General features: G+C 61.8%; 55 protein-coding genes (1 of these 55 only partly in view). 33 read left to right on the top strand and 22 right to left on the bottom strand.

What is annotated here, in order from left to right:
* Positions 1-98: 98 nt before the first annotated feature.
* From ACXX83_RS07645 to ACXX83_RS07635, 3 genes are read right to left on the bottom strand one after another with little or no spacing between them, the layout of a single operon-like run.
* Entirely contained in the window at positions 99-1,607 is a 1,509-nt protein-coding gene (locus ACXX83_RS07645) for a tripartite tricarboxylate transporter permease (RefSeq protein WP_095967237.1), read from the bottom strand.
* Between the two features lie 15 nt (positions 1,608-1,622).
* Entirely contained in the window at positions 1,623-2,108 is a 486-nt protein-coding gene (locus ACXX83_RS07640) for a tripartite tricarboxylate transporter TctB family protein (protein WP_015094605.1), read from the bottom strand.
* A gap of 1 nt (position 2,109) precedes the next feature.
* Complete coding sequence (locus ACXX83_RS07635; protein ID WP_458548008.1) at positions 2,110-3,075, bottom strand: Bug family tripartite tricarboxylate transporter substrate binding protein; 966 nt, start codon at positions 3,073-3,075, stop codon at positions 2,110-2,112.
* Positions 3,076-3,433: 358 nt separating this feature from the next.
* Between ACXX83_RS07635 and ACXX83_RS07630 the strand changes: the two genes are divergently transcribed.
* From ACXX83_RS07630 to ACXX83_RS07605, 6 genes are all read left to right on the top strand, one after another.
* Positions 3,434-3,691, top strand: a complete 258-nt coding sequence (locus ACXX83_RS07630; RefSeq protein ID WP_126045370.1) for a DUF2790 domain-containing protein — start codon at positions 3,434-3,436, stop codon at positions 3,689-3,691.
* 85 nt (positions 3,692-3,776) lie between these two features.
* Entirely contained in the window at positions 3,777-4,448 is a 672-nt protein-coding gene (locus ACXX83_RS07625; RefSeq protein WP_007979096.1) for a heavy metal response regulator transcription factor, read from the top strand.
* Positions 4,449-4,456: 8 nt separating this feature from the next.
* Positions 4,457-5,887 (top strand): heavy metal sensor histidine kinase, encoded by a 1,431-nt coding sequence (locus tag ACXX83_RS07620; RefSeq protein ID WP_458548007.1) that lies wholly within the window; start codon positions 4,457-4,459, stop codon positions 5,885-5,887.
* A 107-nt stretch (positions 5,888-5,994) separates the two neighbouring features.
* Positions 5,995-8,385: a DUF3772 domain-containing protein gene (locus tag ACXX83_RS07615; RefSeq protein ID WP_458548006.1), complete on the top strand. Its 2,391-nt coding sequence runs from the start codon at positions 5,995-5,997 to the stop codon at positions 8,383-8,385.
* A gap of 134 nt (positions 8,386-8,519) precedes the next feature.
* Complete coding sequence (locus ACXX83_RS07610) at positions 8,520-8,732, top strand: DUF4287 domain-containing protein (RefSeq protein ID WP_217837944.1); 213 nt, start codon at positions 8,520-8,522, stop codon at positions 8,730-8,732.
* 14 nt (positions 8,733-8,746) lie between these two features.
* Entirely contained in the window at positions 8,747-9,418 is a 672-nt protein-coding gene (locus tag ACXX83_RS07605) for a class I SAM-dependent methyltransferase (RefSeq protein WP_458548005.1), read from the top strand.
* A gap of 232 nt (positions 9,419-9,650) precedes the next feature.
* Here the strand turns inward: ACXX83_RS07605 and metE are convergent, their stop codons facing one another.
* Positions 9,651-11,939, bottom strand: a complete 2,289-nt coding sequence (gene metE / locus ACXX83_RS07600; RefSeq protein ID WP_458548004.1) for a 5-methyltetrahydropteroyltriglutamate--homocysteine S-methyltransferase — start codon at positions 11,937-11,939, stop codon at positions 9,651-9,653.
* 376 nt (positions 11,940-12,315) lie between these two features.
* Here metE and ACXX83_RS07595 point away from each other — a divergent pair, with 376 nt between their 5' ends.
* From ACXX83_RS07595 to ACXX83_RS07575, 5 genes are all read left to right on the top strand, one after another.
* Positions 12,316-13,299, top strand: coding sequence for a FecCD family ABC transporter permease (locus ACXX83_RS07595; protein ID WP_458550167.1), 984 nt, complete (start codon positions 12,316-12,318; stop codon positions 13,297-13,299).
* Entirely contained in the window at positions 13,299-14,066 is a 768-nt protein-coding gene (locus ACXX83_RS07590; protein ID WP_458548003.1) for a heme ABC transporter ATP-binding protein, read from the top strand. The genes ACXX83_RS07595 and ACXX83_RS07590 overlap by 1 nt, the downstream gene beginning before the upstream one ends.
* Before the next feature lie 55 nt (positions 14,067-14,121).
* Positions 14,122-15,006, top strand: coding sequence for a ChaN family lipoprotein (locus ACXX83_RS07585; protein WP_458548002.1), 885 nt, complete (start codon positions 14,122-14,124; stop codon positions 15,004-15,006).
* A gap of 179 nt (positions 15,007-15,185) precedes the next feature.
* Entirely contained in the window at positions 15,186-15,791 is a 606-nt protein-coding gene (locus ACXX83_RS07580; RefSeq protein ID WP_015094590.1) for an SCO family protein, read from the top strand.
* A 1-nt stretch (position 15,792) separates the two neighbouring features.
* On the top strand, positions 15,793-16,302 hold the full coding sequence (locus tag ACXX83_RS07575; protein WP_102675476.1) for a copper chaperone PCu(A)C: 510 nt from the start codon (positions 15,793-15,795) through the stop codon (positions 16,300-16,302).
* Between the two features lie 262 nt (positions 16,303-16,564).
* Here ACXX83_RS07575 and ACXX83_RS07570 read toward each other — a convergent pair whose 3' ends face one another.
* Together ACXX83_RS07570 and ACXX83_RS07565 are read right to left on the bottom strand one after the other, a co-directional pair.
* The gene (locus ACXX83_RS07570) at positions 16,565-16,981 is read right to left on the bottom strand and encodes an organic hydroperoxide resistance protein (RefSeq protein WP_126045343.1); all 417 of its coding nucleotides are present in this window, start codon (positions 16,979-16,981) and stop codon (positions 16,565-16,567) included.
* Between the two features lie 124 nt (positions 16,982-17,105).
* Positions 17,106-17,435: a hypothetical protein gene (locus tag ACXX83_RS07565; protein ID WP_015094587.1), complete on the bottom strand. Its 330-nt coding sequence runs from the start codon at positions 17,433-17,435 to the stop codon at positions 17,106-17,108.
* A 183-nt stretch (positions 17,436-17,618) separates the two neighbouring features.
* Between ACXX83_RS07565 and potE the strand changes: the two genes are divergently transcribed.
* From potE to ACXX83_RS07530, 7 genes are all read left to right on the top strand, one after another.
* On the top strand, positions 17,619-19,028 hold the full coding sequence (gene potE, locus ACXX83_RS07560) for a putrescine-ornithine antiporter (RefSeq protein WP_217837938.1): 1,410 nt from the start codon (positions 17,619-17,621) through the stop codon (positions 19,026-19,028).
* Positions 19,025-21,310 (top strand): Orn/Lys/Arg family decarboxylase, encoded by a 2,286-nt coding sequence (locus tag ACXX83_RS07555; protein ID WP_217837937.1) that lies wholly within the window; start codon positions 19,025-19,027, stop codon positions 21,308-21,310. Before potE ends, ACXX83_RS07555 begins: the two co-directional genes overlap by 4 nt.
* A gap of 179 nt (positions 21,311-21,489) precedes the next feature.
* Entirely contained in the window at positions 21,490-21,891 is a 402-nt protein-coding gene (locus tag ACXX83_RS07550) for a hypothetical protein (protein ID WP_015094584.1), read from the top strand.
* The gene (locus ACXX83_RS07545) at positions 21,891-22,430 is read left to right on the top strand and encodes an HD domain-containing protein (protein WP_015094583.1); all 540 of its coding nucleotides are present in this window, start codon (positions 21,891-21,893) and stop codon (positions 22,428-22,430) included. The genes ACXX83_RS07550 and ACXX83_RS07545 overlap by 1 nt, the downstream gene beginning before the upstream one ends.
* A 191-nt stretch (positions 22,431-22,621) precedes the next feature.
* A complete protein-coding gene (locus tag ACXX83_RS07540; RefSeq protein ID WP_126045339.1) occupies positions 22,622-24,235 on the top strand; it encodes an arylsulfatase in 1,614 nt (537 codons plus the stop codon).
* Between the two features lie 69 nt (positions 24,236-24,304).
* Complete coding sequence (locus tag ACXX83_RS07535) at positions 24,305-25,573, top strand: OmpP1/FadL family transporter (protein WP_458548001.1); 1,269 nt, start codon at positions 24,305-24,307, stop codon at positions 25,571-25,573.
* Positions 25,574-25,623: 50 nt separating this feature from the next.
* A complete protein-coding gene (locus tag ACXX83_RS07530; RefSeq protein WP_007978067.1) occupies positions 25,624-26,298 on the top strand; it encodes a DUF3313 domain-containing protein in 675 nt (224 codons plus the stop codon).
* A gap of 62 nt (positions 26,299-26,360) precedes the next feature.
* On the opposite strand, the gene ligD is transcribed toward ACXX83_RS07530, so the two are convergent.
* Both ligD and ACXX83_RS07520 read right to left on the bottom strand, forming a co-directional pair.
* On the bottom strand, positions 26,361-28,373 hold the full coding sequence (ligD, locus tag ACXX83_RS07525; protein ID WP_458548000.1) for a DNA ligase D: 2,013 nt from the start codon (positions 28,371-28,373) through the stop codon (positions 26,361-26,363).
* 484 nt (positions 28,374-28,857) lie between these two features.
* Positions 28,858-29,586: a tellurite resistance TerB family protein gene (locus tag ACXX83_RS07520; protein WP_458547999.1), complete on the bottom strand. Its 729-nt coding sequence runs from the start codon at positions 29,584-29,586 to the stop codon at positions 28,858-28,860.
* A 257-nt stretch (positions 29,587-29,843) separates the two neighbouring features.
* Between ACXX83_RS07520 and pcsA the strand changes: the two genes are divergently transcribed.
* Together pcsA and ACXX83_RS07510 are read left to right on the top strand one after the other, a co-directional pair.
* Entirely contained in the window at positions 29,844-30,566 is a 723-nt protein-coding gene (pcsA, locus tag ACXX83_RS07515) for a phosphatidylcholine synthase (protein WP_458547998.1), read from the top strand.
* Positions 30,567-30,568: 2 nt separating this feature from the next.
* On the top strand, positions 30,569-30,955 hold the full coding sequence (locus ACXX83_RS07510) for a DUF488 domain-containing protein (protein ID WP_458547997.1): 387 nt from the start codon (positions 30,569-30,571) through the stop codon (positions 30,953-30,955).
* Between the two features lie 138 nt (positions 30,956-31,093).
* On the opposite strand, the gene ACXX83_RS07505 is transcribed toward ACXX83_RS07510, so the two are convergent.
* Positions 31,094-31,906 (bottom strand): class I SAM-dependent methyltransferase, encoded by an 813-nt coding sequence (locus ACXX83_RS07505; protein WP_458547996.1) that lies wholly within the window; start codon positions 31,904-31,906, stop codon positions 31,094-31,096.
* A gap of 44 nt (positions 31,907-31,950) precedes the next feature.
* On the bottom strand, positions 31,951-32,220 hold the full coding sequence (locus ACXX83_RS07500) for a DUF4242 domain-containing protein (RefSeq protein ID WP_015094567.1): 270 nt from the start codon (positions 32,218-32,220) through the stop codon (positions 31,951-31,953).
* 178 nt (positions 32,221-32,398) lie between these two features.
* Between ACXX83_RS07500 and ACXX83_RS07495 the strand changes: the two genes are divergently transcribed.
* On the top strand, positions 32,399-33,376 hold the full coding sequence (locus ACXX83_RS07495) for an AraC family transcriptional regulator (protein ID WP_458547995.1): 978 nt from the start codon (positions 32,399-32,401) through the stop codon (positions 33,374-33,376).
* Between the two features lie 75 nt (positions 33,377-33,451).
* Positions 33,452-33,913 carry a GNAT family N-acetyltransferase gene (locus ACXX83_RS07490; protein WP_015094565.1) on the top strand — a complete coding sequence of 154 codons (462 nt, stop codon included), beginning with the start codon at positions 33,452-33,454 and terminating at the stop codon, positions 33,911-33,913.
* A gap of 17 nt (positions 33,914-33,930) precedes the next feature.
* On the opposite strand, the gene ACXX83_RS07485 is transcribed toward ACXX83_RS07490, so the two are convergent.
* The 3 genes from ACXX83_RS07485 to ACXX83_RS07475 all read right to left on the bottom strand — a co-directional run bounded on the left by ACXX83_RS07485 (position 33,931) and on the right by ACXX83_RS07475 (position 35,823).
* Positions 33,931-35,148: a cytochrome c biogenesis protein DipZ gene (locus ACXX83_RS07485; RefSeq protein ID WP_015094564.1), complete on the bottom strand. Its 1,218-nt coding sequence runs from the start codon at positions 35,146-35,148 to the stop codon at positions 33,931-33,933.
* A gap of 150 nt (positions 35,149-35,298) precedes the next feature.
* Positions 35,299-35,511 carry a hypothetical protein gene (locus ACXX83_RS07480; RefSeq protein WP_458547994.1) on the bottom strand — a complete coding sequence of 71 codons (213 nt, stop codon included), beginning with the start codon at positions 35,509-35,511 and terminating at the stop codon, positions 35,299-35,301.
* A 48-nt stretch (positions 35,512-35,559) separates the two neighbouring features.
* On the bottom strand, positions 35,560-35,823 hold the full coding sequence (locus ACXX83_RS07475) for a DUF2790 domain-containing protein (RefSeq protein WP_217837926.1): 264 nt from the start codon (positions 35,821-35,823) through the stop codon (positions 35,560-35,562).
* A gap of 305 nt (positions 35,824-36,128) precedes the next feature.
* On the opposite strand from ACXX83_RS07475, the gene ACXX83_RS07470 reads away from it, so the two are divergent.
* Together ACXX83_RS07470 and ACXX83_RS07465 are read left to right on the top strand one after the other, a co-directional pair.
* Positions 36,129-36,869 carry a response regulator gene (locus ACXX83_RS07470; RefSeq protein ID WP_015094561.1) on the top strand — a complete coding sequence of 247 codons (741 nt, stop codon included), beginning with the start codon at positions 36,129-36,131 and terminating at the stop codon, positions 36,867-36,869.
* The gene (locus ACXX83_RS07465) at positions 36,866-38,176 is read left to right on the top strand and encodes an ATP-binding protein (RefSeq protein ID WP_458547993.1); all 1,311 of its coding nucleotides are present in this window, start codon (positions 36,866-36,868) and stop codon (positions 38,174-38,176) included. The genes ACXX83_RS07470 and ACXX83_RS07465 overlap by 4 nt, the downstream gene beginning before the upstream one ends.
* Positions 38,177-38,508: 332 nt before the next feature.
* Here the strand turns inward: ACXX83_RS07465 and ACXX83_RS07460 are convergent, their stop codons facing one another.
* The 3 genes from ACXX83_RS07460 to ACXX83_RS07450 all read right to left on the bottom strand — a co-directional run bounded on the left by ACXX83_RS07460 (position 38,509) and on the right by ACXX83_RS07450 (position 41,893).
* Positions 38,509-39,777 carry an IS110 family RNA-guided transposase gene (locus ACXX83_RS07460; RefSeq protein WP_458547629.1) on the bottom strand — a complete coding sequence of 423 codons (1,269 nt, stop codon included), beginning with the start codon at positions 39,775-39,777 and terminating at the stop codon, positions 38,509-38,511.
* 522 nt (positions 39,778-40,299) lie between these two features.
* Positions 40,300-41,058 (bottom strand): HvfC family RiPP maturation protein, encoded by a 759-nt coding sequence (locus ACXX83_RS07455; RefSeq protein ID WP_458547992.1) that lies wholly within the window; start codon positions 41,056-41,058, stop codon positions 40,300-40,302.
* On the bottom strand, positions 41,051-41,893 hold the full coding sequence (locus ACXX83_RS07450) for an HvfB family MNIO-type RiPP peptide maturase (RefSeq protein WP_458547991.1): 843 nt from the start codon (positions 41,891-41,893) through the stop codon (positions 41,051-41,053). Before ACXX83_RS07450 ends, ACXX83_RS07455 begins: the two co-directional genes overlap by 8 nt.
* Before the next feature lie 446 nt (positions 41,894-42,339).
* Between ACXX83_RS07450 and ACXX83_RS07445 the strand changes: the two genes are divergently transcribed.
* Both ACXX83_RS07445 and ACXX83_RS07440 read left to right on the top strand, forming a co-directional pair.
* The gene (locus ACXX83_RS07445; RefSeq protein WP_458547990.1) at positions 42,340-43,386 is read left to right on the top strand and encodes a class I SAM-dependent methyltransferase; all 1,047 of its coding nucleotides are present in this window, start codon (positions 42,340-42,342) and stop codon (positions 43,384-43,386) included.
* A gap of 133 nt (positions 43,387-43,519) precedes the next feature.
* Entirely contained in the window at positions 43,520-44,362 is an 843-nt protein-coding gene (locus ACXX83_RS07440; protein WP_458547989.1) for an NAD-dependent protein deacetylase, read from the top strand.
* Between the two features lie 119 nt (positions 44,363-44,481).
* Here ACXX83_RS07440 and ACXX83_RS07435 read toward each other — a convergent pair whose 3' ends face one another.
* Positions 44,482-45,378: a LysR family transcriptional regulator gene (locus ACXX83_RS07435; protein WP_458547988.1), complete on the bottom strand. Its 897-nt coding sequence runs from the start codon at positions 45,376-45,378 to the stop codon at positions 44,482-44,484.
* A 173-nt stretch (positions 45,379-45,551) separates the two neighbouring features.
* Here ACXX83_RS07435 and ACXX83_RS07430 point away from each other — a divergent pair, with 173 nt between their 5' ends.
* From ACXX83_RS07430 to ACXX83_RS07410, 5 genes are all read left to right on the top strand, one after another.
* Positions 45,552-46,250 carry a CoA transferase subunit A gene (locus ACXX83_RS07430; protein WP_015094554.1) on the top strand — a complete coding sequence of 233 codons (699 nt, stop codon included), beginning with the start codon at positions 45,552-45,554 and terminating at the stop codon, positions 46,248-46,250.
* Positions 46,251-46,286: 36 nt separating this feature from the next.
* Positions 46,287-46,952, top strand: coding sequence for a CoA transferase subunit B (locus ACXX83_RS07425; RefSeq protein WP_007975748.1), 666 nt, complete (start codon positions 46,287-46,289; stop codon positions 46,950-46,952).
* An 11-nt stretch (positions 46,953-46,963) separates the two neighbouring features.
* Positions 46,964-48,145, top strand: a complete 1,182-nt coding sequence (locus ACXX83_RS07420) for an acetyl-CoA C-acetyltransferase (RefSeq protein WP_458547987.1) — start codon at positions 46,964-46,966, stop codon at positions 48,143-48,145.
* 532 nt (positions 48,146-48,677) lie between these two features.
* Entirely contained in the window at positions 48,678-49,484 is an 807-nt protein-coding gene (locus ACXX83_RS07415; protein WP_458550166.1) for a hypothetical protein, read from the top strand.
* A gap of 172 nt (positions 49,485-49,656) precedes the next feature.
* Positions 49,657-50,223 carry a DcrB/PsbP domain-containing protein gene (locus ACXX83_RS07410; protein WP_015095671.1) on the top strand — a complete coding sequence of 189 codons (567 nt, stop codon included), beginning with the start codon at positions 49,657-49,659 and terminating at the stop codon, positions 50,221-50,223.
* Between the two features lie 3 nt (positions 50,224-50,226).
* Here the strand turns inward: ACXX83_RS07410 and ACXX83_RS07405 are convergent, their stop codons facing one another.
* The 3 genes from ACXX83_RS07405 to ACXX83_RS07395 form a co-directional block, all read right to left on the bottom strand.
* Positions 50,227-50,943: an alpha/beta hydrolase gene (locus ACXX83_RS07405; RefSeq protein WP_458547986.1), complete on the bottom strand. Its 717-nt coding sequence runs from the start codon at positions 50,941-50,943 to the stop codon at positions 50,227-50,229.
* 191 nt (positions 50,944-51,134) lie between these two features.
* Complete coding sequence (locus ACXX83_RS07400) at positions 51,135-52,247, bottom strand: succinylglutamate desuccinylase/aspartoacylase family protein (RefSeq protein WP_458547985.1); 1,113 nt, start codon at positions 52,245-52,247, stop codon at positions 51,135-51,137.
* 203 nt (positions 52,248-52,450) lie between these two features.
* Positions 52,451-53,230 carry an L-arginine-binding protein AotJ gene (locus ACXX83_RS07395; protein ID WP_217837917.1) on the bottom strand — a complete coding sequence of 260 codons (780 nt, stop codon included), beginning with the start codon at positions 53,228-53,230 and terminating at the stop codon, positions 52,451-52,453.
* A gap of 317 nt (positions 53,231-53,547) precedes the next feature.
* Here ACXX83_RS07395 and ACXX83_RS07390 point away from each other — a divergent pair, with 317 nt between their 5' ends.
* Positions 53,548-54,186: a type 1 glutamine amidotransferase gene (locus ACXX83_RS07390; RefSeq protein WP_458547984.1), complete on the top strand. Its 639-nt coding sequence runs from the start codon at positions 53,548-53,550 to the stop codon at positions 54,184-54,186.
* Between the two features lie 154 nt (positions 54,187-54,340).
* On the opposite strand, the gene ACXX83_RS07385 is transcribed toward ACXX83_RS07390, so the two are convergent.
* On the bottom strand, positions 54,341-54,775 hold the full coding sequence (locus ACXX83_RS07385) for a rhodanese-like domain-containing protein (protein WP_217837915.1): 435 nt from the start codon (positions 54,773-54,775) through the stop codon (positions 54,341-54,343).
* Positions 54,776-54,876: 101 nt separating this feature from the next.
* Here ACXX83_RS07385 and ftrA point away from each other — a divergent pair, with 101 nt between their 5' ends.
* The gene (ftrA, locus tag ACXX83_RS07380; protein WP_458547983.1) at positions 54,877-55,863 is read left to right on the top strand and encodes a transcriptional regulator FtrA; all 987 of its coding nucleotides are present in this window, start codon (positions 54,877-54,879) and stop codon (positions 55,861-55,863) included.
* A gap of 105 nt (positions 55,864-55,968) precedes the next feature.
* Here the strand turns inward: ftrA and cobF are convergent, their stop codons facing one another.
* Positions 55,969-56,302: the final stretch of a precorrin-6A synthase (deacetylating) gene (gene cobF / locus ACXX83_RS07375; RefSeq protein ID WP_458547982.1), read on the bottom strand. 422 nt of this gene lie beyond the right edge of the window; 334 of the gene's 756 nt are visible here — the last part of the coding sequence; its start codon lies off the right edge, out of view; it ends in the stop codon at positions 55,969-55,971.

Below are 56,302 nucleotides of genomic sequence, written 5' to 3'. Positions count from 1 at the left end.
CGTGGACAACCAAAATTACTGTGGGAGCGGGCTTGCTCGCGAAGGCGTCCGGTCAGTTGACCATTATTTCACTGACACACCGCCCCCACAGGGATTGCTCAATCATCCTCATGCAACTTGATCCCGCGTTTATGCAACACATAAGGCACCACCAGCACCAGCAGCGTCAGGGCGAGAAAGAACGCCGAGATCGGTTGCGTGACGAACACCGTCCAGTCGCCCTCGCCGATGGACAAGGCGTTGCGCAGTTGTTTCTCGGCCATAGGCCCCAGCAGCATGCCGACGATCACCGGAGCGACGGGGAAGTCGAACCGCCGCATCAGCACCCCGCCCCAGCCAATCGCCAACATCAGCAGCAGGTCGAAGGATGAGTGGCGCATGCCATACACGCCGATGGTGGCGAATACCAGGATGCCGGCGTTCAGGTACGGCCTGGGGATCTGCAGCAGTTTGACCCACAGCCCCACCAGCGGCAGGTTCAACACCAGCAGGATGACATTGCCGATGTACAGCGAGGCCACCAGCGTCCAGACCAGGTCGGCGGAGGTTTCGAACAGCATCGGCCCCGGTTGCAGGTTGTAGTTCTGGAACGCGGCCAGGAGGATCGCCGCGGTGGCGGACGTCGGGATGCCCAGGGTCAGCAACGGCACCAGGGATCCGGTCGCGCTGGCATTGTTGGCCGCTTCGGGACCGGCGACACCTTCGATGGCGCCCTCGCCCTTGTTGGCGGAAAACTCCTTGGGGTACTTGCTGAGCTTGCGCTCGGTGGAATAGGACAGAAAGGTCGGAATCTCCGCGCCGCCGGCCGGAATCGAACCAAACGGAAAGCCGATCAGCGTGCCGCGAAACCAGGCAGGCACCGAACGTTTCCAGTCGGCGCGGCTCATCCATAACGAGGTCAGGCGATGCCGCCCTTCGTTCGATGGCGTTTGATAGAGCAAGCTGTACAAGGCCTCGCCCACCGCAAACAAACCGACCGCCACCAGTACCACCTCGATACCGTCCACCAGTTCGGGAACGCCCAGGGTGTAGCGGGCAATGCCCGAGGTCGAGTCCAGGCCGATCAAACCGATGGTCAGCCCGACGCCCAGCGAAGCAAACCCTCGCAGCATCGAGGCGCCGAGCACCGCCGACACGGTGGTGAACGACAGCACCAGGATCGCGAAATATTCGGTCGGACCGAAATTCAGCGCCAGCCTGGCCACAACCGGCGCAAACAGCGTCAGCAGAACCGTGGCGATGGTGCCCGCGACGAAGGAGCCTATCGCCGCCGTTGCCAACGCAGGGCCGGCGCGGCCGTTGCGGGCCATCTGGTTGCCCTCCAGGGCCGTGACCATGGAAGACGATTCACCCGGGGTGTTGAGCAGGATCGAGGTGGTGGAACCGCCGAACTGCGCACCGTAGTAAATACCGGCGAACATGATCAGTGCGCCTGTGGGGTCGACCTTGGCGGTGATCGGCAACAGCAGGGCCACCGTCAGCGCCGGACCGATCCCCGGCAGCACGCCGATGGCGGTGCCGAGCAGGCAGCCGATGAACCCCCACATCAGGTTGATCGGGGTCAGTGCCGAGGAAAACCCCATCGCCAGGCTTGAAAGAATGTCCACGGTGTCTATCTCCTTTCAAAGCCAGATGTTGATCAGCGACGGCAGGGAAACCCCCAGCCCGGCGTTGAACAGCCAGTAGATCGGCAGGGTCAGGGCAATACCGATGGCCAGGTCCCGCAGCGGATGACGGCTGCCAAAACCCCGCGCCGAACAGGCGAACAACAACCCGGCGGCCAGCACAAAACCGATGAGGTTGATCAGCAGCGCCACCCCGACAAGCCCGGCGGTCACCCAGGCGGCGCCGGTTTTTCCTCCGGGCACCGTGCCCGTGTCGTCGTTATCCAGCTCGCGAAAACCGCCGCTGAGCGCCTGATAGCTCAGCAACAGACCCACAGCGCCGAGAAACGCCGCCACGATATAGGGGTAAACGTAGGCCGGGAGGATGACGAAACCCATTTCGGGAGGAAACCGGTAGGCACCCAACGCCAACATGACGCTGATGGCGATCAGGCCGATGCCGACCGCCAATTGCGTCGGCACCACTGCGCGCAGTGTGGCCATCTCAAAGCAGCCCGACCTTGACCAGCATGGCGCGCAACCGCACGTGTTCTTCCTCGACGAATTTGCCGAACTCATCGCCGGTCAACACGCTGGGCGTCCAGGCGTTGGCCTGGATATTGTCCTGCCAGACCTTGCTGTTGGTAGCGGCCACCACAGCGTCGATCACCTCTTTGCGCTGCTGCGGGGTAAGGCCCGCCGCACCGTAAACGCCGCGCCAGTTGCCGATCGTCACGTCATAGCCGCTCTCCTTGAGGGTCGGTGCGTCAATGCCGGGAACACGCTCCGGCGCGCCGATGGCCAGGACACGGAACTGACCGCTCTTGATGTACTGGCCCAGCTCGGCGAAACCGCCGGTGATTACCTTGAGCTGGCCGCCCAGCGCCTGGGCAACCACCTCGCCACCGCCACCAAACGCCACGTAGTTCACCTTGTTGACCGGCACGTCCAGCTTGCCCGCCAGCTCGGCAATGCCGATGTGATCCACCGAGCCCTTGGAGCCGCCGCCCCAGGTGATGCTCGTCGGCTTGTCCTTGAAGGCCTTGATCAGGTCATCGAGGGTCTTGTATTCCGACTCCTTGCGCACGGCGATCACGTTGTACTCGGTGAACAACCGGGCAATGGGCGTCACATCCTTCAGGCTGATCTGCGATTTGTTCTGTTCGATGCCTGCGACCATGATCGCCCCGACCACCAGCAACGCATTCGGATCGCCCTTGGTGCTGTTGGCAAATTGCGCCAGCCCCAGGGTCCCGCCCGCCCCGCCCTTGTTCTCGAAGGTCACGGCCTTGGCCGTATTGGCTTCGACCATGGCCTTGCCCAGCACACGGGCAGTCTGGTCATAACCACCGCCCACCGAGCCCGGGGCCATGAATTTCACGGTATCGAGGGCGAAGGCCGGTGCGACAAGCACGGCAGCGGTCAAACCGGCGGCCATACAGCGACTGAAACGACGGATCAAAGCGGACATGGGCATCTCCTGATTGCGTTGTTTTTATAGGTGCCGTTTGCCCATCGAGGTGTTCGAAGAGCATGGGCTTGCAAACAAGCTTAGGCCATGGATCCGCGGGTTGCTGCTGCCCCCCCTGTGGGAGCGAGCTTGCTCGCGATGGTCGTTAACGAATACACGGGGCATCTGTATAAACGCGGTGCCTTTGCGTCCATCGCGAGCAAGCTCGCTCCCACAGGGGATTGCGGTGTTGCAGGGGCGTTTCATTACAACTTTGTAATCGAGTTGTTGGTCAGCTGTCCGGATCACACCGTTAGCCTGAACTCACTGTCAGGCCAACCACCGGCAGCCACCTCAACCCTGAAAAGAGAGATTCGTCATGAAACTGTTGATCGCGGGCTTTGCCGCCCTGCTCGCCACCGGTTCGGCGTTTGCCGCCACCCAGTCCACCTCGCCAATCATCCACGACCAGGACGGCTTCTATGTCCCGGTGGAAGTGGCCAAAGTGCTGTCCATGACCGACCTCAACGGCAAGTGCGGCATCGTGCCCGCGCAGTTCAACTACCTCGACCATCAGGGCCGCGAGCATCAACTGAACTATCAGGTTCAGGGTGTGAACTGCCTTGGCGAGAACTGAGCGGATGCCTGCCATCACCGCCGACCGGGCTACACTTGCGCCATTGATGCGCCCTCGTAGCCCGACCGAACCAGGCGGATTTTCCATGAACATCCTCGTAGTCGAAGACGAACCCAAGGCCGGCAATTACCTGCTCAACGGCCTGCAGGAACTCGGATACACCGTGAACCTGGCGCGCGACGGCGTCGATGGCCTGCACCTGGCCCTGGAACACGACTTCGATGTAATCGTGCTGGACGTCATGATGCCGAAGATGGATGGCTGGGAAGTCCTGCGCCGCCTGCGCAAGGAAGCCGACACACCGGTGCTGTTCCTCACCGCCCGGGATGACATCGCCGACCGCATCAAAGGCCTGGAACTGGGCGCCGACGATTACCTGATCAAACCCTTTTCCTTCGCCGAACTGGTGGCGCGCCTGCGCACCCTGACCCGCCGTGGCCCTACCCGGGAAGACGAACACCTGCACGTCGACGACCTGCAGATCGACGTGCTCAAGCGTCGCGTCAGCCGCGCCGGCAACCGCATCACCCTGACCAACAAGGAATTTGCCCTGCTGCACCTGTTCGCCACCCATCAGGGCGAAGTGCTGTCACGCTCGATGATCGCCTCACGGGTCTGGGACATGAATTTCGACAGCGACACCAATGTCGTCGATGTCGCAGTGCGCCGCCTGCGCCTGAAAATCGACGATCCGTTCCAGCTCAAGCTGATCCACAGCGTGCGCGGCATCGGCTATCGCTTCGACACTCAACCTTGAATGTCCCCATGAATGCCATGGCGCCGCTGCGATCTGCCTCTCGTCTGAGCCACTCCCTGACCCTGCGCCTGGCGCTGGTGTTTGCCCTGCTGGCGTTTGTCTCGCTGGCGCTGCTGGGCGTGGCGCTGTACCGCGACCTGGAACGCGAGTTGATCCATCGCGACGACATTGCCCTGATCACCCGCATCGACCAGTTGCGCACCTTCCTCAACGACAGCAACACCCTGGACCTGATCAAGGCCAAACCCGCGCTGTTCCAGAACATGATGGGCAACCGCGAGGCCCTGCTGACCATCGGCACCCCGGGGCAACCGCCGTTGCTGGTGGTCAACCCGGGCAACCTGAAAATGCCGGTGCTGACCCCGGTGGCGATGGATCATCGACTGACCCTGGACGACGTGCAGCATTTGCCCAACGTCAACGGCGTGCCGTTTTCCGCCCTGGCGGCGACCATCGACTCCGGGGACCTGGGCAGCCTGCAAGTGGTGACCGGGCGCCTGATGACCGAACGCACCGCCGTGCTCGCCGATTACCGGCTCAACGTCTACCTGTTCGCCACCCTGGCCGCGATTCTGCTGGCGTTGTCCGGGTACGTGCTGGTGCATCGCGGCCTGCTGCCGGTGCGGCGCCTGGCCCGCCATACCCAGAGCATCGACGTCGGCAACCTCAACGAGCGCCTCGACAGCCAGGGCGCACCGCTGGAACTGCTGCCGATGATCGACGCCTTCAACGCCATGCTCGACCGCCTGGACAAAGGCTTTGTGCAATTGGGTCAGGTATCGACCGACATGGCCCACGAACTGCGCACGCCGATCAACAACCTGCTCGGCGAAACCCAGGTGGCCTTGCAGCAGAACCGCAGCACCGACGCCTATCAGCAGTTGCTGGCCTCCAATGTCGAAGAACTTGAACGCCTGGCGCGCATGCTCGACAACATGCTGTTCCTGGCCCGCACCGATCCGCGCAGCGCCTTGCGCCAGCGTCAGGAACTGGATGCCGCCGACGAAATGCAACGCATGGCCGATTATTTCGAAGGCCCGGCGACCGACGTTGGCATCAGCATCAAAGCCCACGGCAGCGGCCTGATCTGGGCCGAGCCCATGTTGCTGCGTCGTGCCCTGGCCAACCTGTGCGCCAACGCCATCAAGTACGGCGCACCGCATTCCGAGCTGTGCATTCACGCCAACCCGACCGCCAATGGCATCCAGGTGCAAGTGCGCAACCACGGCCAGACCATCCCGGCGCAGCATCTGTCACGGCTGTTCGAGCGCTTCTACCGGGTCGATGAATCCCGCGAACGCTCGGCCCAATCCAATGGCCTGGGCCTGTCGATCGTGGCGACGATCATGCAACTGCACAACGGCGCCTGCCATGTCAGCAGTGCCGACGGCATCACCTGCTTCGAACTGTTTTTCCCGGCGCGGCAACAGCATGAGTAGCGCCCGGGCGAAAACCGGCCGGGCACTTTCGACAAAACATCGCTCAAGGGTGCGAGTCATGGCCTAACCTCATTGGCTAAGTGACTAACAACCCGTCGAGCTCGCCGATGTTCAATGTATGGAAGTCAATGATTTACGTCGCCTTCGCACTGCTGGCGGCGAGCCCGGGATGGCTGTCGGCGGCGCCCATGGCCGACACCCTTGCTCCCACCCCCACAGCCCCGGTCATCAGCATCTCCGACAGCGAATTGCTGGGGTTGCAAAACCAGCTGAACAGCCTCAAGCAGCAGGTTTCCCAGGCCAGCACCTACACCCAGCTGGAAAGCTCGCAGGACCTGGTGCTGGCACTGATCCAGAATATTGAAAGCCTTTCCACATCGCTGCTGCCTGGACAGGCGCAGTTGCAGGCGCAACTCAACGTGCTGGGGCCAGTGCCGCTCGACGAGAGCCCACAGGTGACGTCTGGCATTACCACCCAACGAGACACCCTCGGCGAGCAAAAAGACAGGATCGACAACCAGCTCAAGACCCTGGCCGCGCTGAAAGTCAGTGCCGCCGAGCTGATCACCCAGATTGCCAGTATTCGCCGCAGCCTGCTGGAGGCGGAGGTGACCCAGCAGACCGCCAGCATCCTGAACCCGCTATTCTGGTCGCCATTGTTCAATCTTCCGCTCGATGACCGCCAACGTTTCAGCACCCTCGTCCAGCAACTCAAGGCCATGCACCAGGCGGCCTGGCAACCCGGTCAACGCGCAATCACGGCCTCCCTGCTGGTTCTGGCCCTGGTCATCTGGAGCCTGGGGCGAAAACTCGCCGGTCGGGGTCTGGCGTGGTTGTGCATTCATCGAATGCCCGAAGGCCGGTTACGGCGCAGCTCCCTTGCATTGGCCTCGGTACTGGCGACGGTGCTGAGCGCTGGCATCGCCCTGCAATTGCTGCACTTTGCCGCGACCCGGCAATTGCCCTACACCCCGTTGCTGGCCGACCTGGCGCAATACCTGGAAAAGCTGGCCTATACCTGCGTGATGATCACCGGGTTGAGCCGCGCGTTGCTGTCGACCAAACATCCTTCGTGGCGCCTGCCCGATATCGCCGACCCGGTGGCGCTGGCGATGGAGCCCTACCCCAGGCTGCTGGCAAGCCTGCTGCTAGTGCTGGTGACACTGGTGCAGATGAGCAACGTCACCGGCATGAGCGCCGAAGTGGTGTTGTTCGGCCGGGGAATCGTAGCGTTGGTCGTGGCACTGGTGATCGGCGCGCTGCTGTTGCGCGTCAGCAAGACCCGACGGGCGCTGATCGTTGCCGGTGAGACTCCCGAAGGCGTCACCACATCCGCCGGCCTGATTTATGTGTTTGCCGGCGTTGCCGTGGTGGTGTCCCTGTTCGCCCTGGTGATCGGCTACGTGACGATGGCCCGGTTCATCACCTATGAAATGGTGTGGATTTTCATCGTCTTCGCCGCGTTCTACCTGCTCACGCAGGTGTACCAGGACACCTGCGAATCGGTTTTTTCACCCAGGCAACCTACCGGCAAGGCGATCAAACAGCTGCTGGGCATCGGCAATCCACGCCTGGAGCAGATCTGCACCGTATTTTCCGGAGCGGGCCGCGCCATCCTGATGCTGGTCGGCGTCATTGCGTTGTTTGTCGGCGGCGTAGGTACGACATTCGGGCAACTGGTCACCAGCACCGCGGCCATTCTCGGTGGCGAAGGGCTGCGCAAGCTGAACATCGTCCCGGACAACTTGATGCGTGCCTTCCTGACACTGCTGATCGGTGTCTACCTGATTCGCACGCTACGCCGCTGGCTGGACGGCGAGTTCCTGCCGAAGACCGAGATGGACCCGGGCATGTGCGCCTCGCTGAGCACCCTGTTCGCCAACATCGGATACGCGTCGATCGTGCTGCTCACGCTGTCGTCGCTGGGGATCAAGTGGACCAACCTGGCCTGGATTGTCAGCGCCCTGTCAGTGGGCATCGGCTTCGGCCTGCAGGAGATCGTGAAGAATTTCATCTCCGGACTGATTTTGCTGACCGAGCGCCCGGTGAAGGTCGGCGACCTGATCAGCATCAGTGGCGTCGAAGGCGACATACGACGGATCAATGTGCGGGCCACGGAAATACAACTGGCCGACCGCTCGATCATGATCGTGCCCAACTCGCACCTGATTTCGCAGAACCTGCGTAACGTCACCCTCGGCGGCAGCGCCCAGGGCGTGGTGATACTCGAGCTGATGTTCCCGCTGGATATCGATCCGGAACTGGTGCAAAACCTGCTGATGGACAGCTACACCGAGCACGAATCCATTCTGGATAAACCGGCGCCGTTTTTGCGCTTCAGCCAACTGAAGCCGGAAGGCATCACCTTGACCATCACCGGCTACGTCGGCAGCCCGCGCACGGTCGGGGCGATCAAGAGCGAGCTGCTCTTCGAGATACTCAAGCGACTGGGTGCCGCCGGCATTGAACTGGCGAAACCGCCACCGGCAGCGGGTTGATCAAGGCCATGCGCGCCCGGGGCATCGCGATCGATGACGGGATGACCACTGGCACGATGGACTCGCCGACGGCAAATCAGTAACGTAACCGGTGCTGCTTTCGCCCCCACAAAAGCGAAAAGGGAGTTTGCATCGTGACCGAAGAGACAAAACCCAAAGGACCGGCTTCGTACTTCCCGTCAATCGAGAAGAAGTATGGGCAGCCGATCAGCCATTGGCTGGATCTGCTTAAAACCCTCAGCGACAAGAAGCACATGGAGCTGGTGGCCTGGCTCAAGACCGAACACGGCATGGGTCATGGCCACGCCAACGCGTTGGTTGCCTATCATTTGGCAACTGCCAAATAGCGCCGGACAACGCCATGCCCGCCCCCGAATCCACCCTCCTCGACAGCTGGCACCACAATGCCCGGGCCTGGATCGACGCCATCCGCACGGGCGCCATCGAAAGCCGCCTGAAGGTCACCGACCAGGCCATCCTGCTGGCGGTGTTGGGGCGTCAGCCCGAACGGGTGCTCGACCTGGGTTGCGGCGAAGGCTGGCTATTGCGTGCGCTGACGGACCGGGGCATCGAGGCGGTCGGTGTGGATGGCGATGCGACACTGGTGGCGGCGGCGCGGGCGGCGGGCGCTGCACCGGTGCATCTGGCGAGCTATGAACAGTTGGCAGAGGCAGCCGTCGACATCGGCCGCGACTACAACCTGATCTGCGCCAACTTCGCCCTTCTGCATCAGGACATCATCCCCCTGCTCGGCGCCATGAACAGCCTGCTCGCCCCTGGCGGCGCGCTGCTGATCCAGACGCTGCACCCGTGGGCCGCTGCGGCAGGCGACTATCAGGATGGCTGGCGGGAAGAGACCTTTGCCGGGTTCAAGGGCCAGTGGCAGCCCATGCCGTGGTACTTCCGTACCCTGTCCAGTTGGCTCAACGCGCTGGACATGGCCGGTTTTGTACTGGCCGGCTTGCAGGAACCGCAGCACCCGCAAAGCCCTGTGCCGCAGTCGTTGCTGCTGGTGGCCGAGCCGCGGCGGTAGGAGCGAAGAGGCCGGCACATTCGACATCGATGTTGCCTGACACTCCGTCATCGCGAGCAGGCTCGCTCCCACAGGTTAAGGGGCTGTTCACAAAATCTGCGAACTACCCAGGTCACTGTGGGAGCGAGCCTGCTCGCGAAAGCGGACTGGCAGTCACTAAACCGGTGTCTGTCATGCCGCCTTCGCGAGCAAGCCCGCTCCCACAGGTTTCAGTGGTGCATCCAGCAAAGCGTCAGGCCCATTCTTTACGCAACTGACGCGCAGCGTTGACCATGTGCACCAGTGCCGCTTCGGTTTCCGGCCAGCCGCGGGTTTTCAGGCCGCAGTCCGGGTTGACCCACAGGCGTTCGGCGGGAATGCGCCTGGCGGCCTTGCGCAACAGGTTGGCCATTTCCGAGGAGTCCGGTACGCGTGGCGAGTGGATGTCGTACACGCCGGGGCCGATGTCGTTCGGGTAGGCGAAGGCTTCGAACGCTTCCAGCAACTCCATGTCCGAGCGCGAGGTTTCGATGGTGATCACGTCGGCATCCATGGCGGCGATGGACTCGATCACATCGTTGAACTCGCTGTAGCACATGTGAGTGTGGATCTGGGTTTCGTCCCGCACACCCGAGGCGCACAGGCGGAACACTTCGGTCGCCCAGTCCAGGTAGTGCTGCCACTGCGCCTGGCGCAACGGCAAACCTTCGCGGAACGCCGCTTCGTCGATCTGCACGATCCTGATCCCGGCGGCTTCCAGGTCCAGCACTTCGTCGCGAATGGCCAGGGCCAGCTGACGGGCCTGTACTTCACGGGTCACGTCTTCGCGCGGGAATGACCACATCAGCATGGTCACGGGACCGGTCAGCATGCCCTTCATCACTTTGTCGGTGAGGCCTTGGGCGTAGCGGATCCACTCCACCGTCATGGCTTTCGGGCGGCTCAGGTCGCCGAAGATCACCGCCGGTTTCACGCAGCGCGAACCGTAGCTCTGCACCCAGCCAAAACGCGTGAACGCATAGCCGTCGAGTTGCTCGGCGAAGTATTCGACCATGTCGTTGCGCTCGGCTTCACCGTGCACCAGCACGTCCAGACCCAGGCATTCCTGCACTTGCACGGCGTGGCGGATCTCGCTGTGCATCGCTTCGGTATATTCGGCCTCGGTCAGCTTGCCTTGCTTGAACGACTGGCGCGCCAGACGGATCGACGCGGTTTGCGGGAACGAACCAATGGTGGTGGTCGGGAACAGTGGCAGGTTCAGGCCGGCGCGTTGCTTGGCGATACGCTGGGCAAACAGCGATTGACGCTGGCTGTCCCTGGCGGTGATCGCAGCCACACGCGCCTGAACAGCCGGCTTGTGGATGCGTGGCGATGCAGACCGGGCAGCCTGAACGGCGCGGCTTTGGCTCAGCGCCTGGAGTACGTTCGGCGCCTCGGGTTCGTTGACCGCCTGAGCCAGCAGCGCGACTTCTTCACACTTCTGCACGGCAAACGCCAGCCAGCTTTTCAGCTCGGCATCGAGCTTGTCTTCGCGGCCCAGATCAACCGGGCTGTGCAGCAGCGAGCAGGACGGCGCGACCCACAGGCGATCGCCCAGGCGTTCGTGAGCGTGCTGCAGGGTGGCCAGGGCGTTTTCCAGGTCGCAGCGCCAGACGTTACGACCGTTGACCACACCCAGCGACAGCACTTTATAGGCCGGCAGGCGGTCGAGAATGGTCGGGTACTGTTCAGGCGCACGCACCAGATCGATGTGCAGGCCATCCACCGGCAGGTTGGCGGCCAGGCCCAGGTTCTCTTCCAGGCCACCGAAGTAAGTGGCGACCAGCTTCTTCAGCGGGTCGCGCTGGATCAGGTTGTAGGCGCGTTCGAAGGCGTTTTTCCATTCTTGTGGAAGGTCGAGGACCAGGATCGGCTCGTCGATTTGCACCCACTCGACGCCCTGCGCCGCCAGGCGCTGGAAGATCTGGCCGTATAGCGGCAGCAGGCGCTCGAGCAATTCGAGCTTGTCGAACCCGGCGCCCTTGGCCTTGCCCAGCCACAGGTAGGTCAGCGGGCCGATGATGACGGGCTTGACGTTATGCCCCAGTGCGCGGGCTTCTTCGACTTCTTCGAACAGTTGATCCCAGCCAAGCTGGAACTGCTGGTCGGCGCTGAATTCCGGGACCAGGTAGTGATAGTTGGTGTCGAACCACTTGGTCATTTCCTGGGCGTGGGCGCCGCCGCAGCAGCTGTCGCTCACACCGCGCGCCATGCCGAACAGGGTCTGCAGGCTGGCCTTGCCATCGTGCGGGCGGAAACGCTCAGGGATCACACCGAACATCAACGAGTGGGTCAGGACCTGGTCGTACCAGGCGAAGTCGCCAACCGGCAGCAGTTCGATGCCGGCCTTTTTCTGCAAGTCCCAGTGGGTCTTGCGCAGGTCACGGCCAACGGCGCGCAGAGCGGCTTCATCGAGCTCGCCCTTCCAGAACGCCTCTTGGGCCTTTTTCAGTTCACGGTCGCGACCAATGCGCGGAAATCCAAGGGAATGGGCCACAGCCATGTCAAATAACTCCAATGCGTTCAATGGGGCCATTGTCGACAGTGCCGAAGAGTGAGACAAACTCATTTTAATCGTGATGATCACAAGTTCTTCTCATGATCGGTAGCGCTGCGCAACCGGCGCTGGATGGACACCGGGTTCAACGCGCTCGTCCCCAGTGTGCGTAAGCCGGGCGTCGATGGCATCATCACCCGCTACGAAGTTTTCGATGTCCGCCCTCTCTGATCGACCAAGGAATAGTCGCGATGCGTATCAAAACACGGCTGGCCTGTGCAACGGTGCTCTACCCGCACGCCACAGCGCAGACCACCGGGATCAACCCATGACGGCCATTTTCCGGCCGCGTCCGACCTTGATCTGTTTGCTGCTGTTGCTGGTGCTGGTGTTCTGGCTGTCCCTGGCCCTTGGCCCGGTGAGCCTGCCGCTGGGCGATACCTTGCTGGCCGGGATGCGCCTGCTGGGGTTGCCGCTTGACGGGGGTGACACGCAGCAGGCGGAGTTGATCCTCGGTCAGATCCGTCTGCCGCGCAGCCTGCTCGGCATCGCCGTGGGCTCGGTACTGGCGTTGTCCGGCGTGGCGATGCAGGGGTTGTTCCGCAACCCCTTGGCGGACCCGGGCCTGGTCGGCGTGTCCGGCGGTGCCGCGCTGGGCGCCGCCCTCGCCATCGTCGGCGGCAGCCTGCTGGGTGGCGTGCCACCGGTCATCGAACCTTATCTGCTGTCGGTCAGCGCCTTCGCCGGTGGCTTGATCGTCACGGCGGTGGTGTATCGCTTCGGCCGCCGCAACGGGCAAACCGACGTTGCCACCCTGCTGTTGGCGGGTGTGGCGATGACGGCCATGGCCGGTGCCGGCGTGGGTCTGTTCACCTACCTGGCCGATGACGCGACCCTGCGCACCCTGACGTTCTGGAACCTGGGCAGCCTCAACGGCGCCAGCTATCCGCGCCTGTGGCCGTTGCTGATCGTCACCCTGGGTGTGGCACTGTGGTTGCCACGTCGCGCGGCGGCACTCAATGCCATGCTGCTGGGCGAGTCGGAGGCCCGTCACCTGGGCTTCGAGATCGAGCGCATCAAGCTTGAGCTGGTGTTGTGCACGGCGCTCGGCGTCGGTGCGGCCGTCGCGGCGGCCGGCCTGATCGGCTTCATCGGCCTGGTGGTGCCGCACCTGATGCGCCTGCTGGTCGGCCCGGATCACCGGGTATTGCTGCCCGCGTCGTTGCTCGCCGGTGCGAGCCTGCTGTTGCTGGCCGATCTGGCCGCGCGCCTGCTGTTGGCGCCGGCCGAATTGCCGATCGGCATCGTGACCGCACTGATCGGCGCGCCGTTCTTTCTTTATCTGCTGGTACGAGGGCGTTCCTGATGCTGCGGGCAAACAACTTGCTGGTACGTCGTGGCAACCGCACGGTACTGGCGAACATCGATATCCAATTGCGCCCCGGGGAAGTGCTCGGCGTGCTGGGACCGAACGGCGCCGGCAAAAGCACCCTGCTCGGCGCTTTGTGCGGCGAACTGCCAACCAGCGAAGGCAGGGTCAGCCTCGACGAGCGTCCACTCGCCGACTGGCCGGGCCAGGAACGGGCCAGGCGCCTGGCCGTACTGCCGCAGAGTTCGAGCCTGAACTTTGCGTTCTCGGTCAATGAAGTCGTGGGCATGGGGCGCCTGCCTCACGCCAGCGGCCACGTGCGCGATGGCGAAATCGTCGCCGAGGCGCTTTCAGCGGCCGATGCGCTTCATCTTGCCGGGCGCAGTTATCTGGCGCTGTCCGGCGGTGAACGCCAGCGCGTGCATCTGGCGCGGGTGCTCGCTCAACTCTGGCCGGGGGCCGAAGGGCAAACCCTGCTGCTCGATGAACCGACGTCGATGCTCGATCCGCTGCACCAGCACACCATTTTGCAAGCCGTGCGCGACTTTGCCGAGCGCGGTGCAGCGGTGCTGGTGATTCTGCACGACCTCAATCTGGCCGCACGTTACTGCGATCAACTGCTGTTGTTGCAACAGGGCCTGCCCCACGCCTACGGTCCACCGGCACAGGTGCTGACCGCCGAGGCGCTGGCTGCGGTGTATGGCCTGGAGGTGCTGATTCACCAACACCCGGAACGCGGCCACCCGTTGATCATCGCGCGCTGATACCGTCCCTCTCCTTCGTTGATCGAGGGGGCTTCTGTCTATTCAAGGAAAACCGATGCGCTTTCTGTTGCTGTGTGCATTCAGCCTGTTGGCTGCCTGCCAAACCCACTCTGTAACGCCGCCCCCGGCGCCGATTGCCCCGCAAGGGCGCGATCACGCCGATCTCGGTGTCATCCGCGAACTCGCCAGCGGTCGCACGTTGACCCCGCAGGAACTGGTCGAACGCCTGGCCGTTGCGCCGCGGGTTCTGGTCGGTGAACAGCACGACAACCCGGACCACCACGCCCTGCAACTGTGGTTGCTGCGCGAGCTGGCGGCACAGCGTGCCCAGGGCAGTCTGCTGATGGAGATGCTCAATCCCGATCAACAGGCCAAGGTCGATGCCGCGCAAGCCGCGACCCGCGCCGGCCAGCCGCCGGCCGATGCGTTCAAGGCGCTGGCCTGGCAGGCCAATTGGGACTGGAGCGTCTATGGTGCCCTCGTCACCTACGCGCTGCGTCAACCCTATCCGCTGCTGGCGGCGAATCTGGACCGCGCGCAGATCATGCAGATCTACCGACAGCGCCCTGAGTTGAATGGCGAAGCATCCACCACCCGACAGGTGCAGGCGACCTTGCTCGACGACATCCGCCAATCCCATTGCGGTCTGCTGCCCGAATCACAGATGCCGGCCATGCTCGCCGTGCAGCAACAACGCGACCGGCGCATGGCCGAGCACCTGATGGCCGCGCCGACGCCGGCGTTGCTGCTGGCCGGGGCCTTTCATGTGCGCAAGGATCTGGGGGTGCCGCTGCACTTGAAAGACCTCGGTGCCGGTGAAGGCAACGCCGTGCTGATCCTCGCCGAAGCGGGCAAGACCGTGACGGCCGAGAGCGCGGATTACGTGTGGTACACGGCCGCACAGCCGGAACAGGATCATTGCGCGAAGCTGCGTCGTTAATTGTGGTGAGGGGGCTTGCCTTCAACCTCCGGCGCGACACTATGTCACGCCTCTGCGCCGGTCCAATGGTCGTATCCACCCCGCCGCTACCGGCACAGTTTGTTAACATCCCCACGTTTTTTCGTCTGTACAGTCACCACGCTGTCAGTTTCAGCCTGTTCAACAGGATGCTTTTTTCCATGAGTACTTTGTATACCCGCCGAACTGTCCTGCAAGGCATGGGCCTCTTGAGCCTGGGCCTGCTCGCCGGTTGCGACGACAGCAGCAAGCTGTCGTTCAAGTACGGCAAAGACCTCAGCGACAAGATCATGGGGCGTAACTTCAAGCTCACGAACGCCGAGGGCGAAACCAGGATGCTGGGCAGCTATCGCGGCCTGATGCCGATGGTGTTCTTCGGTTTCACCCAGTGCCCGGCCGTGTGCCCCACCACGCTGGCCCGTGCCGCCCAGGCCAAAAAACTGATGGGCCGCGATGGCGAAAGGTTGCAGGTGATCTTCATCACCCTTGACCCGGAGCGCGACACGCCAGAACTGCTCGACAAATACGTCAAGGCTTTCGACCCGAGTTTCGAAGCGCTGTACGGCACCCTGGAACAAACCGCCGCCACCGCCAAGGAATTCGGCGTGTTCTTTGAAAAAGTCCCGAGCGGCGATACCTATACCCTCTCCCATACCGCGACCAGTTATGTCTTCGACTCCCGGGGCAATCTGCGCCTGGGGCTGTCCGCGTCCCTGACGGCCAAAGAGTGCGCAGAGGACCTGCTCACCGTGATGGAGGTTTGCTGATATGAATGCCCCGCAGGCTAAGAACCGTTTCGCGCAACGTTGCAAGCAACTGGCACTGGGCTTGTCCCTGGTCGGCCTGGCCTTTCAGGTGTCGGCACAAACCCGGGTCGACGACGCCTGGGTCCGCGCCACCGTAGCCGGCCAGCCATCGAGCGGCGCCTTCATGACGGTCACCGCGAGCAGCGACAGCAAACTGTTGAGCGTGCAAACGCCGGTGGCAGGTCTGGTGCAGATTCATGCAATGAGCATGAAAGACGACGTGATGAAAATGCAGCAGGTGGACGCCGTGGCACTGCCGGCCGGTAAAGCGGTGAGCCTGGATCCCAATGGCTACCACATCATGCTCATGAACCTGACGGGCCAGATCAAGGAAGGCGACAAGGTGCCGCTGACCCTGACCGTCGAAGACGCCAAGGGCGAGAAAGAGTCGATCCAGGTTGAGGCCGTCGCCAAGGCGATTGGTACCATGGATCACGGCAACATGGCGCATGATCACAGCAAGATGAATTGATTTTCCCGTAGCGCCGCAACGTCAAAAAGATCGCACATTGCAGTTCAGGTAAAACACAGTACCTGTGGGAGCGAGCTTGCTCGCGATTTACGGCGGGTCAGTCAACATTGATGTTGAATGGTACGCCGCCATCGCGAGCAAGCTCGCTCCCACAGGAGTTGCCCAAAAAACATCCCGTGGAAATCCACCGTCACCGACAATTTCAATGCCCTCGGCTCACCCTGGGTCAGGTCATTGTTGGCGGCGAGCTTTTCACGTCAACTCAAACGAGCTTGAGCACGACGTTGATGTTGTTGCGCGTGGCTTTCGAGTACGGGCAGTACTGGTGCCCGGTGTCGACGATTTTCTGTGCGGTCTCACGGTCCAGCCCCGGCAGGCTGACATTGAGCCGAGCCTGAAGCAGGTAGCCGCCTTCATTCGTGCCCAGGTCGACTTCCGCATCGACAGCCACATCCTTGGGCAACGTCACTTTCATTTCCCTGGCTGCCACTTGCATGGCGCCGATAAAGCAGGCTGACCACCCGGCAGCGAACAATTGCTCGGGGTTAGTACCGCCACCGCCCGCACCTGGCGAAGAAAGCTTCACATCGAGGATGCCGTCGGAACTGCGGGAGGCGCCGTCACGCCCGCCGGTGGTGTGGGTCTGGGCGGTGTACAACACTTTATCGATCTGGTTCATGCTGACCTCCTGATTAAGTTGTAGAAAACCGGTATTAACACCCCATTCGATCGCCGGGATGGTCAATCAATATAGACGTCACCGGCCCGCCCTGCAGTCGATCCGACCGGCGCCCGCTTCTTCATTATTTGCGCGCCAACTTGTACCTGACGCAGTCCTCATAAAAGCTTTGCCGCACGGCAGTCGGCTTCAATCGCGACGAACTGTCATAAGTTTGCTCTGTAATACCAAGTGCCATCATGCGCATCCATGTTTTGGAGAACTTGTAGGCCTGGATTTTCTGCCGCGCGGCGTACAAAGAAACCCCTGAAAGCTTTAGTTCCTGTGCCCTTGCAGCAGTGCCCGCGCCCCAACTGCACATGTATTGATCCTGGGTGGCCAGTTCTTTGGCTTGCGTCGAATTGCTGATACCCGCAACAACTAGCGGAATTAACGCGATCCATATCTTGCGCATCTTGACCTATCTAACTAGTTGAAAATGAAGTAATTTTGCGGGGGATTTTTAAACTTGGGGGCCAGCATCGTGCCTTTTTTGCAAATGAGTGCAAAAAACGAGATGGCCAAGGCCATTTCTTGCGAGTTTTCAATCCTTTGCTATAGCTAAGACTCTCAATCGCCAACTAAGTGAGGCAACGGAATGTCAGTCGCAAAAAAAATGAGTGTGGGGCAACTGACAATGTTGACCGCAGTCAACATGTTGGGCTCAGGCATTGTGCTACTACCGACGAAACTAGCGGAAGTCGGTGCAATTTCGATTCTTTCCTGGCTGGTGACGGCCACCGGCTCCCTGGCTCTGGCCTACGCCTTTGCGCGATGCGGGATGCTCAGCCGCAAGACCGGCGGCATGGGCGGCTATGCCGAATACACGTTCGGTAAAGCCGGTAACTACATCACCAACTACACCTACGGCCTCTCACTGTTGATTGCCAACGTGGCGATCAGTATTACCGCGGTCGGCTATATACAGACGCTGTTCGGAATAAAACTTGATTCACTGCAAGTCGGTCTCGCGACCATTGCCTTGTTGTGGATCACCACCTTCGCCAACTTTGGCGGCGCGAGCATTACCGGCCGGATCGGCGCGATCACCGTCTGGGGGGTGATTGCACCGGTGGTGCTGGTGTCCACGGTGGGCTGGTTCTATTTCGACAGCAGCGTCTACGCCGCTGGCTGGAACCCTCATGACAAAGGCTGGTTCGAAGCGGCCGGTGCCTCGGTGGCGATCACCCTGTGGGCCTTCCTTGGCCTGGAATCGGCTTGCGCCAACACCGACGCGGTGGAAAACCCTGAGCGCAACGTACCGATTGCCGTGCTGGGCGGCACCCTGGGTGCGGCGGTGATCTACATCGTCTCCACCAACGTCATCTTCGGCATCGTCGGCAACGAAGAACTGGTCGCGTCCACCGCGCCGTTCGGCCTGGTGTTCGCCAAGATGTTCACCCCGATGATCGGTGACATCGTGATGGCGGCCATGGTGCTTGCCTGCATCGGCTCTTTGCTGGGTTGGCAGTTCACCATCGCTCAGGTGTACAAAAGCTCGGCAGACACCGGTTACTTCCTGTCGATCTTCGCCAAGGCCAACAAGGCGGGCACCCCGATTGTCGGCATGCTGGTGCTGCTCGCCGCACAGACCGCACTGGCCCTGCTCACCATCAGTCCCGACCTTAGCAAGCAGTTCGACACCCTGGTCAACCTCGCCGTAGTGACCAACCTGGTGCCGTACATCCTGTCCATGGCCGCGCTGATGACCATGCAGAAAGTCTCCAACGTGCCGGAAGGCAAGGCCCTGGCCACCAACGTCATTGCGCTGATCGCGGCGGCCTACAGCTACCTGGCGCTGTACAGTTCCGGTGAGCAGGCCCTGATGCTCGGTGGCGTCGCCACGATCTTCGGCTACACCCTGTTCGGCTTCGTCAACAACCGCCTGATTCGCCTCGAAGCACTCAACAACAGCGTACCGACGCAAACCGTCAGCGCGCAGCACCTCACTGCCGAGCCAGTGCCGGTGAACAATCTGAATAAAGCCACTCTGGAGATTCAAGCATGACGGACTATAAACACTCGCTGGGCATGCTGGCACTACTGGTCAGCAGCCCACCGGACAAACGAACGGTGTTTGGCCGTGCCCTGGATCATCTGGTCAACGATGTAGAGGGACGTGGCGTCAGTGTTCTGGCTTCGGAAAGCCTCTCGGACGCCGCATCGATCCTGCGGTCGGACCCTGCCGTTCAGTGCGTGCTCATCCGCTGGGAAATGGACACCAGCGAAGGCCACGCCGACTGCATCAAGCTGCTGGTCAAACTGCGCGAGCGCAACACCCGCGTTCCGGTGTTCCTGATCAGTGACCGTACCACCGCGTCGAGCATTCCGTTGCTGGTCATGCAACACGCCGACGACTTCATCTGGCTGCCTGAAGACACCACCGGTTTCCTCAGCGGGCGCATCCTGGCCGCCATCGAACGCTATCGTCAGGCGGCCTTGCCGCCGATGTTCGGCGCGCTGGTGAAGTTTGCCCGCACCTATGAATACTCCTGGCACACCCCAGGCCATGCCGGCGGCACCGCGTTTCTCAAGAGCACTGCCGGGCGCGCCTTCTACGAGTTCTTCGGTGAAAACCTGCTGCGTTCCGACCTGTCGATCTCGGTCGGCGAACTGGGCTCCTTGCTCGATCACAGCGGCCCCATCGGCCAGGGCGAACGTTATGCCGCCAAGGTCTTCGGCGCACACCGCACGTACTACGTGACCAACGGTTCGTCGATGTCCAACCGCGTCATTCTCATGGCCAGCGTCACGCGCAACCAGATCGCCCTGTGCGACCGCAATTGCCACAAGTCCGCCGAGCATGCGATGACCCTGTCCGGGGCGATTCCGACCTACCTGGTGCCGACCCGCAACCGCTACGGCATCATCGGCCCGATCCTGCCGCAGACCCTGAGCGCCGAAGGCGTGAAAGCCGCCATCGCCAACAACCCGCTGGTCAAGAAAGGCATCGACCCGACGCCGGTGCACGCCATTGTCACCAACTCGACCTACGACGGCCTGACCTACAACGTCACCCGCGTCGAAGAGTTGCTGGGCGAAAGCGTCGACCGCCTGCACTTCGACGAAGCCTGGTACGGTTATGCGCGCTTCAACCCGCTGTACAGCGGACGCCATGCCATGCACGGCAATCCGGCCGATCACGACAAGTCCAAGCCGACCGTGTTCGCCACCCAGTCGACCCACAAGTTGCTGGCCGCCCTGTCCCAGGCCTCGATGATCCACGTGCGCGACGGCCGTAACCCGATTGAACATGCGCGCTTCAACGAGTCATACATGATGCACGCCTCGACCTCGCCGAACTACGCGATCATGGCGTCCTGCGACGTCAGCTCGGCCATGATGGAAGCACCGAGCGGGCAGATCCTCACCAGCGAGTCGATCGAAGAAGCCATCAGCTTCCGCCAGGTTCTCTCGCGCATGCACAACGAGATGCTGAGCAAGGACGACTGGTTCTTCACTTGCTGGCAGCCGCCGACCGTACAGGTGGGCGCCGCGACCGTGCCCTTCCATGAGGTCGATCCGGCTACGCTCAAAACCGACCCGAACTGCTGGGTCCTGCACCCGAACGCGGTATGGCACGGTTTCGGTGACATCGAAGACGGCTACTGCATGCTCGACCCGATCAAGGTGTCGGTACTTGCCCCGGGCATGGGCGACGACGGCAACCTGCTCGCCTCCGGTATCCCGGCCTGTGTGATCACCGCGTACCTGGGGCGCCAGGGTATCGTGGTCGAGAAAACCACCGACTTCACCATCCTGTTCCTGTTCTCCATCGGTATCACCAAAGGCAAGTGGGGCACGCTGCTCAACGCCCTGCTCGACTTCAAGCGCGACTACGACGACAACGCCGAGCTGGAGCTGTGCCTGCCCGACCTGTACAACGCCAACCAGCGACGCTATGCCGGCATGGGCCTCAAGGATCTGGCCGACGAAATCTTCGCCGCCATGAAGAAACACAAGACCACCGCCAACATGTCCCAGGCCTTCGGAACCTTGCCTAAAGCCGAATTCAGCCCGGTGGAGGCTTACGAGAAACTGGTGCGCAACGACATCGAACTGGTCACCCTCGAGCAAGCCGCCGGACGCCTTGCCGCCACCGGTATCGTGCCGTACCCGCCAGGTATCCCGTTGCTCATGCCAGGCGAGAACGCAGGCCCCGCGGACGGTCCGCTGCTGGCGTATCTCAAGGCACTGGAAGCCTTCGACAAATCCTTCCCAGGCTTCACCCATGACACCCATGGGATCGAGGTTGAGGATGGCGTTTACCGGATGCTGGTACTGAAGTGAGGTAAGCGAGACTCACCGTAAACCTGTGGGAGCGAGCCTGCTCGCGAAGACGGACTGACAGTCACCTGAGATGGCGACTGACACTCCGCTTTCGCGAGCAGGCTCGCTCCCACATTGCTTGCATACTCCGTAAAATCCCTATGGGCAAACTCAATCGCCGCGCTCTATGATTGATCCCCATGACCACCACCGCTCCAATTCGCTCACCCTGCCCGCCCGGCGCCTGCGACTGCGGGCGTGACCCGCTGCTGGAAACACCGGGGGCCGACCTGCGCATTCTGTTTCTGACCCGCAACGAAGAAAAACGCCTGATCGAACGCCTGGAGAATCTGCAGAGCCTGAGCGATCTGGAGCACCTGCAACGGCGTATGCTCGAACAGTTGGGCATCCGCGTGGACATCGCCCCCGGGTTCAATGAGGTGCGCACCATGCGCGGCATCGGCATCCAGATCGGCGAACTGCCGGGGCTGTGCCGCAAGACCCGCGCCAACATCCCGGCCGCCATTCGCCGAGCCATGGAAAAGCGCCCGGAGATTGCCTACGAGCTGCTCAATGCCAACGACCTGTTGCGTGACGCCTGATGAAGCCCATTCTCGAATTCCCCCTCACCGACGAGATTCTCACCTCGTTCGCCCTGGCCATCGGCGCCGACTTGCAGGGCTACCGCAACCACATTTACCGGGTGCTGAATTTCCATGCGGCCCTCAGCGGTACCGAAGGCTTGCCCTCGGATGCCGTACAGATCGCAGCGGCGTTTCATGACCTGGGTATCTGGACCGATGACACCCTTGACTACCTGCCGCCGTCCATTGCACTGGCCACTGAATATCTCGACAGCCGACAACGCCCGCAACTCAAAGATGAAGTCAGTGCGTTGATACTCGAGCACCACAAGCTGCGCCGGTATCGCGGCGCCTGTGCCGACAGCGTCGAACCCTTCCGCCGGGCCGATCTGGTGGATGTGTCCCTGGGCCTGGTCCGCTTCGGCCTGCCCCGACGCTTCATCAAAACCGTGCAATCGACCTTTCCCGATCACGGTTTTCACTCGATGCTGATGAAGCTTTCAGCCCGCCAATTGCTCCGCTCGCCGCTGCGGCCGCTGCCCATGTTTCGCTGGTGAAACAGGCGTCTGTCAGCCAAGCGCTTTTGCGAACGGTCATTTCTGGCAAACGCCCTGAAGCACTCACTTTCTGACTATCCACTACTGGATATTTTGTAATTCAAACCTACGCTCTTGGCGGGGGAATACTAATTTCAATGACGGTTGGGGGCTCGTCTCGAAGTACTCACGCAAGTACGCAGGAGCTCTACATGAACCGGACAACCTTATCCTCGATGTTTGCGGTACCGCTGTTGCTGTCCGCAATGGCGATTCCCGGCCTGACCCTGGCCGCCGACAAGGCCCCCAACATCCTGGTGATCATGGGCGACGATATCGGCTGGTCGAATATCGGCGTCTACAACCAGGGCATGATGGCTGGCAGAACACCCAACCTCGACCAGCTCGCCGCTGAAGGCATGCGCTTCACCGACTATTACGCCGAGGCCAGTTGCACGGCCGGGCGCGCCAATTTCATCACCGGCGAACTGCCGATTCGCACCGGCATGACCACCGTCGGCCAGGCCGGTTCGCCCGTGGGTATTCCCGCCGAAGCCGTCACCATCGCGACCGCGCTCAAGGCCATGGGGTATGCCACCGGCCAGTTCGGCAAGAATCACTTGGGCGACCTGAACGAGTTCCTGCCCACCGTGCATGGCTTCGACGAATTCTTCGGCTACCTCTACCACCTCGACGCCATGGAAGACCCGGCGCACCCCAACTATCCGCAAGAACTGCTCGCCACCGTTGGCCCGCGCAACATGGTCCACAGCTGGGCCACCACCACCGATGACACGACCGTGATGCCGCGCTGGGGCAAGGTCGGCAAGCAGAAAATCGAAGATGCCGGCACGCTCTATCCGGAGCGGATGAAAACCGTCGACGACGAAATTCGCGACAAGGCCTTCACGTTCATCGACAAGGCCAAGCAGGACAACAAACCCTTCTTCGTCTGGCTCAACCCGACCCGCATGCACATTGTCACCCACCTGTCCGACAAGTACGAAGCCATGCGCACCTCGCAGAATGGCTGGTCGGAACAGGAAGCCGGCATGGCGCAGCTCGATGACATCGTTGGCGACGTGCTGGCGAAGCTGAAAAAAGACGGCATGGACGACAACACCATCGTCATTTTCACCACCGACAATGGTGCGGAAAACTTCACCTGGCCGGACGGCGGCACCACCCCGTTCGCCATGGGCAAAGGCACGGTCATGGAAGGTGGCTTCCGGGTACCGGCAATCATTCGCTGGCCGGGCAAGGTACCGGCCAACCAGGTCGCCAACGGCATCATGTCCGGCCTGGACTGGTTCCCGACCCTGGTCGCAGCGGCGGGTAACCCGAACATCTCGGCGGAACTGCTCAAGGGCAAACAATTGGGTGATACCACCTACAAAGTTCACCTGGACGGCTATGATCAAACACCAATGATCACTGGCAAAGGCCCGTCGAACCGGCATGAAATCTTCTACTTTGGAGAGAGTGCCCTGGGTGCAGTGCGAATAGACGATTACAAATATCGCTTCATTGATCAGCCGGGTGGATGGATGGGGGCTAAAGTTGCTGTGGACGTGCCGATCCTGACCAATCTTCGGCTCGACCCGTTCGAGCGCATGGGTTGGCCGGAAAATCAGGCCGCGCAGGGTTCGCAACAATACTTCGACTGGTTCAAGTACCAGTTCTGGCGCTTCGTATTCGTGCAGCAACAAGTCGCCAAACTGGCTGAAACAGCGATCGAGTTCCCGCCGATGCAAAAAGGTGCGAGCTTCAACCTTGACTCGGTGAAAGCCAAGATCGCAGCAGCGCGGGCCGAGATGGCCAAGTAAACAGCCGAATCCACGGGTGGCTGATACCGTCCACCCGTGTTCGAAATGGACATTTGCTGAGGTAGATACATGCCGACCAGAACACTTGCCCGATCTGCATCCGCACTACTCGCCCTGTGCTGCCAGCAAGCCTGGGCCGGCGGCATCATGCTTTACGAAATCGGCACCGATAACGCTGGCCTGGCCAACGCCGGTGCCGCTGCCCGCGCCCAAGGCCCCTCGACCATCGCCAGCAATCCGGCGGGCATGAGCTACCTGCCAGGCACGCAAATCACCGCCGGCTTGCAGGTGCTGTACGGCGATCTGAGCTTCGACCGCGACGCCGGCACCAATACCCCGGGCAGCGGCAGTGGCAACGCCCTCGACCCGATTCCCGGCGGCAGTTTTTTCATCAGCCATGAACTGGACGAGCACTGGAGCGTCGGTTTCGGCCAGTACGGCGACTTCGGATTGGCAGTCAACTATGACAACGATTGGTCCGGACGCTACTTCTCGCAAAACGCCAGCCTGCTCGGCCTGTCGCTGGTACCGAGCGTGGCCTATCGCTTCAACGAGCAGTGGTCGGTGGGTCTGGGCGTCAAGGCCATGTACGGCATGCTGCAAGCCCAGACCGCGATTGACCGCTCGCCGTTCGGCTTTACCGACCGCACCGACGGCCAATTCAAGTACAAGGACCAGGATTGGGGCTTCGGGGCGAATGTCGGCGTGATCTACGCCCCGCAAGCCGGCACGCGCATTGGACTGACCTACACCAGCCAGGTCGACCTGGACTTCGAGGACCGGCTGGACGTGAATGGCGATGGCCGACTGCTCGAGCGCGTCAACAACACCAAAACCGAACTCGATGTGAAGGTGCCGCAAACCGTCACCCTGAGCCTGTTCCAGCAACTGGACCGGCAATGGGCCTTGCTGGCCTCGGTCAACTGGCAGGACTGGTCGGAATTCGGTGACATCGGGGTACAGGTCGACACCACCGCGGTCGGTGCGCAATCGACAACGGTCGACGCCGGTTTCAAGGACACCTGGCACCTGTCCCTGGGGGCGCAATACCAGGCCACCGAGCAATGGCTGTGGAACGTCGGCGTGGCGTACGACAGCAGCGCCGTGTCGGACGGCAACCGCAGTGTGATCGTGCCGATGAACGAATCCTGGCGCCTTGCGACAGGGGCCACCTATGCTCTGAACAAGGACACCGATATCAACGTCAGTTGGGCCATGGTCTGGCTCGGCGACATGCCGGTTGACCAGACCAAGTCCGTATCCGGCAATCAGATTTCCGGTGAATTCGACAATGCCTGGATTCAAGCCCTGAGCGGGAATATGACCTGGCGATTTTGATGTCTTGTAAACGAAAGAACGACGATTTTATCCAAGGAGTAGACACCACTATGAATCTGTCCCGAAAACTGCTGGTCGGCGCTGCGCTGGCAAGTCTGTTGCTAGGCGGCTGCACCTCGAAAGTGACTGAGAAGGAACAGTACTCAGGCTTCCTGTCCAACTACAACAACCTGCAGGAAGTCGAAACGCCGAGCGGCGGCACCGCGATGCGCTGGGTCAGCCCTTCGTGGAACCCGAATGCGTATGACACCGTGGTGTTCAACAAGCTGGAGCTGTACCCGGCGCCCAAACCCGATGAGCGGGTCAACCAGCAGACGCTGACCGACATTCAGAACTACATGACCAACAAGGCCAAGGCCACGCTGGGTCAGCGGTACCGCGTAGTGTCGAACTCCTCAGCGGCTCCGGCGGGTTCCCGGCCCCTGATCATGCGTGCGGCGATTACCGGGGTGAACGCCGAGAACGAAGGCATGAAGTGGTATGAAGTGGTCCCCATCGCGGCCGTAGTCGGGGCAACCCAGGCAGCCACCGGTCACCGTGACCAGGACACCACCTTGTTCATCGAAGCCGAGTTCATCGACGCCAAGAGCAATCAGACCGTGGCCAAAGTGGTGCGCAAGGTGTTTGGCACTACCCTGGAAAATGAAAGCCAGAAGATTACCGCCAAGGACTTCAAGGCGGCGATCGACAAACTGGGTACCGACTTCCAGGCGTTCCTCAAGTAACACCCCGCCCTTGTGGCGAGCGAGCTTGCTCGCCACAAGGGGGGCCTTCCTGACCCTTGCGGTCACTTCTTCATTCCCACCCGCCGACGCATGTCGGCAGTGATCGCCTGCCGGGTCTTGCGCATGTCCGCCCAGGGCTCATCGCCGACTTCAGCCAGGCGTTCAAGTGCGTTGTGCAGGTTCCACTGATTGCCGCCCTTGAGCTCGGCAACCTCTTGGCGAAAGATCGGCATCGACACCGGCAGGCCCTCACGGGTGCGGACGGCGTAGGCGCAGATGGTGGTCGCGCCCAGCCCGTTGCGTAGGTAATCGATGAAGATCCGTCCGACCCGGTTCTTCGGTCCCGACACCGCCGAAAAACGCTCGGGCAACAGCCTGGCCATGTGGCTGACAATGGCATGGCTGAAGTCCTTGACCTCATCCCAGCCGAGCTTGCGGGTCAGCGGTACCACCACATGGATGCCCTTGCCGCCGCTGGTTTTCAGAAACGCCTTGAGCCCCAGCTCATCCAGCACCGACAGCGTCAACTCGGTGGCCTCGATCATGCGTTTCCATGGCAGCGCCGGGTCCGGGTCAAGGTCGAGGACAAAACGGTCCGGCTTGTCGAAGTTGGCCGACGTGGCGTTCCAGGTATGCAACTCCACGGTGCTCATCTGCACCGCGCCAATCAGCGCCTCGGCATTGTTGATCAGCATCATCGGCTGACCGGTGAGCTGCTTGTCCAGCGTGGCGATGCCGGGGATCGCCAGGTGCTCGGCATTCTTCTGGAAAAACAGCTCGCCCGCGATACCGTCCGGTGCGCGCACCAGCGCCACCGGGCGATCCTTGAGTTCGGGCAGGATCCACTCGGCGACACTCGCGTAGTACTGCGCCAGTTGCAGTTTGGTGGTGCCGCTGCCGGGGTCGATCACCCGGTCCGGGTGAGTGATGCGCACCTGCCCCGCTTCCAGGCCGATTTGCGAGGGTGCGGGGTCGGGCTTCTTTTGCCTGGAAGCGGTTTTTTTCGCAGTGGAGGTTTTCACGGTGTTCGCGCGCTCCTCGGTGATGTCGTGTGCCGGTTTGTCATTGCGCAGGCCATGGAACACGGCATGGCGCACTGAACCGTCCCGGGTCATTTCAGCGAATGCCACTTCTGCCAGCAGCTTGGGTTTGAGCCAATGCACATCCCTGGCCTCGGCACCGCCGGGTGGATTGACCACCGACGGTTCTTTCACCTGCAACGGCTTGAGCTGCTCATGGAGGCTGCGCAGCGTCGCCTCATTGAACCCGGTGCCGACTTTGCCGGCATAGCGCAACTCGCCACTGTCGCGGTCATGCAGCCCCAGCAGCAGCGCGCCGAAGGCATGGCGCGAGCCTTTCGGCTCGGTGAATCCGACGATGACGAACTCCTGCCGATGCTGGCATTTGAGCTTGATCCAGTCGCTACTGCGCCGGGAGACATAGGGCGACCCAAGACGCTTGCCGATCAAGCCCTCCATGCGCATCTGGCAGGCGCTGTCGAGCAAGGCGTGCGGCTCCTCGCCAAACGACTCGGAGAAGCGCAGCAGCGGCTGGTCATTGGCCTTGAGCACAGTTGCCAGCGCAGCCCGGCGCTCTTCGACCGGCACTTCGCGCAAGTCCACGCCATTGAGGTACGGCAGGTCGAACAGGTAGTAGAAAATGCCGTCGCTGCGCTGCGCCTCGAAGGCGTTTTGCAGCGCCTGAAAGTCCGGTACACCCTGGTCGTCGGCCACCACCATTTCACCATCGAGCCACGCCGATTCCAGGCCAAGCGCGACCAGAGCCTGGGCCTGTTCTGGCAGTTTGTGGGTCCAGTCGTGGCCATTGCGGGTGAGCAGCCTGACGTCACCGTGGTCGATGCGAGCCATGATCCGGTAGCCGTCGAATTTGATTTCGTAGCTCCACGAGCCGTCCGGGACCCTGTCCACCAGCGTCGCCAGTTCCGGCTTGAGCAGATCCGGCAACCTGGCTTTGCGGGCGCCGGTCAGTGGCGATGATTTTTCCTTGCTCGAGCGCTTGGCGGCTGGCTCGCCAGTCGCCGAAAAATCGCGCCTGTCATCGAGGTTGCGGGGCATGGCTCACCTGCTTCGCGCCAGGACGTTGGATGCAAACGTCTCTTAACCAAGCAGAGCCGGCGAGCGGCGCAATAATTCAATCGGCATTGAAAAGGCCCGGACGGACGGGCTTGTGGCGCGGGGGTGCGGCCGCGCTCCCACAATGACTTTCAGCGCACACAGCCTCTGCGTTCGACGCGGATCAACCTGTGGGAGCGAGCTTGCTCGCGATGGCGGTGGGTCAGGCGCCAAGGATGTTGGCTGTGCCGGCCTCATCGCGAGCAAGCTCGCTCCCACAGGGATTTTCAGTGCACGCAGAATCTGCGTTCGACGCGGATCAACCTGTGGGAGCGAGCCTGCTCGCGATGGCGGTGGGTCAGGCGCCAAGGATGTTGACTGTGACGACCGCTTCGCGAGCAGGCTCGCTCCCACAGGGATTTTCAGCGCACGCAGAATCTGCGTTCGGCGGGGATCAACCTGTGGGAGCGAGGTTGCTCGCGAAGCTTTAGGCAGTACGCCTGGCCTGCTGCTCCAGATGCAATTGCAACTCTGGCTCGATCTGCAATGCCGCGGCCAGTTCATCCAGATAGTTGCGCTCGGCGTCCTGTTGGTCGTCGACCAGCATCACGCTGGCCAGGTACATCTCCGAGGCCATGCCGGGGTCGGTGGCCGACTGCGCGACGTCACTGGCGTCCAGCGGCTTGGCGACTTCATCGTCCAGCCATTGCTGCAATTGCGGGTCGTCGGTGTGACGGCCGATTTCAGTGCTGATCATCTGCTTTTCGGATTCATCGATCCGGCCATCGGCCTTGGCCGCGGCAATCAATGCCCGCAGGATCGCATGGCTGTGTTCCTCGGCTTCCGGGCCGGCCAGCAAGTCCACGGTGCGCGGCGCCTCCTGCGGGGCCGACGCCTGACTGCGTTGCCAAGCCTGGTACGCCTGGAACGCCATCATGCCGAGGGACGCCAGCGCCGCATAATTGGTGCCGCCACCGGAGCGGCTTTGGCGTGCCCCGCCCATCGGCGAACCGCCGCCCAGCAAACCACCGAGCAAACCGCCCAACCCTGCGCCACCGCCGCCCGCACCCGCACCGGCGCCACCGCCCAACAACCCGCCGAGCAATCCGCCCAGGTCGCCGAGCCCGCCCTGGGCCGACGCGCCACCGCCGCCCCGTTGCGCCATCGAGCCCTGGCCGGCGCGCAATAACTGTTCGAGCAGATCGCTGGTGTTCATGACGCTTGTCCTCTTGGAAAGAGTTCTATCCAGACAGGCAACGATAGACCTCGCAGACGAATGTGCCAGCGCCGTTGGGCCGACGCACCCGCATCACTGCGGATTGTCCGGGGTATTTTTTTTAGCACGGCTAAGATTGATAGGTGGTGAACCTTATCCGCGGATACCCGGTCGATACCTGCAACCCGACCCGGTTTGCCAGCGCCCCCTTACGCGGGGCGTCAACTGGCTTGCTTCATTCACTGGAGAACGCCCCTGTGATTTCAACCCTGTACATCGCCAGACTCAAAGCATGGGGCGCCCATGGTTTTACGGCCACCGGCGTGGTCACCGCGTTCCTCGCCACCCTGTCCCTGCTGGATAACCAGCCGACCCATTGTCTGCTTTGGCTGGGTGTCGCCCTGATCGTCGACGGACTGGACGGCGCACTGGCGCGCAAGGTCAACGTGCAGACGGTGTTGCCGAGCTTCGATGGCTCGATCCTCGACCTGGTGATCGATTACCTGACGTATGTGTTTATACCGGCGCTGTTCATCTATCGCTACATCCCGTTGCCGGATTACACCCTGCTGCTGAGCGTGTCGCTGATTCTGGTGTCGTCGCTGTTCTGCTTCTGCAATGTCAACATGAAGAGCAAGGACAACTATTTCCAGGGCTTCCCCGCCGCCTGGAACGTGGTTGCCCTGTGCCTGTACATCATTGACCCGTCGCCGTGGATCACCTTCATGACCATCATTGGCCTGGCCCTGCTGACCGTGACCCGGATGAAATTCCTGCACCCGTTCCGCGTGCGCCGGTTCATGCCGATCAACATTGCGGTGACGGCCATCTGGTTGCTGTGCAGCTTGTCGCTGGTGCTCAACCATCCAGTGATCAACCCGATGGTGATGGGACTCTGGCTGCTGATGTCGGCGTATTTCCTCGGTATCTGCTTCTGGCGCACGGCGCTGGAGTGGTTCGACGAATCGCGGCTCAAGTAGCCATGGCTGTCCATATCGTTCAACTGGGTTCGCCGCGTCGCCCCGACGAAGGCTTGCGCCTGGGCACGGTGCGCCGCCCTCCCCGTGGCGTACCGAAAGCCGAATTCGCCAGCCGGGATTTCTATGATGTCTGGCAGCCCTTGCTGTCACCCAGCGCGGAGCTGGTGGCCGAGGCCAAGGCTGCACAGGATGCCCAGGCCTGGGAGGTGTTCCGGCGCAAGTTCAAGGCCGAGATGAACCAGCCCGCTGCCAGTCAGTTGCTGGACCTGCTGGCCGCGTTGTCTCACAGCACGTCCCTGGCCGTGGGCTGTTATTGCGAGGATGAAGCGCATTGTCATCGGTCGGTGTTGCGCGAGTTGCTGGAGGCGCGGGGGGCGAAGGTGGTTTAGCGTGTCTGAACACAGCCCCCTGTAGGAGCGAGCTTGCTCGCGATGGTCGATAACGATTACGCGTGATTTCTGGATGCACGCGGCGTTTTCGAGTCCATCGCGAGCAAGCTCGCTCCTACAAGGACTTATGCAAGGCCATTAACGCCGCGTGATCACTACCTCCAGGTATTCACTCGGCACCACCAGCGACTTGTCGCCCGCCCGGTTCATCCGGTTGATCAGCTCGGTCAGGTCCGCTTCCAGCGCCTTGGCGCCGTCCGCGGGCAGTGCGGCGAAGGCTTTGTGCACCGGTCCGTACCACTGGCGGAAGGTGTCGATGAAATGCGCTGCAGAGCGATAGCGGAAATTGAAGGTGCGGCGCGTCACCTGCAGCAGGAAGTCCCGCTCGTCGAAGTGCTCGTGCAGCCAGGCTTCGGTGCCCCAGCGCGAGGGCGGATTCGCTCCCGGCGCAGGTGGCAGGTGCTGGCCCAGGGTCTTGAACATCTGGCCGACGAAGCCTTCCGGTGTCCAGTTGGCCAGGCCGATCCGCCCGCCCGGGCGGCAGACTCGCGCCAGCTCCGCGGCGGCTTTGGGCTGGTCCGGCGTGAACATCACACCGAAAGTCGAAAGCACGGCGTCGAAGCTGTCGTCGGCAAAGGGCAAGGCTTCGGCATCGGCGACCTGGAAGGAGACGTTCAGGCGTTCTGCCCGGGCCCGCTCTTCGCCGCGCTCCAGCAAGGCGGCGACATAGTCGGTGGACGTAACCTTGCAGCCACGGCGCGCAGCCGCGAGGGTCGCGTTGCCGTTACCGGCGGCGACGTCGAGCACGCGCTCATCGCACAACAGGTCGCAGGCTTCGGCCAGTTGCTCGCCGACGATTTGCAGGGTAGTGCCGATCACGGCGTAGTCGCCGCTGGCCCAGGAGGCCATTTGACGGTTTTTCAAGGCAGTCAGATCAATGGGTGTACTCATGGAGGTAGTCTCTGGGTTGAAACACGAATCGGGCCTGATCGCGGTTACTCCGCAGTCGTCGGGTCGATGATGTTCATGACCTGGGAAATGCGGTTGGCGGGAAAACCACTGATCCTGGCATGCTCCTGGATCTGCGCCTCGTTCGGCGAGATGTACACGCAGTAGAGCTTGTCACCGGTGACATAGCTCTGCAGCCACTGCACCTCTGGCAACTCACGCAACGCCCGGCAGGACTTTTGCGAAGCGGCTTTCAAATCCCTTTCCGACAGAGCTCCGGCGCCCTGGATCTCACGTTCAATGACGAACTTAGGCATGGCAACCTCTCTTTGTTGTTCTGGATGACAGGGCGGCTCTCACCCTGTGATCAAACTATCGTCCTGACGGGCGCTGGCGTCCTGCCCGATCGTCGCCCAAGCCTGCCCGATCGTCCGGAGATTCCACACGGCGCGCCGACGCGTTCACAATCAGGAATCCTGTCACGGGGAAATCCCTATGGACGCTCTGTCACAGACCCTGCGGGTGGTGCACCTGGTCGGCGCGATCTTCATCAACGCCCGGTTCACCGCGCCCTGGTGCTACCAGTCGCCCAGCGCCGACACGGCCGCGCCGTTCCTGGAGCCCGATGCGGAACGAGTGGTGATCTTTCACCTGATCACCGATGGCGAGTGCTACGTCGAGCTGGGCGATGACCCGCCGCTGCTGCTGAGCGCCGGCGACGTGGTGATCTTCCCTCAGGGCGACGCCCATCGCATGTGCTCCCGACCCGGATTGCCCCCGGCCACGGGTGCGCGACTGGATGCGGTGCTGGCACGCCGGCCACGCCAACTGAGCTATGGCGGCGGTGGCGCGGTCACCCGCCTGGTGTGCGGCTACCTGGCGTGCGACACGCGCCTGGCGGGCATGTTGCTCAAGGGCTTGCCACCCGTGGTGCGGGTCAACGTGCGCGGTTCGAGTGCCGGTATCTGGCTGGAATCCTCCGTGCGCTACGCCCTCGCCGAAGCCCGCTCGCCCCGCCCCGGCGGCGAAGGGGTCCTGGCCAAACTCGCCGAAGTGCTATTCATCGAAGTGCTGCGCCTGTACATGAACGAACAGGGCGAAGGTCGCACCGGCTGGCTGGCCGGTGTACGCGACCGCATCGTCGGCGCCGCCCTCAACGCCTTGCACAAAAAACCCTGCCACGCCTGGACGCTGGACGAACTGGCGCGCACCGCCAGTACTTCAAGATCGGTGTTGGCCGAGCGCTTCCAGCAACTGGTGGGGGTGTCGCCGATGCAGTACCTGACGCAATGGCGGGTGTTGCTCGCCGCCAACCTGTTGCGCAGCAGCAACAACTCATTGACGCGCATCGCCGAGGAAGTCGGCTACCAGACCGATACCGCCTTCAGCCGCGCCTTTCGTCGCGAGTTCGGTGCACCGCCGGCGGCGTGGCGACGTGGTCAGGCGGCCTCGAGCCAATTGAGCGGTCACTAAACCAATGGGGGCGACAGTCCTGTCCGAGCCCGCTACTCTCGCTACCCTGCGACTGAACTTGAAAGGACTCATCACATGGCACCCCGCCTGGACTGGCTTGCTCGACATAGGCAGCACAGCAACACATTCGCTTCGTGGATCCACCGGCAGTTCCACTACGAATACGCCGGACAGCCCCTGCCCGACTGGCAACGGGAATTTGCCGAAGGCCAAGACAACGGCGACTGGAAGTGCCTGATCGCCCTCGACCACAACGAACTGTTGGGCGGTGCAGCGCTGGCCAGGGCCGATCTGGCCCATCGCCCGGATCTGGGGCCTTGGCTCGCTTGCGTGTTCATCACTCCCGAGGCACGCAGCAAGGGCTTGGCGGAGCGTTTGATCGAAGGGATTTGCGCGCAAGCCAAAGCCAACGGCGAGAAGAGGATCTACCTGCACACCCAGGACCAGAGCGCTTATTACGCCAGGCGCGGCTGGGTGGTACTGGAGCGTTTTCAGGCATGGGAAAAAGATCAATGGCTCATGGCGCGGGACCTGTGAGCCATTGATCAAACGGTTCAAGCCGCTGGCGCGCTGGCCTTGGCCTCCTCCAGCAATTGCTGGATCACTTTCTCCTGCGTGTCGTAGCTGCCTTCACCGAAGTGGGTGTAACGCACCTGCCCCTTGGCATCGATGATGTAGTGCGCCGGCCAGTACTGGTTGTCGAAGTTGCGCCAGATCGCGTAGTTATTGTCGATCGCCACCGGGTAGGTGATGCCGTATTCCTTCACCTTGTCCCTGACGTTGTCGATGATGCGTTCAAAGCCGTATTCAGGCGTGTGCACGCCGATCACCAGCAGTCCGTCCTTTTCATATTTCTTCGCCCAGTCCTTCACGTACGGCAGGGTGCGCTTGCAGTTGATGCAGTCGAAGGTCCAGAAGTCCACCAGCACCACCTTGCCTTTGAGGGCTTCGTTGGTCAGTGCCGGTGAGTTGATCCAGTCCACCGCGCCGGACAACGACGGCATTGCGCCCTGGGCGTTGCCCATGGTGCTGTCGGCCTTGACCTTGCTGACCAGGTAATCGACGACTTTCGGCACGGTCTCCAGCACGTTTTTCTCGACACGGCTGACACCTTCCGATGAAGTGTTGGCCAGCAACAGGTCGTTGGCCCCCGTTGCGATCACCGCCGTACCGGCCAGCACCGCAACCCCCGCGCCCCGGCGCAGCCAGCCAGTGACCGGAATCGACGGTTTCAAGCGATTGACCAGGCCACGCCCGGCAAAGATCAAGACGCCCAGGGACAACGCACTGCCCGCGCCATAGGCCACCAGCAACAGACTGGTACCGGCATTCGCGCCCTGCAGCATGGCGCTGGTGAGAATCACCCCGAGGATCGGCCCGGCGCAGGGTGCCCAGAGCAGCCCGGTAGCGACACCGATCATGATCGACGCCAGCGGCCCGGACATCTTGCGCGAGTCCGGGTCGATGCGATTGCCCAGCAGCACGAAGGGGCGCGCCAGCCAGTCACCGACCCGGGCGGAAATCAGCGACAGGGCGAACAGCACCATCACGAACAGGGCGACGTGTCGGCCGGTGTTGCTGGCCTGTATCACCCACTCACTGCTGACCACCGCCAGGCTGGAGACCAGGGCGAAGGTCAGGACCATGCCGCCGAGGGTCAGCAGGATCGAGGCGCGTGTGCGGTCGGCCCCGGCGAACAAAAATGGCACGACCGGCAGGATGCACGGGCTGAGGACGGTCAATATGCCGCCCAGGAAAGCGATGAGTAACATGGGATCACCTAATACAATTTAGAGGGCGACACACAATCATTGTGGGAGCGGGCTTGCTCGCGAAAGCGTACATTCAGCCAGCGATGATGCGGCTGACACGCCGCCTTCGCGAGCAAGCCCGCTCCCACATTTGAACGGTGATGTTTGGCTTCAAGCTGTCTGTTCATCCAGCAACTGTCCCTGAGGCGTGCGGCTGGCACCGTCTTGTGCCAGCAAGCCCTGGGTGCCCTGCTCTGCCACTGGCGTCAGCTGGAAGCAGGTGTTGCTGGCGCAGGTGCTTTGCTCGACGGCGGCGTTGGCATGGGCCGCAGCACCGGCGACGGAAAAGGCGATGGCGGTGAGAAAGCGGGATGCGTTGTTCATGATGTCCTTCCTGATTCAACTGGATTAAGCGGTCATTGATGGCAACACTCAGTTTTCCGAGTTGCAGTTGTCGGCGAACTTGCTGTAATCCAGCACCTGGGTTTTCGACTGGGAGTCGAGGTACGTCAGCCGTGCATTGACCACACCGCAGGAAGGCGTAGCGTCCTCGGTCAGCGAAACCACTTTCCTGATGTCAAGATGGCTGCCGTAGGTGTAGGTTTTTGGCGCAACATCGGCTTCGGCGCGGGCCGACAGGGTGCAGATGTTCAGGGCGGCAAACAGGCAAGCGGCATAGATGGCTTTGGTGTTCATGGCGAGTTCCTCAAGGTTTCAACAGGTCGCTGGTTCGTTGGGCGAGGCGGTCTGGTTTGCCTCGATGGAACCTATTAAAAGCCTGCGAGGTATCTCGTCTGTGTCGCGAATCGGCGTGAATCAATCGGTACGTATCAGAACCGCGTGCAGATACAGAGCAATACAAAAGCCCCGGAAATCGGCTTTTTTGCCTTCGTGTGTATCCGCAGGCAGGCCGGATACACTGCAATACAAAGGGCCACAGGCGACCCCGCCCAGGCTCGATAGACTGTGTGGCATTACCCATTTACCAGAGGTCTGGCCCAATGGATCACGTTGATCACATCCTCATCGTTGACGATGACCGCGAAATCCGCGAGCTGGTCGGCAACTACCTGAAGAAGAACGGCCTGCGCACCACCGTCGTGGCGGATGGGCGGCAGATGCGCGCGTTTCTGGAAACCACCCCGGTGGACCTGATCGTGCTGGACATCATGATGCCGGGGGACGATGGCCTGCTGCTCTGCCGCGAATTGCGCGCCGGCAAACACAAGACCACGCCGGTCCTGATGCTCACCGCGCGCAACGATGAAACCGACCGCATCCTCGGCCTGGAAATGGGCGCCGACGACTACCTGGTCAAACCCTTCGCTGCCCGTGAACTGCTGGCGCGGATCAACGCGGTGCTGCGACGCACCCGCATGCTGCCGCCGAACCTGGTGGTGACCGAAGCCAGCCGCCTGCTGGCCTTCGGCCGTTGGCGCCTGGACACCTCGGCCCGTCACCTGCTCGATGAAGACGGCACCATGGTCGCCCTGAGCGGCGCCGAATATCGATTGCTGCGGGTGTTTCTCGACCATCCGCAACGGGTGCTCAACCGCGATCAACTGCTCAACCTGACCCAGGGCCGCGACGCCGACCTGTTCGACCGTTCCATCGACCTGTTGGTCAGTCGCTTGCGCCAGCGCCTGCTCGACGACGCCCGCGAACCGGCCTACATCAAGACCGTGCGCAGCGAAGGCTATGTGTTTTCCCTGCCGGTGGAAATCCTGGGCGACCCATCATGACGCAGGCGCTGCTTTGGCCGCGGACCCTGGCTTCGCGGCTGTCGCTGATTTTCCTGATCGGCCTGATCCTCGCTCAGGCATTATCCTTCGGTGCGCAGTACTACGAACGCTACGAATCCTCGAAAAACACCATGCTCGGCAACCTGGAAACCGATGTTTCCACCTCCGTTGCCATCCTCGACCGCTTGCCCGCCGATGAACGAGCCGCCTGGCTCAAACAACTGGAGCGGCGCAACTACAGTTACCTGCTCAACGAGGGTTCGCCGGGCACGCCCATCCGCACCGACATGCCCGATGCGCCCATTGCCATCGCCTCGATCAAGGACGCCATCGGCCACGATTACCCGATGACCTTTACTGAGATTCCCGGGCCGAAAAAACACTTCCAGGTGCACCTGAACCTGGCGGATGGCAGCCCGCTGACCATCGACCTCCGCCCGGCGATGGTGCCGCTGTCGCCCTGGCTGCCCTTCGTGTTGCTCGGGCAACTGGCACTGATGCTCGCCTGTTCCTGGCTGGCGGTCAGAATCGCCATCCGCCCCCTCACCCGCCTCGCCGAGGCCGTCGAAACTCTGGACCCCAACGCCCACCCCGTGCTCCTGGACGAAAAAGGCCCGACCGAAGTCGCCCACGCCGCCAAGGCCTTCAACGCGATGCAGGCACGCATCGCGGCGTACCTGAAGGAACGCATGCAATTGCTCGCAGCGATCTCCCACGACCTGCAAACCCCGATCACCCGCATGAAACTGCGCGCCGAGTTCATGGACGACTCCAGCGAAAAAGACAAACTGTGGAACGACCTGGGCGAGATGGAACACCTGGTGCGTGAAGGCGTCGCCTACGCCCGCAGCATCCACGGCGCCACCGAAGAAAGCCGCCGCACCGACCTCGACTCGTTCCTCGACAGCCTTGTGTTCGACTACCAGGACATGGGCAAGGACGTTCAACTCACAGGCAAGAGCTCCACCGTCATCGATACCCGCCCTCACGCCCTGCGCCGGGTACTGGTCAACCTGACGGACAACGCCTTGAAATTTGCCGGAGCTGCCGAGTTGCGCGTGGAAAAACAGGCCGACGGGAAGCTGTCGATCAAGATCCTCGACCGCGGCCCGGGAATCGCCGAAGAAGAACTCAAGCACGTGATGGAACCCTTCTACCGCGTGGAAAACTCCCGCAACCGCAGCACCGGCGGCACCGGGTTGGGGTTGGCGATTGCCCAGCAACTGGCGATAGCGATTGGAGGGGCGTTGACCTTGAGCAATCGGGAAGGTGGGGGGTTGTGTGCGGAGCTGAGATTGCCGGGGTAGAGGGATTGGCTTGGGGGTGAGGATGTTGGGCCAGCTGTAGAAAATGTTCGGCTGGAAGGCCGCCTTCGCGGGCAAGCCCGCTCCCACAGTGGTTCGGCGTATGTCTGAGAGAGATTGGTCGATTGGCAGGCCGCCATCGCTGGCAAGCCAGCTCCTACCTTTGATTTTTGACAATGTCGAAAGGACGGAAGATCAAGATCAAAAGATCGCAGCCTTCGGCAGCTCCTACAGTGGGTCGGCGTACACAAACGCTTTTCACCACTCAACAGGCCGAGCGTTAGCTCGCCTGCAGCTCTTGATCTACCCGCCCCCTCACGCCCTGAGCCTGTCCGTCAACCTGTGACGACCTCCATCGGCGCTTCTACCAACGTTGATCCGTGCCGCGTCAAAGCCTGCAAGTAAGCCTTTTCGTCATAGATGGTGCTGGTTTTCCAGCACCGATAGACGATTCTGATCCACTTGAAAGCCAGTGCTCTCAGGGCCGCTTGGTATGAGCAGCCCTTAGCCCGTTGCTGCCGATAGTAAGCCTCGGCCCACGTTGATTGAGTGATGCTGTGAGCAGCCCATTCGACAAAGGTCTGACGCAAGAAGGTTGAGCATCGGTAGCGCCAATACACGACTTTCTTCTTGCCGCTACGCTGAGTCACGGGTGCGATTCCGGCATATTGCTGCATCGCATTGGCGTCGCTAAATCGATCACGCTGTTCACCAAAAGCCACCATCAGGCGTGGTGCAAGATGTTGGCCGGCACCAGGGAGCGCTTTGAAGATCGGGTAATCGCTCAAGGTGTTGGCCGTTTCTTCGATCTCGCGATCAAAATCCTTGAGGGTGCAAATGAGCCCTTTGAGTTGTGACGCCAAGGCTGTCGTGTACAACTGCGCAGGACGTATCACCCCCGGATCCTGCGTCAAAGGCATCGCTTGGGTGATGATTTCCCAGCGTGTTTGATTGAGTTGAGCGTGACGAGCGTTGTGCTCGTTAAAGAACTTGAGAAAAGTACTCTGGCGAGAACGCTTGAGCTGCTCAAGTGTGGGCCAGCGCATCAAAAAGTCACAGAACACCACGCTGTCATGATTGCTAAATAGCTCAAGGGCCGCTGGATAATACTGTTTGAGCGTACAGATCAGGCGGTTGCTGACTTTCACTCGCTCATCAACCAGTGCCCGTCGATGTTCTGTCAGGCTGGCCAAAATACGCATCGCCGGGCTTTGCGGCATCAGCTGCGCAAACCGTTGGGGATAGGTGAGCAACAACTCAAGCGCCCATTGCGCATCGGTCGGATCATCCTTGGCACCGCTGCCGACAAAGGCTTTGCGGTGTTTGGCCAAGGTGCTCGGATTGATGGGAAACAGGCAAAAGAACTCGTACTTTTGCAGGGCCGCCACCAACGGGCCCTTGTTGAGCTCAAGAGCAATTGCAATCGGCGCGCCATAGCGCTCAAACAACGATTTCGCCCATCGATCAATCGATTGGGGCGTGTGGTCGATGATAGAGAAGTGCCGCCGGGTTTCACCTGCGACCTGCAAACACACGTCGTGCTTGGTATCTGCCCAATCTATTCCGACATAAGCAGTGAATCTCTGAGACAGGAGCGTTTGCATCAACAACCTCCACTGGCGCTAAAGTACATGCAGGGACATGCATGCTTGCGTCCAGCGAAAGCGATATAGAGAGCCGTGTCGGGCTTTCCCTGAGTATTCGTTAGAGGGCGCAAGCGCACCTGTGGGCTCGAAAGTGAGGGGGTAATCATCACGTGCTTGAGAGGCATATTCGTAGCCCACAGGTGCATGTTCCTTCCTGGATCAAAGCTGACTTCCAGACGTTGAAGTATGGAAGAGGAAAGGAACGGACAACCTATATCGGCAGGCTGAGCGCAGGTGTTCATCCGGGGATGGGCGCGCAGCGCCGTTCGACGCAGTCGAACTCATTGCATGTAGGTCGAAGCGAAGCCGACCGGAGGGCAATGCCCCCGGATGAATGCCGCAGCGAAGGAACCCCGAGCCACAGCGAGGGGCCGTACGTAAGGGGCGAGCGCTTTTGATTACTTTTAAGGCGCTTGTTAAAAGTGACTCGCCGTAAGGGCGAAACCGCCAGCCGCCGTTACCGAAGAAACGGATATGTACTCAATCAACAACCCCCAAAACCCCCTCCCCATGCATCTGCCGCAACAACACCAACCCACCCTCCAGAAACTCCGAAGACCCCACCGCCCCAGCCTCCACCGCCAACCCCTGCAACAGCTCACGCCCGGTCAACTCGGGAAACTCGCCAACAAGCAGCAACAACCGCCACGCCAACGGACTCAACCCGGAAAACTTCACACTCCAGTCCTCGGCGCGACGCACCAGCAACAACGTCGGCTGAGCCGGTAAAACGTCCGGCTGGTAATCCGGCCCCACCCGTTGCACCGGCCAGGCATACGCCAACGGCCAGGCCAGGGGCGACACCTGCAAGGGCCGATCCAGCAGCAACGCCGCATCACCCGCAGCCACAGGCTCGGCGTCAGATTGTTGCAGCGCCATTTCCACCCACTCGTAATGCGCCAGCTCCACCATGAACGGCGGCCACGCCCCATCGGCCAACGCCAGCGGTTCACTGGCAAGAAACTCGACAAACTCCTGGGCGATCTCACCGAATTTCGGCGTGCGGGCGCGGTAGTCCCGCAGAAAAATCCGCACCAGCGAACGCCAGTGTTCATTGCCCAGAATCTTCACCAGGACCGGAAAGGTTCCGCTGAGCAATGAAGACAGATTGGCGAACACCAGATCGCGATAAACCTGTGCCCGCGCCGGGTCCATTTCGGTGGGTGGTGCGTTGTGCTCAGGGTCGCGCAAGTACAGGCCCATGGTGGTTTGTTGCTGCACAAGGCTCGACTTATCCACGGTTCATCCCCTCCTGCTGCAGGCGGCGAATGGTCTGCAGTTCCGCCACCAGTTCGGCGAATGCCGGAAAATTGAAATCGCGCTCCAGCAAGGTCGGCTGCGCACCGAACCGGGCGTAAGCCTGGGCCAGCAACGACCACACCGCCGGTTTCACCGAAGCGCCATGGGTATCGATTTTCAAGGTATCGGACTCATCGAAATGCCCGGCGATATGCATGGCCACCACCCGTCCTGCATCGATACCGGCGAGAAACGCCTGGGGATCGAAACCGTGGTTGATCGAGTTGACGTAGACGTTGTTGACGTCCAGCAACAGGTCGCAATCAGCCTCGCGCAACACCGCATTGGTGAACGTCACCTCGTCCATGTCCTGTTGGGGGGCGGCGTAGTAAGAGATGTTTTCCACCGCCAGGCGCCGACCGAGGATGTCCTGGGCCTGGCGGATGCGCGCGGCGACGTGGTGCACCGCCTCTTCGGTGAACGGCAGCGGCAACAGGTCGTACAGGTGACCGTCATCGTTGCAGTAACTCAGGTGCTCGCTGTACAGCGGCACGTGGTAGTGATCGAGAAAACCCCGGACTTCCTGCAGAAAATCGACGTCCAGCGGCGACGGCCCGCCCAGGGACAGGGACAGCCCGTGACAGGACAACGGATAACGCTCGGCCAGTGCCCGCAGCGCCGCACCATGGGCGCCGCCAATGCCGATCCAGTTTTCCGGCGCGACCTCCAGAAAATCGAAATGACCGGCCGGGGCCACTTGCAGGTCTTTGAGTAAACCGCGACGCAGGCCAAGCCCGGCGCTGGCTTTGGCTACAGGGGGAATGGATGTCTGCATGGTATCGATCTCGCATGTGTCCAATGGCGCGGACCGGTGCCCGCCTTGAGACACAGTTAATCGAAGGGGTGTATCGGGACTGTGTTTGGCTGGGGCTGGAATAAGAGGTCATTGTGTCAAGAAGGGGTCTGGATACAGTGGGATACACACGATCCTTGCAGGCTCCGCTGATTCTGTGGGAGCGGGCTTGCCCGCGAAGAGGCCGGCACATTCAGAAGCGATGTTGGCCGAGCCACCGCTTTCGCGAGCAAGCCCGCTCCCACAGGGGTTTAGTGTCAATCATGAGGACTTTCGTCGCTCCAGACAGCAGTACACACGCCCCGGACTAGACTTAACGCACACAGGACCCGCTTGGTGCCCTGCACATCTCCACGACCACCGCCCAGCGGCGCATGCCTCGCCAAACGATGCCTCTGGACCGTGATCCTGCCAAAGGAGCACACGTGATGGACGAGGCCAGACTCAACGATTTCATGGGCAAACTGGTGAATGACATGGGCGGCGCGGCGATGCTCGCCAACGTCATCCTCGGCGAAGAGCTCGGCCTGTACCGGGCGATGGCCGACAGCCAGCCCATCACCCCCGAAACCCTCGCCGAGAAAACCGGCTGCAACACCCGCCTGCTGCGCGAATGGCTCAGCGCCCACGCCGCCTCCGGCTACATGGAACACCAGGACGGCCAGTTCCGCCTTCCGGAGGAGCAAGCCCTGGCCCTGGCCATCGAAGACTCACCGGTCTATATCGCCGGAGGCATAGGCGTGGTCGCGTCGTTTTTCCACGACAAGGACAAGCTGGTCAACGCCATGCGCGGCAACGGCGCCCTGCCATGGGGCGAGCATCACCCGTGCATGTTCAGCGGCACCGAGCGTTTCTTCCGCCCCGGCTACAAAGCCCATTTGATCGCCGAATGGTTGCCGGCCCTCGACGGCGTGGTGGCCAAACTGGAAGCCGGGGCCAAAGTGGCGGACATCGGCTGTGGTCACGGCGCCTCGACGGTGATCATGGCCCAGGCATTTCCCGATTCGCGCTTCGTCGGCTTCGACTACCACGCGCCCTCCATTACCGTCGCCACCCAACGGGCCGAAGAAGGCGGTGTGTCCGGCCGGGCCAAGTTCTTCCAGGGCACGGCAAAAAGCTACCCCGGCAACGACTATGACCTGGTCTGCTACTTCGACTGCCTGCACGACATGGGCGATCCGGTGGGCGCGGCCAGACATGCCTATGAGTCGTTGAAAGACGACGGCACGGTGCTGCTGGTCGAGCCCTACGCCAATGACTTGCTCGACGACAACATCAACCCGGTCGGACGCCTGTTCTACGCCGCCTCGACCTTCATTTGCACGCCGAACTCGCTGTCCCAGGAAGTCGGCCTCGGGCTGGGTGCCCAGGCCGGGGAAGCGCGGTTGCGCAAGGTGTTCAGCGAGGCCGGGTTCAGCCGTTTTCGTCGGGCCACGGAGACGCCGTTCAACCTGATTCTGGAGGCACGTAAATAACCCCCGAGGGTTGTAGGAGCTGCCGAAGGCTGCGATCTTTTGACTTTGCTTCATAAAAACAAGATCAAGAGATCGCAGCCTTCGGCAGCTCCTACAAAAGGCCGTGCCAATCTGCGTCCCCAGAGTGCTGAAAATGCTCGACAGCCTGATCCACGAACAACTCGACCGCCTCCATCAACGCATGGCCGACGCGCCGTTTGCAGTGCTGACCGGGGCCGGCATCAGCACACCGTCGGGCATCCCCGATTATCGTGACAACCAGGGCGTGCGACGGGGCCGGCAGCCGATGATGTACCAGGAGTTTCTCTCAGCCCCCGAGTCCCGGCGACGCTATTGGGCGCGGGCGATGCTCGGCTGGCCACGGGTGCGCCTGGCGCAGCCGAACGTGGCCCACGACACCCTGGCCCGGCTGCAGGGCACGCGACAGATCAGCGGGTTGATCACCCAGAACGTCGACACCCTGCATGACCAGGCCGGCAGCCATGACGTGATCGAACTCCACGGCAGTTTGCACCGGGTGTTGTGCCTCGATTGCGGCAGGCTTTGCGAGCGCGACTCGATCCAGCGCTTGATGGAAACCCGCAACCCCTACCTGGCCGGCGTCGACGCGGTACAGGCGCCGGATGGCGACACCCTGCTCGACGCGGCCTTCGAGGCCCGTTTCCAGGTCCCGCATTGCCCGCATTGCGCCGGGGAACGGATGAAGCCGGATGTGGTGTTTTTTGGTGAAAACGTCGCGCAAGCCACGGCGGCCAAGGCGATGGCGGCCATTGAACAAGCGGCCGGGTTGTTGGTGATCGGGTCTTCGTTGATGGCCTATTCGGCGTTTCGCTTGTGCCGGGCGGTGGTGGATCAGGGCAAGCCGTTGATCGCGATCAACCTGGGCAAGACCCGGGCGGATGACATTCTGGATATGAAGATCGAGGGGGCGTGCGAGCAGCTCTTGCCCTTGTTGGCCCAACGCCTATCTTCCTGATCAACCCAGAAAACTGTGGGAGCGGGCTTGCTCGCGAAAGCGGTGGGTCAAACCACATTGATGTAGCTGACACTCCGCCTTCGCGAGCAAGCCCGCTCCCACAGGGGCCGGCGCTCATGTCAGAGAAGCTTTTCCCCAAATTTTTCCTCTTTCAGCACATCAAACAACGCCTGCGCCGCCGCCGACAGCTCCCCCCCCGGCAACGTCAACACCCCAAGCGCCCGCTCCACCACCGGATCGCGCAAGGTGATGCAGCGCGCGCCCAGTTCACGCATCTGTCCGGCACACAAGGCCGGCACCGCGCTCACACCCAGGCCGCTGGCGACCATGCGCCCGACCGTCGCCAGTTGATGGCTTTCAAACTCCACCGACAGCTTCATGCCGCGGGCCTGCAGGTGCTCTTCAAGCATCACCCGCACGGTGGAAGGTCGCTGCAAGGTAATGAACGGCTCCTTGAGCAGGGTCTGCCAATCGATGTCATCGAGTTCGGCCAGCGCCGAATCCAGGGGCACCACCGCCACGAATCGATCGATGTACAACGGGGTGAATTGCAGTGGCGAACTCTGGGTCGGCTCGAACGCCACCCCCAGTTCAACCTGGCGGTCACGGACCATTTCCAGTACCTGCTCGTTGATCACGTCATTGACCGTCACGTTGACGTTCGGGTAGCGGGCGCGGAAGGTCTTGAGGATCGGCGGCAGCAGGTTGCCAGCGAACGATGGCATCGCCGCCAGGGTCACGCGACCGCGCTGCAGGGTGAAGCGTTGACGCAGCTCGTCCTCGACATTGTCCCAGTCGGCTATCAGCCGGCGCGCCAGCGGCACCAGGGCTTCGCCTTCAGCGGTGAGCGCCACGTTGCGCGTGTTGCGGGTGAACAGGCGCCCGCCGAGCCCCTCCTCCAGCGCCTTGATGGTCAGGCTCAGGGCCGATTGCGACAGATGCAGGCGTTCACAGGCCACGGCAAAGCTCAGGCTCTGGGCCACGGCGAGAAAGGCGCGGATCTGCTTAATGGTCATGTTCGCTTCGCTTCCAGTTGTAAGCTACAAGCCTGGAGCTGCAAGAAAGCAGCGGTTTGTTGAGTTTTATCTATTAATCAACCTTAAAAATCAACTTAACAAATGAATACTTCGGCGAGACACTCCATCCCATTCGGCTAGCCAGCCGCCCACAAAGAATAAAAGAGGTGCATATGGCAGGTTTCGACAAGCGCGTGAGTTCCTATGAGCAAGCGTTGGCAGGTCTTGAAGACGGCATGACCGTGATCGCTGGCGGCTTCGGCCTGTGCGGCATCCCGGAAAACCTGATCGCCGAGATCAAGCGCAAGGGCACTCGCGACCTCACAGTGGTCTCCAACAACTGCGGCGTCGACGGTTTCGGCCTCGGCGTACTGCTGACCGACCGCCAGATCAGCAAAGTGGTGGCGTCCTACGTCGGCGAAAACAAGCTGTTCGAAGAGCAGCTGCTCAAGGGCGAAATCGAAGTCATCCTGACCCCGCAAGGCACCCTCGCCGAGAAAATGCGCGCGGGCGGCGCTGGCATTCCGGCCTTCTTCACCGCCACCGGCGTCGGCACTCCGGTTGCCGAAGGCAAGGAAGTGCGCGAATTCCATGGCCGCAAGTACCTGATGGAAGAGTCCATCACCGGCGACTTCGCCATCGTCAAAGGCTGGAAAGCCGACCATTTCGGTAACGTGATCTATCGCCACACCGCCCAGAACTTCAACCCGCTGGCCGCCACCGCCGGCAAGATCACCGTGGTCGAAGTCGAGGAAATCGTCGAACCCGGCGAGCTGGACCCGGCGCAGATCCACACCCCTGGCATCTACGTCGACCGGATCATCTGCGGCACGTTCGAGAAGCGCATCGAACAGCGCACCGTGCGTAAGTGATCCCCTGCCCCCGGACCGAATGAAGGAATAACGACAATGGCACTTTCCCGCGAACAAATGGCTCAACGCGTCGCCCGCGAAATGCAGGACGGCTTCTACGTGAACCTGGGCATCGGCATTCCGACCCTGGTCGCCAACTACATCCCTGAAGGCATGGAGGTCATGCTGCAGTCGGAAAACGGCCTACTGGGCATGGGTCCGTTCCCGACTGAAGAAACCATCGATGCCGACATGATCAACGCCGGCAAACAAACGGTGACCGCGCGCATCGGCGCTTCGATCTTTTCCTCGGCCGAGTCCTTCGCGATGATCCGCGGTGGTCATGTCGACCTGACCGTGCTCGGTGCCTTCGAAGTGGACGTGCAAGGCAACATCGCCTCGTGGATGATCCCCGGCAAGCTGGTCAAGGGCATGGGCGGCGCGATGGACCTGGTGGCCGGCGCAGACAACATCATCGTCATCATGACCCACGCGTCCAAGGACGGTGAGTCCAAGCTCCTGTCGCAATGCAGCCTGCCGCTGACCGGCGCCGGTTGCATCAAGCGCGTGCTGACCGACCTCGCCTACCTGGAAATCGAAAATGGCGCATTTGTCCTCAAGGAACGCGCACCTGGCGTCAGCGTCGAGGAAATCGTCGCCAAGACCGCTGGTAAACTGATCGTCCCGGACCACGTTCCGGAAATGCAGTTCGCTGCCCAGTGAGGAATCATTCCATGCAAGAAGTCGTCATTGTTGCCGCCACGCGCACCGCGATCGGCAGTTTCCAGGGTTCCCTGGCCAATGTTTCTGCCGTTGACCTGGGCGCTGCGGTGATCCGCCAGTTGCTGGCGCAGACCGGCCTGGACCCTGCGCAAGTCGATGAAGTGATCATGGGCCAGGTGCTGACCGCCGGCGCCGGGCAGAACCCTGCGCGCCAGGCCGCGATCAAGGCCGGCCTGCCCTTCGCCGTACCGGCCATGACCCTGAACAAGGTCTGCGGTTCGGGCCTCAAGGCCCTGCACCTGGGCGCCCAGGCAATTCGCTGCGGCGATGCCGAGGTGATCATCGCCGGCGGCCAGGAAAACATGAGCCTGGCCAACTACGTCATGCCCGGCGCGCGCACCGGCCTACGCATGGGCCACGCGCAGATCGTCGACACCATGATCAGCGATGGCCTGTGGGACGCGTTCAACGACTACCACATGGGTATCACCGCCGAGAACCTGGCCGAGAAGTACAGCCTGACTCGCGAGCAGCAGGACGCGTTCGCCGCCGCCTCGCAACAGAAAGCCGTGGCCGCCATCGAAGCCGGGCGCTTCGTCGATGAAATCACCCCGATCCTGATCCCGCAGCGCAAGGGCGATCCGCTGTCCTTCGCCACCGACGAGCAGCCACGGGCCGGCACCACCGCCGAATCCCTGGGCAAGCTCAAGCCGGCCTTCAAGAAGGACGGTTCGGTGACCGCCGGCAACGCTTCGTCACTGAACGACGGTGCCGCCGCCGTGATCCTGATGAGCGCCGAAAAGGCCAAGGCCCTGGGCCTGCCGGTACTGGCGAAAATCGCGGCTTACGCCAACGCAGGCGTTGACCCGGCGATCATGGGCATCGGCCCGGTGTCGGCCACCCGTCGTTGCCTGGACAAGGCCGGCTGGAACGTCGACCAGCTTGACCTGGTTGAAGCCAACGAAGCCTTCGCCGCGCAATCTTTGGCGGTGGCCAAGGACCTGGAATGGGACTTGAACAAGGTCAACGTCAACGGCGGCGCCATCGCCCTGGGCCACCCGATCGGTGCTTCGGGTTGCCGCGTACTGGTGACCCTGCTGCATGAAATGCTCAAGCGTGATGCCAAAAAAGGCCTCGCCACCCTGTGCATCGGTGGCGGTCAGGGCGTGGCACTGGCGCTCGAACGGGCTTAAAGCGTTCAACAGACGGCGCGGGGACCCACGAAGATCCGTCGCTGTCTGGACAAACACCCGGTGCGATGCAAGTCGCACCGGGTTCTTTTTTGCCTGCGTTTTTTCAGATGGACCGCGTCATCGTTCTTCGCGAGCAAGCCCGCTCCCACAGTGGACCGCGCTCGTCTGGACAACTCGGTCAAATGTGGGAGCGGGCTTGCTCGCGAAGGGGCCCGACGAGTCACCCCAAAAACTGCAGAATCAACCCACTGTCCGCCCCCACTGATCACCACAAAGCAAAGTCTACGCAGCCATGCCCAGCATCTGCTGCCCTGGAAGCCTGGCAGCTCAACATTACAAGCAGCCACAGACCATGGCGCAGCGGTGGTTCATGGCAGGTTGGCCTCCTCGCAGATGCCCAGGAAACGTAGGCGCAAAAGATCCTTTCGTACAAATTACGAAGCCTGCATGTATACAAAATCCGCACACAGATAAAGCAATCTAGCCGATGCAATGTTACCGTTGCCACCTCACACAGGTCGGAGACATGCGCGTGTTGATCCTCAAACTGCTGGTAATCCCAGGCTTCCTGCTGCTGATTTCCCTGGCTGGCAAACGCTGGGGACCGAGCGTGGCCGGATGGTTGTCGGGATTGCCGGTGGTGGTCGGACCGATCCTGTTGTTCCTTGCCCTTGAGCAAGGCCAGGCGTTCGCTGCGCAATCGGCCACGGCGGCGCTGTCAGCCATGTTCGCGATGATTGCGTTTTGCGTGACCTACGCCCAGGTCGCACAACGGGCCGGATGGCCCCTGGCGTTGATGATCTCGCTGGTGGTCTGGACGCTGGTGGCGGTTGCCCTGTCGCTGATCCCGGGATCCCTGGTGTTCTCGCTGTGCGCCGCCGCGACCGCGCTGCTCGCCGCGCCTTATCTGTTCCCCGCCGTGCAACCGGTGCTCAGTGGCCCGGGGCCGAAATCCGACAAGCTTGTGCTGCGCATGGTGGCCGGTGCATTGCTCACGCTGGTCGTGACATTGCTCGCCAGCACCGTCGGCGACCGCTGGAGTGGCCTGTTGGCGGTGTTCCCGGTGTTGGGCAGCGTGATGGCGGTGTTCTCCCAGCAAACCCGTGGCCCGGCCTTTACCGCAGCGTTGCTGCGCGCCACCGCCACCGGCATGTACTCGTTCGCCGCCTTCTGCCTGGTGTTGGCGCTGACCCTGCCGACGATGGGAATGAACGCTTTTGTGCTGGGCATCGCGGTGTCGGTGGCCATGCTGGGTGTGACAAAGCGTCTGCTGGCGCGGCCGGTTGGCCCGACGACGGGCGCTGGAGGAACCGTCAAAGCACCGAAACACGTTCGATGAGGTACGTCGGAAAGAATGCAGGGGGCCGCTTCGCGGCCCAGCGGGAGCAAGACTCCCTCGCCACAGGAAAGCGACCTCACCGCAAGTGACCGCTCGGTAGAGCACGCTGGAATGCAGCACAACCTCCATGGGATGATCACGCCCCACCGTGCGCCCATCCCTGGAGATTTCGATGTTTTTGTTGAGTAAAAAAGCCCTTGTCCTGCTGCTGGCAGCCGCTACCGGCTTGGGGGCTTTGAATGCGCAGGCTGCCAAGGCCACTTCCAGCGATGCGCCGGCCCGGAAAGTCTCGATGCTCGGCAGCAAGTTCACCTTCAACCTGCCCAAGGGTTTCATCGCCAACCCGCTGCCGGCCAGCCCGGACGGTGCCAGCGGCACCCTGTACAGCAATGAAACCACCAAGACCGTAGTGATCGCCGCTGAAAACACCCTGCCCAACGGCATCAGCGTCAAGGACAACGACGGCGGGTTCCTCGACGGTACCGTGGCCGATTTCGATGCGGCGCAACACAAGTCCCTGCCCGACTACAACAAGCTCAGCGAGAAAACCCTGACCCAGAAATCCGGGCTGGGCCTGCGCCAGATCGACGGCACTGCCACGCAAGGCGGTGGCATGACCCTCACCACCACGCTGATGGCCGCATCCGGCACCCGCATGGCGGTAATCCAGGTGATTTCCCGCCCCGGCGACATGGCGGCCCATGAAACCCTGATCAAACAGATCGTCAGCGGAAAATAAGGCTCAGGGGTTAAGACGCTGCAACCAGGCGCTCAAGTCCTGGATCTCTTCGGCGCTGATGCTGTGGCCAACACCGGGGTAGCCGTGAAACTCGGGGTCGAGTGACACGCTCTGCAACAGGCTGTTGGCTTCAGTGCCGTCGCTGTAGGGAAGACGTTTGTCCTGCTCGCCATGACCAATGAAAATCGCCAGCGACTGACGCTTTTCATCCGGTTTGAGCTCGGACTTGAGCACCGGCAGAATCCGCCCGCTCAACGCAGCGATCCCGCCGAGCGCTTCGGGATGCCGCAAGCCCACTTCGTAAGACATGATCGCGCCCTGGCTGAAACCGACCAGGAACACCTTCTCGGGCTCGGTGTGATATTTCTTCGCGGCCTGTGCGACGAAGTCCAGCAACAACTGGCCGCTGGACTTCAAATCATCGGTCTCGCCGTTATAGGCCCCTTCGCCCTTCTTGCGGAACCACTGATAGCTGCCCGCCTCCATCACCAAAGGTGCCCGTACCGACAGGTAGGTGTAGGACGCGGGCAAGTCGTCCTTGATGTCGAACAGGTCCTGTTCGTTACTGCCGTAACCGTGAAGGAAAATCACCAGGGGTTGATGGTTCGAATCGGTGGTGGTCTGCGCCAGGTACTTGAGTGGCAGGTCGGTTTGCAGCGGGGTTTGGGCGTGAACGGCAGTGGATGCCAACAGCGTGAGCAGCGCGAGAATCTTCAACATGGGTCTTCCTTCACGGAATGCAGGATTCGCGCAAGAGCCTAACACTGTGAATCAGGCAGGAACATCTCCGGTGAGGCGAATGCCGTCATCGCGGGCAAGCCCGCTCCCACAGGTTTTGTAAACGCCACAAATCCACTGTGGGAGCGGGCTTGCCCGCGATGAGGCCAGTACAGCCAAAGACAATTACGGGATCAGTCGTTGATCAGCTTCCCCACCCGAATCGGTTCGCGCCCGGCGACTTTAGCCTGCCAGGTACCAGGTTGGGTGTAGCGCCCACGATCGATGGCGAACAGCACGCCACTGGTGCCGGCCTGCACGGTGGTGACCTTGTCGTTCAACGGGTCAACCACCTCGAACAGCGCATCGCCCTTCTCCACCCATTCCCCGGCTTCACGCAGGAAACTGACCACGCCGTGATGCGGTGCGAACAGGTATTGGGTGCCTTCGAACGGCATGCCTTCACAACAGTCGGCCGGTGCCGCCGGCCAGGTGCCGGAGATGAAACCCTGCTCGGCGAGGAAGCCGAGAATGGCCTCGCAATTGGCCCGGGCCTGGTCGACCCGAGTGTCCCCCATGCTGCCCAACTCCAGCGTGGTCGCCAGGTTGGCCGGGGGAATCGCCGCCGCCGGGAATGCCCGGGCCAGGCGTAACCAGGGCGAAGAACAGGACTCGTCGAACGAGCTGCCGCCGGAGTCCTCACACAACAGCGCCACGCCAGCTTGCAAGCGCGCCGCCAGGGATCGCCATTGTGGCCAGTGCTGCGGCAACGCGTAGATGTGGATCGCAGCGTCGAAATCGCAATGCAGGTCGAGGGTGATGTCGGCGTCGCAGGCATGGCGCAGCAACAGGCGGTGCATGGCTTCCAGCTGCGATGTCGCTGCCGGCAAGTCGTCGAGCACCTGGCCCATGGTCTGGCGAATCAGCGCGATATTGGCCTGGGCATCGCTGCCGAGGCGATCACCGACCCGCTCGGCCACCGGTGCGCTGAGTTCGACGAACGAGCGGTTGAAGTTCTTGCCACTGCCCAGCTCGAAACGCCCCATGTGGCTGCCTTGCAGGTGCTGGTCCAGGCCAATGGGATTGGCCACCGGCACCAGTTCGATCACACCGTTCAACTGTCCCTGTTGCTCAAGTTCGGTCAGGCGCGTCTTCAACTCCCAGGCCGTGCGCATGCCCGGCAATTCGTCGGCATGCAGGCTGGCCTGGATGTACACCTTGCGCGGCCCCGCGCCATAACGAAACACGCTGAGGGTGCGCTCAGTGCCCAGGTGGCTCCAGGGAAGTTTGTGATCGATGCGTTGCATGGACGGACTCCTGATGTCTGCACGGTGAAATCACCTGTGGGAGCGAGCCTGCTCGCGAATGCGTCAAGCCAGCCAACATGGATGTTGAATGTACCGGCGCCTTCGCGAGCAGGCTCGCTCCCACAGGGATCTTTGTGCTGAAAATGATTGCACAAAAAAAATGGCAGCCGCGTCAACGGCTGCCACTTTCTCGAACGGCTGGATTACTCGCCGTAAACGTCAAACTTGAAGTACTTGTCCTGCACTTGCTTGTACTTGCCGTTGGCGCGGATCTCGGTGATGGCTTTGTTGAACTGCTCGGCCAGGGCGGTATCGCCCTTGCGCACGGCAATGCCGGCGCCGCCACCGAAGTATTTCGGATCGTTGTACTCAGGACCAACGAAGACAAAACCCTTGCCGGCGTCGGTTTTCAGGAAACCGTCGTCCAGGTTGACCGAGTCGGCCAGCAGCGCGTCAACGCGGCCGGAGACCATGTCCAGGTTGGCTTCCTGCTGGGAGCCGTAGCGCACCAGGACAATCCCCGCCGGTTGCAGCACTTCAGTGGCGAAGCGGTCGTGGGTACTGGCACGCAGAACACCGACTTTCTTGCCCTTGAGTTCGGTCAGCGGGTCCTTGACGTCGCTGCCTTCCTTCATCACGAAGCGCGCCGGGGTGTGGTAGTACTTGATGGTGAAATCGACGTTCTTCTTGCGGTCGTCAGTGATGGTCATGGACGACAGGATGGCGTCGATTTTCTTGACCTTCAGCGCAGGGATCAGGCCGTCGAACTCTTGCTCGACCCAGGTGCACTTGACCTTCATCTGCTCGCACAGGGCGTCGCCGATGTCCACGTCGAAACCGGTGAGTTTGCCGTCAGGGGTTTTCATCGAGAATGGCGGGTAGCCGGCTTCGATGCCGATACGGATCGGCTTGGCGTCGTCAGCCACGGCGGTCAGGGACAACATCGACAGTGCCAGGGCACCGAACATCACTAGCTTCTTCATTTATAACTCCTGTGTACGGAGGCTTTTATTGGCAGCATTCGGTCCTCGTTTTGTAAGCGGAAACCGAAGTGGCCGGCAGTCTAGAGCGGCTACAGGAGGGCAAATTACGCCAGGACGACAAAAACTTATAAAAAAGTGGCACCGTGATCGAGTCATTGCGGTGAACGCGCCATGAAGGCGCAACGTCTGTCGGACAGATCGCATTTGCAGACCAGACCTACAGGCTTTTCGACGCCATCAGACGCAACGGGCCGGCTGGCGATACCGGGTGTTTTACGGCACATTGAGCGCCCTTGAGTCCCATCGAGAGTAGCGCGATGCCCACGTTGAACCTGATCCAGCACCACCCCGCCGAAGGCCCGGGGGCCATCGCCTTTTGGGCCGAGTCCCGAGGGCTGACGCTGAAGGTGTTTCGCGCCGACCTGGGGCAGTTGCCGCCCGTCAGCGCCGATCCGGTGATCCTGCTGGGCGGGCCTTATGAATCCAACGCCGGCCCGGCCTGGCTTGCGGCCGAACGGCAATGGCTCAAAGGCAGTCTGGATCTGGGTGGGGCCGTGTTCGCCATATGCCTGGGGGCTCAGTTGCTGGCGTTGAGTCTGGGCGGCAATGTACGGCGCATGGACCGCAGCGAAACCGGATGGACCACGGTGAGCTTTATCGATGGGCAAGCGCTGAAGGTACTCGAGTGGCACGAAGACGCCATCGACCTGCCGCCTGGCGCGCAGTTGTTGGCCAGCAGCGAGCACTGTGTGCAGCAGATGTACCGCGCTGGGCCGGCGCGGCTGGGGTTGCAGTTTCATCCGGAGTGGAACGCCGAGTCGGTGGCCACGCTCAATGCGCATTTTGGCGATGAGTCGCCGTTGCCACGGGGGGTGCAGGACGGTGCGGCCTATGCCGAGGTGATGGCGTGGTTGCAGGCGACGCTGGATGAGTGGTGGGTCGCTGCCTCTCGCTGAATAAGATCAAAGCACATTCCTGTGGCGAGGGGGCTTGCCCCCGTTGGGTTGCGCAGCAACCCCAGAATCTCACTAATAGTCGAGAGTTTTGGGAGCGCTTCGCACTCCAACGGGGGCAAGCCCCCTCGCCACAATGATCATTGGTGTTTGGGTATCAGCATTCGCAACCGATCACTTTACGGGCCGGCCGCTGCTCGGTGGCACTCAACTCAAACCCTTCATCCAGCCACCCGGTCACGCCGCCGATCATCTCCTTGACCGGATAACCCAGGGCCGCCAGCTTCACCGCCGCCTTGTTGGCGCCGTTGCAGTGAGGCCCGGCGCAATAGACCACGAACAACGTGTTTTTCGGATAACCGGCCAAACCTTTGGCGGTCAACAAGCGCCCGGGAATGTTGATCGCTCCCGGTACATGCCCGCGCTCGAACGCCAGCGGGCCGCGCACATCCACCAGAATGAAATCGACTTCGCCAGCCTGCTGGCTGCCGTAGACGTCGGAACAATCGGTTTCGAACGTCAGACGGTTGCTGAAATGCATCAGGGCGATGGCCGATGGGGCGGCGGGAATTTCGCGAACCAGACTGGTCATGGGCTGTACTCCAAAGAGGCGGTGGGTGTGAGGAGACTTTATCCGCCCGGCATTTGCGGCTAAAGTGGCGCACAAGACACCGATCGGGAATTTTCCGCCAAATGCATCCCAACCCGGCAATGGTCGCGATTCTGGCCTACGACGGCCTCTGCACATTCGAGTTCGGCATCGCCGTGGAGATCTTCGGCCTGCCACGCCCTGAGTTCGATTTCCCGTGGTACGAACATCGTATCGTCGCCGTCGATCAAGGCCCGATGCGTGCCATGGGCGGGATCCAGGTCCTGGCCGACGGCGGCATGGAATTGCTCGCCGATGCCCGCACCATCATCATTCCCGGCTGGCGCGACCGCAGCGCCGCGGTCCCCGCAGAGCTCATCGACGCCCTGCGCCAGGCCCATGCGCGTGGCGCACGGTTACTGTCGATCTGCTCCGGGGTGTTCGTCCTCGCCGCCACCGGGTTGCTCGACGGGCACGGTGCGACCACGCACTGGCGCTACACCTCGGAACTGGCCGAGCGGTTTCCCGGCATCCTGGTGGACCCGGACGTGCTGTATGTCGATTCCGGCCAATTGATCACCTCCGCCGGCAGCGCGGCAGGCATCGACGCCTGCCTGCATCTGGTGGCCCGGGACTTCGGCACGCAAGTGGCCAATTCCGTGGCCCGCCGCCTGGTCATGTCGCCGCAACGCAGCGGTGGCCAGGCGCAATTCATTCCGACGCCGGTCAGTCCTACACCGCGCAGTGATCTTTCCCGCGTCATGCAGTGGGCACGTGAGCGCTTGCACGAACCGCTGGAAGTGCGCGACCTGGCCAGCGAAGCCGCCATGAGCGAACGCACCTTCCTGCGTCGCTTCACCGAAGCCAGCGGCCAGTCACCGAAAACCTGGTTGCAGCAGCAACGCCTGGGCCGCGCCCGCGAACTGCTGGAAAGCAGCGACCAGAACACCGAGCAAATTGCCGAACGTTGCGGTTATCGCTCGGTGGAAAGCTTCCGGGTGGCCTTTCGAACCGTGGTTGGCGTGCCGCCATCGGTGTATCGGGAGCGGTTTGGGCGTGGGGGCAGTGCTTTACCTTCGGTTGGCCTTTAAGACGCCTTCGCGAGCAGGCTCGCTCCCACAGTGGATTTTCAGTGTTCACACCATCTGTGTGGGAGCGAGCCTGCTCGCGAAGGCGTCAGCCCGGTCACCGACTGATCAAGGCTTGCGCAACAGATAGGTATCCATGATCCAGCCATTGGCCAGCCGCGCCGCCTTGCGCACCCGTTCGATTTCATCCGCGACATCCTTGAGCTTGCCGCTGATCAGGATTTCATCCGGCGTCCCCAGATAGGCCCCCCAGTAAATCTCGGTGTCCTGATCCGCCACCTGATGGTAGGCATCCTGAGCATCGAGCATCACCACCAGGCTGTCGGCATCGCTCACCTGCTCTGCCGCCAACCGCCGGCCCGTGGTGATTTCAACTGAGCGGCCAATCTGGTTCAGCGCCACCTTGTGCTGTGCCGCCAGGGCCTGGACGCTGGTAATGCCG

The organism is Pseudomonas sp. GNP012 (assembly GCF_054343835.1).
The sequence above is the reverse complement of the archived record's forward strand: the minus strand, read 5'-3'. Positions and strand labels throughout refer to the sequence as shown.

Excerpts from the sequence above, each read along its gene's own strand:
- ACXX83_RS07640 (WP_015094605.1), bottom strand. The coding sequence starts at position 2,108 with ATGGCCACACTGCGCGCAGTGGTGCCGACGCAATTGGCGGTCGGCATC.
- ACXX83_RS07635 (WP_458548008.1), bottom strand. The coding sequence starts at position 3,075 with ATGTCCGCTTTGATCCGTCGTTTCAGTCGCTGTATGGCCGCCGGTTTG.
- ACXX83_RS07630 (WP_126045370.1), top strand. The coding sequence starts at position 3,434 with ATGAAACTGTTGATCGCGGGCTTTGCCGCCCTGCTCGCCACCGGTTCG.
- ACXX83_RS07625 (WP_007979096.1), top strand. The coding sequence starts at position 3,777 with ATGAACATCCTCGTAGTCGAAGACGAACCCAAGGCCGGCAATTACCTG.
- ACXX83_RS07620 (WP_458548007.1), top strand. The coding sequence starts at position 4,457 with ATGAATGCCATGGCGCCGCTGCGATCTGCCTCTCGTCTGAGCCACTCC.
- ACXX83_RS07615 (WP_458548006.1), top strand. The coding sequence starts at position 5,995 with ATGTTCAATGTATGGAAGTCAATGATTTACGTCGCCTTCGCACTGCTG.
- ACXX83_RS07605 (WP_458548005.1), top strand. The coding sequence starts at position 8,747 with ATGCCCGCCCCCGAATCCACCCTCCTCGACAGCTGGCACCACAATGCC.
- metE (WP_458548004.1), bottom strand. The coding sequence starts at position 11,939 with ATGGCTGTGGCCCATTCCCTTGGATTTCCGCGCATTGGTCGCGACCGT.
- ACXX83_RS07590 (WP_458548003.1), top strand. The coding sequence starts at position 13,299 with ATGCTGCGGGCAAACAACTTGCTGGTACGTCGTGGCAACCGCACGGTA.
- ACXX83_RS07585 (WP_458548002.1), top strand. The coding sequence starts at position 14,122 with ATGCGCTTTCTGTTGCTGTGTGCATTCAGCCTGTTGGCTGCCTGCCAA.
- ACXX83_RS07580 (WP_015094590.1), top strand. The coding sequence starts at position 15,186 with ATGAGTACTTTGTATACCCGCCGAACTGTCCTGCAAGGCATGGGCCTC.
- ACXX83_RS07575 (WP_102675476.1), top strand. The coding sequence starts at position 15,793 with ATGAATGCCCCGCAGGCTAAGAACCGTTTCGCGCAACGTTGCAAGCAA.
- ACXX83_RS07570 (WP_126045343.1), bottom strand. The coding sequence starts at position 16,981 with ATGAACCAGATCGATAAAGTGTTGTACACCGCCCAGACCCACACCACC.
- ACXX83_RS07565 (WP_015094587.1), bottom strand. The coding sequence starts at position 17,435 with ATGCGCAAGATATGGATCGCGTTAATTCCGCTAGTTGTTGCGGGTATC.
- potE (WP_217837938.1), top strand. The coding sequence starts at position 17,619 with ATGTCAGTCGCAAAAAAAATGAGTGTGGGGCAACTGACAATGTTGACC.
- ACXX83_RS07555 (WP_217837937.1), top strand. The coding sequence starts at position 19,025 with ATGACGGACTATAAACACTCGCTGGGCATGCTGGCACTACTGGTCAGC.
- ACXX83_RS07550 (WP_015094584.1), top strand. The coding sequence starts at position 21,490 with ATGACCACCACCGCTCCAATTCGCTCACCCTGCCCGCCCGGCGCCTGC.
- ACXX83_RS07545 (WP_015094583.1), top strand. The coding sequence starts at position 21,891 with ATGAAGCCCATTCTCGAATTCCCCCTCACCGACGAGATTCTCACCTCG.
- ACXX83_RS07540 (WP_126045339.1), top strand. The coding sequence starts at position 22,622 with ATGAACCGGACAACCTTATCCTCGATGTTTGCGGTACCGCTGTTGCTG.
- ACXX83_RS07535 (WP_458548001.1), top strand. The coding sequence starts at position 24,305 with ATGCCGACCAGAACACTTGCCCGATCTGCATCCGCACTACTCGCCCTG.
- ACXX83_RS07530 (WP_007978067.1), top strand. The coding sequence starts at position 25,624 with ATGAATCTGTCCCGAAAACTGCTGGTCGGCGCTGCGCTGGCAAGTCTG.
- ligD (WP_458548000.1), bottom strand. The coding sequence starts at position 28,373 with ATGCCCCGCAACCTCGATGACAGGCGCGATTTTTCGGCGACTGGCGAG.
- ACXX83_RS07520 (WP_458547999.1), bottom strand. The coding sequence starts at position 29,586 with ATGAACACCAGCGATCTGCTCGAACAGTTATTGCGCGCCGGCCAGGGC.
- ACXX83_RS07510 (WP_458547997.1), top strand. The coding sequence starts at position 30,569 with ATGGCTGTCCATATCGTTCAACTGGGTTCGCCGCGTCGCCCCGACGAA.
- ACXX83_RS07505 (WP_458547996.1), bottom strand. The coding sequence starts at position 31,906 with ATGAGTACACCCATTGATCTGACTGCCTTGAAAAACCGTCAAATGGCC.
- ACXX83_RS07500 (WP_015094567.1), bottom strand. The coding sequence starts at position 32,220 with ATGCCTAAGTTCGTCATTGAACGTGAGATCCAGGGCGCCGGAGCTCTG.
- ACXX83_RS07495 (WP_458547995.1), top strand. The coding sequence starts at position 32,399 with ATGGACGCTCTGTCACAGACCCTGCGGGTGGTGCACCTGGTCGGCGCG.
- ACXX83_RS07490 (WP_015094565.1), top strand. The coding sequence starts at position 33,452 with ATGGCACCCCGCCTGGACTGGCTTGCTCGACATAGGCAGCACAGCAAC.
- ACXX83_RS07485 (WP_015094564.1), bottom strand. The coding sequence starts at position 35,148 with ATGTTACTCATCGCTTTCCTGGGCGGCATATTGACCGTCCTCAGCCCG.
- ACXX83_RS07480 (WP_458547994.1), bottom strand. The coding sequence starts at position 35,511 with ATGAACAACGCATCCCGCTTTCTCACCGCCATCGCCTTTTCCGTCGCC.
- ACXX83_RS07475 (WP_217837926.1), bottom strand. The coding sequence starts at position 35,823 with ATGAACACCAAAGCCATCTATGCCGCTTGCCTGTTTGCCGCCCTGAAC.
- ACXX83_RS07470 (WP_015094561.1), top strand. The coding sequence starts at position 36,129 with ATGGATCACGTTGATCACATCCTCATCGTTGACGATGACCGCGAAATC.
- ACXX83_RS07465 (WP_458547993.1), top strand. The coding sequence starts at position 36,866 with ATGACGCAGGCGCTGCTTTGGCCGCGGACCCTGGCTTCGCGGCTGTCG.
- ACXX83_RS07460 (WP_458547629.1), bottom strand. The coding sequence starts at position 39,777 with ATGCAAACGCTCCTGTCTCAGAGATTCACTGCTTATGTCGGAATAGAT.
- ACXX83_RS07450 (WP_458547991.1), bottom strand. The coding sequence starts at position 41,893 with ATGCAGACATCCATTCCCCCTGTAGCCAAAGCCAGCGCCGGGCTTGGC.
- ACXX83_RS07445 (WP_458547990.1), top strand. The coding sequence starts at position 42,340 with ATGGACGAGGCCAGACTCAACGATTTCATGGGCAAACTGGTGAATGAC.
- ACXX83_RS07440 (WP_458547989.1), top strand. The coding sequence starts at position 43,520 with ATGCTCGACAGCCTGATCCACGAACAACTCGACCGCCTCCATCAACGC.
- ACXX83_RS07435 (WP_458547988.1), bottom strand. The coding sequence starts at position 45,378 with ATGACCATTAAGCAGATCCGCGCCTTTCTCGCCGTGGCCCAGAGCCTG.
- ACXX83_RS07430 (WP_015094554.1), top strand. The coding sequence starts at position 45,552 with ATGGCAGGTTTCGACAAGCGCGTGAGTTCCTATGAGCAAGCGTTGGCA.
- ACXX83_RS07425 (WP_007975748.1), top strand. The coding sequence starts at position 46,287 with ATGGCACTTTCCCGCGAACAAATGGCTCAACGCGTCGCCCGCGAAATG.
- ACXX83_RS07420 (WP_458547987.1), top strand. The coding sequence starts at position 46,964 with ATGCAAGAAGTCGTCATTGTTGCCGCCACGCGCACCGCGATCGGCAGT.
- ACXX83_RS07410 (WP_015095671.1), top strand. The coding sequence starts at position 49,657 with ATGTTTTTGTTGAGTAAAAAAGCCCTTGTCCTGCTGCTGGCAGCCGCT.
- ACXX83_RS07405 (WP_458547986.1), bottom strand. The coding sequence starts at position 50,943 with ATGTTGAAGATTCTCGCGCTGCTCACGCTGTTGGCATCCACTGCCGTT.
- ACXX83_RS07400 (WP_458547985.1), bottom strand. The coding sequence starts at position 52,247 with ATGCAACGCATCGATCACAAACTTCCCTGGAGCCACCTGGGCACTGAG.
- ACXX83_RS07395 (WP_217837917.1), bottom strand. The coding sequence starts at position 53,230 with ATGAAGAAGCTAGTGATGTTCGGTGCCCTGGCACTGTCGATGTTGTCC.
- ACXX83_RS07390 (WP_458547984.1), top strand. The coding sequence starts at position 53,548 with ATGCCCACGTTGAACCTGATCCAGCACCACCCCGCCGAAGGCCCGGGG.
- ACXX83_RS07385 (WP_217837915.1), bottom strand. The coding sequence starts at position 54,775 with ATGACCAGTCTGGTTCGCGAAATTCCCGCCGCCCCATCGGCCATCGCC.
- ftrA (WP_458547983.1), top strand. The coding sequence starts at position 54,877 with ATGCATCCCAACCCGGCAATGGTCGCGATTCTGGCCTACGACGGCCTC.